Here is a 47409-nt window from a genome sequence, read left to right on the forward strand (position 1 = left end):
AAAATAAACAATTGAGTACTTAAAAAAAATCATTTATAATTGTAAAAGGAAAGTGGCCCGTTGATTCCCGAAATGACTGGCCCGCTATGCTCCGAAATCCTTGGCCCATCAATGCCGTTATACACACCTCAAGAGCGGTATTGGGGGGAGTTGTAGATACCGTACCACTGACGGACTTTCTCAGTGATAGATTTACGCAGACGTCAGAACGTAAAAAATGTTATGATATTTTGTTTTTCAGTTTACTATATATAGCAATCATTAGAGAGTTTACGTGTATTTGATAGTTGGGTTCTGTCACAGTAAAGGTTGATCGAGTCAAATTTTGTCTTAAATATTTTGCCCTTAGTGGTTACCTAGTCATTCTCATTAAAGCCTAAAACGAAATGATAATAATCCTTTTTATAGATTTTGTATCCTTACTGATGTGCGGTTGTAGTACTCAGAGGAACATCTACATAATGTATTGCTGGGGAGATCACTCCAGCATAAAAATCCCACTAGGTATATCGTATTTATTTGCTCTAGAAAGCCGAAATTTCTGATAACTGAGAGTTATGATCAGTCTGTGTTTTTACTGAACTGTTAACATTAAAAAAGGCACTGGTTATCGCACCCGATCAATGAATATGGGTGAAAACATAAGAATCTCTAACAGCTGATGCGGATGAAATTTGACCTAACTCTATCCCAACATGTAACACTAACCTGAGCATTATTCCAAATTCTAAAGCTATTTATGCCAATAGCTACTAAATTTTTGCTTCCATCGGCCATACTCAAACCCATCCTAATAAATTTTGATAAAAAGAAAATTATCCTTAGTAAAGCGTTTTGCAACTACTGCTCTGTTTTGATCGAAAATTTGGTTGGTACCAAGGGCATCTGGTAAAAGTGGGTCGTTGTTGTATCCTTGAATCAGATACCTCACCATTTTAGCCTTTCGCCTCTACGCCAATGAACTTTGAGTACTAGTTTACTACCTATTCTTGTAGCGGATCATTCCCATAATACAAATCATCTGGGTTTTCATATGGCTTTACATTATGTTGATTGCAGATTCTCTGTTAAATCTTGTAACTATTCGCGTATAGCCAAGCTAGTCTGCTATCTGAGGGCCCAATTTCTCGCCGGTAATTCCATTGTGTAAACTTGTATCTGGATAAATTAAACCCAGCCTCTCAAAATAATCCGGACAATTCTAGCCTCTCATTCCGCTCGGAAGAGGCTATCCTGAGCGGAAGAAATGGAACCATAAAGTTTCCGAAACGTAGTAAAAGCATAAATCAATAAAACCAGAAAGTAGACGGAATAAAGATTTTTCATATTATATTTTATAAAAATTAATAAGTTCAAAAATATGCAGATGCATCATGCAGAAGCCTGTTGCCATCGTAGCTCAATAAGATCTGATGCTTATCCTTTAGGTTCGTAAATGTTAAAATATTTTATTCATGCCAGAGTTGATACTCAGTTTATTTCCATACATCAAATTAACCTTATGCCATTTTATGAATTCCCTCACTTGGTTCTTCAGCACAATCTAGTTCTTTACAAATGAAAGAAAACTAGACAATTTATTAAAATTAATCTCGTTACTGAGTTCTTAATCCATTCGGCTGTGTCCTTATTTATAAACAATCTTGGTAAATACTAGCTCGTGATGTCTGAAGGTTCCATAATAGAAAATGCCGCTCTCCCGACTAGGCACATACAAACGTTTAAAAAACTGGCATGATCGGACTTGGTCCATTTTAGTAGCTTATTCAACTGCTCACCGAAAACAGCGGCGATATGGTAATTATAAACCAAATTTTCTTTTACAAATAATTCAAATCACGCTAATATGCGAAATGAGGGAATGAGCACCAATTGATTTGGAATATTAAGGCCTATACATTGCAAGATATTTTTTTAAACCTATTCTAGCCTGGTGTATATGTGTCTTAACAGTCCCAACAGGGATATCTAACTGGATGGCGATCTCTTCATATTTAAAACCCTCGAAGTATAATTGAAAGGGTATATTGTGCTCTTGTTTTATCGAAGCCATTGCTTTAGATATATCTTCCATTGCAAATGTTGTTGTTGAGTTATTTGTTGCTGCATTTTCATTAATTGAGCACTACTGATCTTATCATCCGTTGTTATGAGCTCCTTCTTTCTGGAGTTTTTCCTGAACTCATTTATAAATGTATTTTTCATTATGACATATAGCCAGCCTTTGAGGTTTGTACCCTTATCAAATTTTTCAGCAAACCTCATTCCTTTAATTAAAGTCTCTTGAACTAGATCTTTTGCATCACCTTCATCATTCGTGAATTTATATGCATGAGAGAGAAGGAACTCGGAATATTCGTTAAGTGTAGAAGTAAACTCAGTATGGTCCATAGTTAAAGATTAAAGTCTAAATTCAACGTTTAATTAGCGGAATGGTTTTATTTAGTTGGCAATAATCTATGCAGTAGATTAATAAAACTTAAGCTTGCATAATTATCATTACATGAAAAAAAATCCACTAAACGTTAGGGTATCAGCAATATAAGTGCTAATTGTTGTTTAAGAAGCAAACAGATAGCATATACTAGTATGGAATTGCAATAGTATACTAGAGATTTTTTTTCGTCAGATATTTTTTTTGAGAAGCATTCATTTAGATTCCTTTTGGATGCAAATTATGCGGCTCTTTTTCTGTTCATTATCGTTTTTTCAACCTCTAAGGGAGTCAAATAACCTAATGAGGAATGGATTCGTTTTCTGTTGTACCAAACCTCTATGTATTCAAATATTGCCAGGTATGCCTGTTGCTTAGTTTTGAAAGTTCTTTGATAAACCATCTCAGTTTTCATTGTTTTAAAGAAACTCTCTGCAACTGCATTATCCCAACAGTTTCCTTTCCTGCTCATACTCTGAATAATTGGTAATCCCATCAACTGCTGCCTAAACTCCAAGCAAGCATACTGAACTCCCTGATCAGAGTGAAATATTAGTTTATTCCCAATTCCCCGGTTTGCTTTTGCCATTCGGAATGCGCTAACAGTTGTATTTCTGGCTTCCATATTATCACTTAGTGACCAGCCAATTACCTTTCTATCCGCAAGGTCGATGACCGTTGTCAAGTAAACCCATCCAGCACCTGTGCGTATATAAGTAAGGTCCGAGACCCATTTTTCTCCTAGCCCTGTAGCCGAAAAATCTCTGTTGAGGACGTTTGCTGCCACAGGATGCACATGATTGGAATCCGTTGTTTTTACCCATTTCTTGCGTATAACACTTTGAATTCCTGCCTTCCGCATTATCTTGGCTACTCTTGGCCTGGATGCTTGGATACCTCTTTCAGCGAGCTTGGCAGAAATCCTTGGACTCCCGTAAACTTTTTTGCTCTCGCTATGTATCTAACTGATTTCTTTTAACAGAAAGACACTTTCAACTTGACGTTTGCCCTTGGGGTAATTTAACCAATAATAGAAACCACTATTGCTTACCATAAACACTCTACACATCATTTCAACTGGAAATATTCTTCGGTGCTCTCTTATAAATCCGAATATCTCCCGTCTCCCTTGGAAAAGATGCCGACCGCCTTTTTTAGAATATCGCGTTCCATTTGAGCATCTTTTAGCTCTTTTTGCAGCTTTTTAATCAGCTTCTGGTCTTCAGTCAATTCTGCTACTCCTTGACTGGACTCTGATTCCCGTTGTCTCCATTTACTCAAAAGAGTCTGGCTGATACCTAATTCATCAGCTACTTCTTTTACAGATCCTTTGGTGTAAGAAAGCTCTATAGCCATCTTTCTGAAGGATTCATCAAACACTCGTCTGCCCATATATTCAAATTTAAAAGTTTCTTTCTAAATCTGACAACTAAATCCCTCTAGTCAAATGTAGCAACTCCAAGTAGACAATCCATCAATCTAGAGTTAGGAGGGATTGTGCCTAATTACCTTCGGATTAAGGTAACAATAGTGCACGAATTAGGCTATGCTTACGCCTTTTTCTTGAGTCTAAGCATATAAATAGTCTCATACATTGGGATCTACATTATGTGTGATCGAGAGTTATTTTTTGATAGATGCTGACACCTCCCTTTGCCTAGCAAAATTTATAGTCCTGAAAAATCCTATTTTAAATAAGGTTAATTCCGTATCTACCCAAAACTAATAAATATGTTATAATTATGTTGTACAATTGATCAAAACGTAAAAGGATTGACATTGTGTTGGCGCGATGACTTTATAAGATAGATCGACTATTATGCGCGAGTACTCTCTTTTTCATGTTAATCTGATCTTAAAGGCTTGAGAGTACATATTTTGGTTTACTGCTAAAAAAGAAGACGTAAATCGAAAGCAAATTTTTGGGGATTTCTACATATCTAAAGGATTAGTGTAAAGGAATGATCACGTCGTTATAGATAATTAAATTTTAATCTAGCCCATAGGCATGAATATCGAATCAAAAAGCAAAAGCGTAGATAATTTAATGGACAGATTTTTCATAAATAATTATAACTTAAATGGCAACACCAAAAATTCATGTATTAAAGATGGCCGAAAAAGCATTAATATATTTAAAATATCATTCAGGATTATAAAGATTGGAAGTTAATTATGTAACTCAAATTATTTATGCACCACGACATAAAATTATGATATTAATACATGCAGTAATTTTAGTATGATAAACGGAATTGGAGTTAAAACAAAATTTAAAATTAAAGAGCTGTGCATTACTGCACAGCTCGAATCCTAAAAAACCGTCCCTGATTTGATGAGGAAGATCAAATATAGGGAAAACTTCATACAAAGTAATTGTATGATAATCTTTACAGAAATACTTAAATGGAACTACTAAATTTTATTACTTCTTATGCCGTAAATTAAATTTGTGTATCATACTCAAATAATAAAAGCTTGAAAATAAAGCCAATGATCTTTTGTAGTCCTTTCCGAAAATCATGAATATGTTTTATTGTAATTAGCATTTTATTGAAATGTTTTGATTACCTCCACAGGCTTTTATTTTAATGACGATTGATTCTACCCTAATTTTCGAGTTAATTAAACAGCGCAAATTTTACAATACACATCATGTTATAAATATTATTTTTCTTTAGACATATAAATTAGACAAAAAGCAAGTAATATGCTATGCATTTTGTAGTATATAATAATACATCATATCTGTTAACCATTTAAGTGTTTGATATTTAGTCCTTTAATTGTATAATATCATCTTAGTTAATATTATATTTGTGGTATCAATCACCGATAAAATGACAACAAAAATTAAATGTATAAAATTTGGATCAATTCCGAAATGCCCGAAATGCGGACATAACTATATTGATCGAATTAAGAGAAATTTTATATTTAGAACAATTCTTCCATTTATACCCGCAAAAAGATATAAATGTTACAGATGTTTTCATTCCTTTCATGCACTTAACATCAAAAATTAACGGGAATCTTCAATATATAAATGTTTAGCACTGACATACCTATAATAAATTTAATTGTGAGTAGGGAAAACCGTTTGTTAACTTGATAAAATGATATACATAAAAGTACTGATAATATAAGGCCAATGTATCTGCTTCAAAGCTTAGCCAGGTTCCAGCCTGTAATGACACTAAACTTAATTTTATTCCAGGTTATCTATTTACTTTTAAACGATTGAAAAACTATCCGGGGGTGTTTAACAATTAGCAAATGGATTAAATAGGTATATCTGCCAAATTAAAAACATCCTAAACCTTAATCGGAATTAGCACTTTAATATAAGTTTACTTTAAACTTGCGCCAAATAAACCTATACATTAAGAGTTCCTTCAATTAAAAACAAAAATATTTTACGGCTGCAATTATTTGGTTTGTTAAATAATTTGTAGTCAATAGATGTTTTAAAACTCTGGGGCTCATAATAAATCTATAATTTTAATGGAATTTTATAATAGTGGAGATCATTTAATGATTATTACTCTAATAAGATTGATTTGAGAATAAATAAATGTAAACATAAGTAGGTAAACGCAGTCAGCTCAAACAAATAGATTTTTAAAGTTATCAATTTAGACGGGGATATTTTCTTATTATTTGCAATCCTTAAACTATTGCGACAGTAATTTGTTGAATGAAGTTATATATTTACTTTTGCAAGTAAGGAAGGCCAAGATAATGAAATCATAAGATCAATTTTTTAAGTAGCATATATAAAAAATTTTAACTATTAAATATTTATTGTATTTTTGCCAAATAGTTAGGAGCACAACTATAACGGGACAAGATTATTACTTGGATAAGTAATATTCTACAATACACAAAAGCCTTTCAGAAATGAAAGGCTTTCTTATTTAAGCTTATATTTAAAATCTGTTTCTTATTTCCGCAGATATCCTTATCAATCGACACCCGATAAATCTGTTTAAGATGGTTTATTTGTCAATAACACACAGTTGTATATGTCTCGAGCCTTTCGGAGAATAAATAATTTTAACATTTGTTAATTTTGAAAAATTGTTGAAAATAAGGTTATTCTGGTTGGTTTTGTGAAAGAAATCAAATTTGGACCCTTTGTAAATAATGACCCCATTTTGAACGTTGAATTTCTGTTTTATCAATTAAATTTTGAAAACACTTATTTCTTTTAATTAATTATGATACCCCAAAAATGAAATTTTGCATAAATCTAAAACTTAGGGTGATATGAATAAATAAGAAATAAAAGCAATCCCATAAATATTATTAGCAGCATGAGTATAATATTAATTGAAGTTTAAAATACTATTGTTAGAATGAAACTATTCTTCTAAGCTTTTTACCAACAAAACTTGCAGTATTTAATACATAAATTCTTTAGTATATTCGCCCAAATTAATAAACTCAAATTATGTGTGGAATAGTAGGCTACATAGGCTATAGAGAAGCTTGGCCAATTGTATTAAAAGGTTTAAAAAGATTAGAATACCGCGGTTACGATAGTGCTGGCATCGCCCTAATGAATGAAAGCGGGCAACAAATTTATAAAAAAGCCGGGAAAGTTGCAGTTCTCGAAGATTTTGCCGAAAATCAGGATCGTACAGGATCTATCGGTATAGGCCATACCAGATGGGCAACCCATGGAGTTCCCTCAGATCGAAATTCTCATCCTCACACCTCTAATAATGGGAAGCTTTCTATCATTCATAATGGAATTATTGAAAACTATGCCACACTGAAAGAAGAACTACTTGAACGTGGGCATAAATTTAATAGTGATACTGACACAGAAGTTCTGATCCATTTTATTGAAGAAATTCAAGAAATAGAACGAATCGATTTATTGGAAGCTGTACGTTTAGCATTGCATGAAGTAAGCGGTGCCTATGCTATCGTGATTATGGACAAAGAAAATCCTGATCGACTAATTGCTGCAAGAAAGGGCAGTCCTATGGTGATTGGCGTTGGCAAGGGAGAATATTTCATTGCATCTGATGCTACTCCAATTATTGAATATACAAAAAATGTAATTTATCTAAAAGATAATGAAATTGCATTGATCACCAAAAATGATCTTTTGGTTAAGCAATTGGACAATGTTGTTCAAACCCCATTAATTCAAGAGCTGGAACTAAAACTAGAAATGCTTGGAAAAGGAGGATTTGATCATTTCATGCTTAAAGAAATATACGAGCAACCCCGATCGATAAAAGATTGTATGCGTGGCCGTATTTACCCTGAAGAAGGAAAAGTTCAACTGGGCGGAATCAAAGAATTTGCAGAGAAACTCAAAAACATAGATAGAATTATTATTGTTGCCTGCGGAACATCGTGGCATGCTGGTTTGGTTGGCGAGTATTTAATTGAAGAATATGCCAGAATTCCTGTAGAGGTAGAATATGCTTCGGAATTTAGATACCGTAATCCAATTATTACAGAAAAGGATGTGGTAATCGCCATTTCTCAATCTGGTGAAACTGCCGATACTATGGCTGCCATAGAGATGGCAAAAGAACGTGGAGCAACTATTTTTGGCATTTGTAATGTTGCCGGTGCATCCATTCCTAGATTATCACATGCAGGTGTTTACACGCATGCCGGACCAGAAATAGGAGTAGCGTCAACAAAAGCATTTACCGCACAGGTAACGGTATTAACACTGATGGCCTTCTACATGGCCCAACAAAAGGGAACCATTACCACTTCGAAAATGATTGAATTGTTGACAGAACTGGATAACATCCCAGAGAAAATTCAGCAAGCGCTTGAATCAAATGATATCATTAAAGAGGTTGCCGAAAAAATAAAGGATTCGACAAATTGTTTATTTTTAGGAAGAGGAAGTGGTTTTCCTGTTGCTTTAGAAGGCGCATTAAAACTTAAGGAAATCTCTTACATTCATGCTGAAGGTTATCCTGCCGCAGAGATGAAGCACGGACCAATCGCATTAATCGACGAGGAAATGCCTGTAGTGTTTATCGCTACACAAAATTCATCTTATGAGAAAGTAATTAGCAATATTCAAGAGGTTAAAGCAAGAAAAGGAAAAGTTATCGCTATTGTAACGCAAGGCGATACAGAAGTGAAGAAAATGGCAGATTATTGCATCGAAATTCCTGATGCCAATGAAGCGTTTTTACCACTCTTGGCAACCATTCCTTTACAATTATTATCGTATCATATTGCTGTGATGAGAGGCTGTAATGTTGATCAACCAAGAAATCTGGCTAAATCTGTAACAGTGGAATAGATTATTTAGTCCCACTTCTAAAGTGAAACTATATGAATTTTGGATTTCCATAAATATGCCGTTGCAACTATGATAAATGGTCTTTAATTTCATAAGGTTATTACTTAGTACTATCTTCTTTGTGGAACATTAAATCTAATGGCCGATGTAAATTAGATGTTTTAGTATTTGAAATCCTTAATATAAGAAATGTCTTGATCCATGGATTAATTAAAATTTCCGTTCGTCTTTTATCTGCAGGTCGAAACAATCAATATATTTAATAGGATGAATTGGATACAGCAGATTTTCAAATTATGCTAGTATAACATCGATTCATTTATTAAGTTAGCGCTGCATAAATAATTATTTAACTTATTTAAAAAGCTTGATATTTAAATAGTTATTGTCAAAATCAATGCTTCATAAGGTAAATGCGAAGGTATTAGAATTTATAAACTCGGTCGTTTACTCAACGGGATACAGGCTATTAAAAAAAATCTATGAAAAAATCCAAAGCAAATTCAGCGCTTCAATTGAACATCTGTTATTATTTTTAAAAAGTTTTTAATTTTAAATGGTTTAATCATGTAAGCATCACAGTACCGTTCAAAAAGTTCTGGCTGAATAAATGAAGTGCTGGTGACAATGATTTTTACATTTGAAATTTGCATGTCTGATTTTATATCCTTGCAAATATGATATATATCGACCTCTATAGAATCAGTTGCTATTATTACAATGTCAGGACTGAACTTTATAAAATGGCGCTTACCTTCTCGAGAGTTAGTAAATGATAGTACTTGATATGAATTTTCAAGACGCCTAGTCATCCTATTTAATACATCAAGGTCATTTTCAATTAATAATACTTTTAACATTAAATAATGTAGAATTTGCTAGTATAAAGATAATTATTTTAACAATAAAATTAGTTAATAATGTATATCGTTCTATGTATTTATGTAAGATAGGCTAGCTTCAATATTATATTTTTGATTTGAAGTTTCGTTAATTCACAAATGTATGGTTTTTAACATGAAATTTATTTTAGACGAATTATTGCTTTAAATGTTCGAATAAAAAAATAAGATCGTCCAATAATTTTTCTTAAAAATTGTCTTATAATTAATGGATGTGTTATTTTTGACAACTATGCTATATAATTTTACAATTTTAAATTTATTTGAAAATGCAGAAACTTTAATCATAGAAGTTGAGTGCATTGACTTACCTAATATCATTACGGATTCTCACATTTCTCAATGGCTTTATCTGGATAAGGTAACGTTCTCAATGATTAAATTATGGTTAAATTCAGTCAATTCGTCTTCAGATGTCGAGGAAAGATATTTCCAACAGGGCTATTTAAAATTCAATAATTTTGAAGCTACCTTTATCGAGAAATATAATTTATCACAAAATCAATTGCTAAACAATAAATATCATCAATTACCGAACCATACGCACCAATTGATTCAGGAATATTTAAGGCAGCCAATTTCCTGGAAATTTTTATAATTAAGATTGCTGTTAGTAACCACAACAAAGTTTAGATGAAGTAATATTTACAATGGTGATTCCAGAATAGGAAGGAGGCTCTTTTATTCTATTCAAATTTATTAATGAGTTTAATAGAATTAGGTTATAAAATGGAGTGAAAATTATTTGAATATTGTAGTTATCAAACTATACTTTAAAAGTCTCGTGAAAAATATTTTAGTTGTGCAACATTAAATAGTTTAAGTTACAATAAATGAAACCTACGCCCAATCTTGGTATATTAATATTCTAAACAGATTTATTTAGTATATAAATAAGATATTAGATCTAACTACTTCATTAACATATTAAGATAAGGATCTACTTAATATTAAGTTATTTGAATTGAAGATAATATATTTAAAACTAGCTAAAAATACTCATAAAGTAAGCTGGTAAATTGACTATGCATGTTAGCAATCGATAAATATAATTCAACAATAATTACAAAATATATGATAATTATTTTGAAACATTAATGAACAGTATCTATATCAGATTAGTATAATTCTAACCTATATACCAACACCATGAGTATTTTTATACTGTTTATTGGTTCATTCTTCGCATTTTCCTCCACTTATGTTTGGTTTGCTATTTCTCAGCTGAACAGGTGCCCAGTGATTGTAAGAAATTTTAAAACATTTTATCTTTTTTTTTAATAGTGAGAACACTGTTAAGTAAAATATTAATAATATACTTTCACTACTTAACGATATAAATATTCACGCGGCTTATTTGAAGAAATATATTTTAGAAAAATATTTTCATCTAAGAGTCATTATAATTTTAGGCAAAAATGTTAATTGCCGGAAATTTTCGAAGTTATTTTGCAGTTACAATTAAAAAAGCATAGTGGCTTACCACAGTTCTTTTAAATCAAGAAATATAAGCTTCATTAGGAATGAAAACTTATTAAAGGTGTAGGTTCATATTCTACAAATTATCAATTTAATAATTGGATAATTTATATAATAACAGAATATTCACGATGCTGTTCTAAATGCTGCCCTAAGCATAGCTAAATTATTCGAAAACAAATGCGCGAAAAAAATAAATAGTATTTTTAAAAGTTTGAATGCAAGATTTGTGAACATATGGTTGGCTATAACGTTCTTATTGTGAGAGATATGCAGGCTTTTTAATGGTCTTAATCAAAATACTGTCAAAAATCCTTGACATGATAATGCTAAATGTATCAAACCAATCTTGTATATATATCAAGTTATTTTAAGCTAATTAAATAATGGAGGATAAATACGAGAAATCTTCTCAACGGTAGCTTTTCTTGAACAGTATGACAAGAAAATCTTTTAAAGATTTGATTATTTAATTTTTAAAAAATTTGTAAAAACAATGTTATATTTACCGTCGTAAATTTAATTTTCTAGTCTTTAAGCTATTAATAGCTAAAGCTCTAGGTATTAGAAGGCCATTAAAAATTAACGTCCATTTAAACTATCTACTCTTGTTTAGTAAAATCAACATTGTCCCCCGCTGGCTTATTTTTGTAATAGACTTATGTATCTGTTTAATTTCCCTAGCCGTTGCTTATTTGGTCAGATACAATTTTGACCTTTCCAGCCTAAACTATACAGAATTCAGTCGAAATATTTTGGCGATATCAGTTATAAATGTTTTTGTTTTCTTCAGTTTCAGAACTTACACTGGCATTATCCGCTATACTAGTGCGCAGGATACATTTCGAATTTTGTTTGCAGTATTATCAAGCAATGGAATTTTTTTCTTTTTTAATCTCTTTATAATCGCATCTGGTAGCACAACCTATATTTCTAATACTTTATTAGTAATAAATGGACTTACTTCCTTTTTATTTTTAATTACATATCGTGTAATGACCAAATATTTTTTTATGTATATAAAGAACTTGAAATTAGATAAAAAAAAAGTAATTATATATGGAGCGGGTGAAGGCGGTTTAGCGACTAAACGTGTATTTGATCATGACGGGCGTGTAAACAAGGCAATTGTAGCATTTGTGGATGACGACGATCGCAAGGTAGGAAAGACTATAGATGGTGTCAGAATTTTGAGTACCAGTCGGCTGGAATCATTAGTAATAGATCATGAGATAGATGAAATTATTTTTGCTTCCTATAATATCCCAGTTGAGCAAAAGAACAAAGTAGTAGATTTATGCTTAGAAAATGATGTTCTAGTACTTAACATCCCGCCTGCAGATGTTTGGGAGGGTGGGAAAATCAGTCCTTCACAAATTCAAAGCATCAACATTGAAGATTTACTGAATAGAAAGCCAATTAAAATTGATATAAAAGGAATTCAAAACCAATTAAAGGATAAAAGAATCTTGATCACCGGCGCCGCAGGTTCCATCGGTAGTGAAATTGTCAGGCAATTGATGAAATTTGAAACGGGGCTCATCATTTTATGCGATCAATCTGAAACTGCACTTCATAATATTTACTTAGAGCTTGAGGAAACCCACAAAAATAATAACTTCCATGCTTTTGTTGGTGATGTAAGGGATGTTGTAAGAATGGAATATTTGTTTGACACTTATAAACCTCATTATGTTTATCATGCCGCAGCCTATAAGCACGTTCCGTTAATGGAGGATAACCCAGCGGAAGCAGTGAAAACAAATGTTTTTGGCACAAAGAATATTTCTGATCTTTCTGTAAAATACGGCGTACAAAAGTTTGTTATGGTTTCAACAGATAAAGCAGTAAATCCAACTAACGTAATGGGTGCTACTAAACGTATTGCTGAAATTTATGTGCAGTCTCTAAATAACTCTCTGCACTATAAAAATACGGTTTTTGCAAACGGACTTAGTTATATAAATGATTTAAAAATAAAACCTAATACTAGATTTATTACTACTCGTTTTGGGAATGTATTAGGTTCGAATGGTTCAGTTATACCAAGATTCAGGCAGCAAATTGAAAAAGGTGGACCAGTAACAGTTACGCATCCGGAAATTACTCGTTATTTCATGACCATTCCAGAAGCTTGTAGATTAGTTCTTGAAGCCGGCTGTATGGGATCTGGGGGCGAAATTTTCGTATTTGACATGGGAAAATCGGTGAAAATTGTAGAGCTGGCAAAAAAAATGATTCGATTGGCCGGATTGGTGCCTAATGAGGATATTGAGATCCAATACTCTGGCCTACGTCCAGGAGAAAAACTTTTTGAGGAGTTACTCAATGATAATGAGAATACAATGCCTACGCATCACGAAAAGATTATGATAGGTAAGGTGCGAGAGTATGAATTTTCCACAGTTGAAGAACAATTTCAAACCCTATTCGAATATGCTAAACATAATAACGATAGACAGGTCGTTATAGCTATGAAAGATATTGTAAAAGAATATAAAAGTATGAACTCAATTTTCGAAGAATTAGATCAAAAAGTTTAGTCAAGTGCTTTTGTAAAAACCATCACTTATTGAAGGGTGTGTCTAAAAAGCGTTCACATGAAACGAACGAATAATTTTGAGCTAGCAACAAGTTGTCAGCCTTATTGAAGGTATTCCTAAGATGTGAGAAATATTTTAAGCTCAACTCCTCAAGTTTATTGATGTTATAGTATTTATATTAAACCCTCTAACTTATCTAAAAAATGCCTCAATTTTAACATATAACGTAAAAAGTATGGCAGCTCTATTTCATAAGTTTTAGGTAAGTGATTTAAAGGAATAAGATTGGGTACTTTTATTACTATTATATAACACTGAGTTATTTAAAAACACCTTTAATTAAACTTACAATTCTTTTTAAATCATCATCCACTAAATTTGATCCTGAAGGCAGACATAAGCCATTTCTAAAAAGTAATTCTGAAACGCCATTACTATAAAACGGTGCATCACGAAATATAGGTTGCATATGCATAGGCTTCCATAAAGGTCTACTCTCAATATTATCTTGCAATAAGTCAAGATAAATATTTTTTTTGCTTATTTCTCTATTAAGTGTTGGCTCAACATATATGGTACTTAACCATCTATTCGTATAAAAACCTAAAGGCTCGTCTAAAAATTTTATAGAATCAATACCTGATAGCTCGCTTTTATAATAGTTAAAGTTAGCACGCCTTTTCTCAACATGGTTAGTTAGCACTTCCATTTGACCACGTCCAATCCCAGCACAAATATTGCTCATGCGATAATTATAACCGATCTTAGTGTGCTCATAATGATCAGCTTTATCTCTGGCTTGAGTAGCTAAGAACCTTGCTTCGCGTACATAATTTTCAGAATCTGAAATAAGTGCTCCGCCTCCTGATGTAGTAATTATTTTATTCCCATTGAAGGACAATATACCGAGATCCCCGAAAGTACCCATATTTTTACCATTTATATGAGAACCTAAAGCTTCAGCAGCGTCCTCAATAATTGGAATTTCAAATTCTTGCGATATTGCAGAAATCGCGTCCATTTTTGAGGGCATTCCATATAGGTGTACTGGGATAATAGCTTTAGGCTTCTTACCTTTAGCTAAACGGTCCATAATACACTCTCTTAACAAATCAGGGCAAATATTCCAGGTATCTTCCTCACTATCTACAAAGATAGGTACAGCACCAACATACTTTATTGGATTTGCACTAGCAGCAAAAGTCATTGATTGGCAAATAACCTCATCACCGGGCTGAACATTTAACATAATCAATGCTAAGTGAATGGCTGCTGTACCTGAACTTAATGCAGCCGCATGGCGTGCTCCGGTGAAACTAACCAAATCAGCTTCAAAGCCATCAACATTTGGACCTAATGGAGCAATCCAGTTTCCTTCGAAAGCTTCATTAACATACTTTTGCTCACTTCCTCCCATATGAGGTGAGGAAAGCCATATTTTATTGTTCATAGATGTTTGCTATTCACTATTTTTAATGAGTAAGAGCGATAGGAGAAATATTTATTTATGATAGCAAAATTCTTAATAATGATACCGTTAACTTGTGTAAAAATAATTAAAATATATTATTTAAAAGTGTTTTGATATATAAAATTTATTTTTTCTAACATTTTTTATAAAAAAAAAATTAATTTATTTTAAGGAATTATTACCTGCGTATATTTTATGTTATAAGTATTTTAATTTATCTATTCTTCACATCTTTTGATATTTTTATTACTTTCCCTGGATTACCAACTACGGTATAGCCATCTAGAACGTCCCTTAGTACGACTGCGCCAGCACCAATGGTACACCATTTTCCGATCGTAACATTTTGGATTATTGATGCACCTATACCTACGTGTGTGCCCTCCCCGATTTGCACGTTCCCTGCTAAAGCAGAGTTAGGAGAAATATGTACGAAATCTTTCAAAATACAATCATGATCTACTGAGGCATTAGTGTTGATTATGCAATGTTTACCAATAATAGCATCCGAATTTATTGTAGCACCTGCCATGATTACACTTCCTTCTCCAATAGTCGCTCTGGTAGAAACTGCAGATTTTGGATGAGATAAAACTTTATAATTAAAGTTGGTGTGACTTTCCACAATTTTTTTTCTGACTAAATTATTTCCTATTGAAATCACGATGCTAACAGCGCTAGCTGGAGACTCATGTACAACTTTGTATTCCAAAAATTTTGTTTTAGATAAATCATGGTCGATAAATGCGCTGATGATAATTTTATTCTCCTCAGCTATCTCAGCAATTACTTTCCCATGACCACTTGCTCCATATAGATACATAGTGAATTATTCTTTAATTGTTGCCATTAAATACATCCGAGGTTGCATGTCCCTTCTTTGCAATTCCCTCCCTATTAAAAACTTTTTTAAATGTTCTAAGAAAGATTTTGAGGTCTAATGAAAAAGACAAATGATCTACATACCAAACATCCATTTCAAGTTTTTTGCTCCATGAAATGGAATTTCTACCATTAACCTGTGCCCAACCTGTGATTCCAGGGCGAACATTATGTCTTCTTTTCTGAACTTCAGTATATAGAGTTAAATATTGTATCAATAAGGGACGTGGTCCAATTAGGGACATATCACCCTTTAAAACATTTATTAGCTGGGGTAACTCGTCTAAAGAAGTTTTACGAACGAACGACCCAATAAATGTTAATCTTTCAGCATCCGCCAACAGATTTCCATGTTTATCTCTCCTATCATTCATTGTTTTAAATTTTATAATTTTAAATAGCTTTTCTCCTAAGCCTGGTCGCTCTTGAAGGAAGAAAGGTTTACCACTATTGTCGAAACATAATCCAACAGTTATAATAATCAAAAATGGGCTTAAGAGTATTAATCCAATTAAGGCAACAATAAAATCAATAGATCTTTTTATAAAAATTTTGTACATCCTATATTTTTTCCATGATCAAATTGTATGATCTATCAACTAAATATTCATTGACTAAAAGGGTATGAGCATTGTGCCCTAAAATTTTTAAATCACTATGAATAAGCATATCCATTTTTTTCTGCATATCATTCTGATCTCCAGCAACGACTTTAAATCCACAATTCGCTTTCTCTATAATAGCTCCTAAATCTGTATTTGGATCAGTAGCAGCAAGAACGGGTAATTTCATCTCTAAATACGATAATAATCTAGAAGGAAAATTAGGTATTAAGAAGTTTTTGTCTAAGAAAATTAAACCTACATCACAGGAGGCTAACAACGTATCATAATCTATTTTGATTAGCCGTTGCAAAAGTTTTGCATTAGCTGGTTTGTTGTCCCTGAACCAATTTTGAATTTTAGTAAATTCGGTACCGTCCCCTATGATCAGAAAAAATATATCATGAAATGTTGTTGCCAATATAGTTTCCAACAAAAAATCTAAACCTTGTGGTTTTCCTAAATTCCCACCATAAACAAAAATTTTCTTATCTATTGGAACATCATATTTTTTACGGATGAATATTTTTTGTTCAACAGAAAAGTTAAAGATAACAGGCTCAATAGTATTTGGATTCACCTCAACTTTCTTAGTTTTAATTCCAATGTTATGGTCCAGTATAAAATTAACATTTGCAGGTGACATACATCCTATTGTATCCGAAATTTGGTATAATTTTCTTTCCTTTTTTAAAAACAGCTTATGAAGAATACTATTTTCCTTTAGCATCTTCATATCGACTGCATTTTGAGGAAAAATATCTTTTAAAAGTAGATAAGACTTCGCACCGTCTTTTTGTTTTATATATTCGATAACCTTTCCGAAGGTAATTGGAGGTGTAGAATATAAAACTAAATCAAACTTTGTATGTGAAAGATACTTTTTAATTGCTGAAAGATATTGATATTCTATGGCAAAAGTACCAATTCCTTTTTCGACAATATTGGTCTTCTGAATATTAAATGTTTTAACTCTCAAAATTGAAACGCCCTCTTTCTGGGCGAAACTGGTAGAAATAGACATTCTTCTTTCGACTGGTGTTACCACAGTAATATCATGACCCTCTTTACGAAATTTTCGTATTAAATCCTGATATATGCCCCGTTCTTCCACAGAATTGATTTCAATTAAAGTTAGAAAAAGTATGTTCATTACAAATTATATATGCTGATAATATCTAATACAGAATGGATTCTATGTTTACCTAATTTATTCTGACCAAACAATTCTTTTTATATAATCGGTATAAGATATTATTATTCTAACCATCTTATCTGAAACATTTGGTATTGAGTAGTCTAGTACTGGTCTAAAATTCCTCTCTGAACCTATTTTTTGCTCTAATACCTGTGTTAAACCTTGTAGTATACGTTGCGAAGATAAACCAACCATCATTACGCTCGCTTCTTCCATTGCTTCTGGTCTTTCATGTGCCTGACGAATATTCAGGGCTCTGAAATTTAATATAGAAGACTCTTCAGAAATTGTACCCGAATCTGATAAAACTACGTAAGCTTTTTTTTGCAATGCATTATAATCATGAAAACCTAATGGTTTCAAGAACTGAATATCTGGATGCATATCTATTTGCATCCTATCAATCATGTTTTTCGTTCGTGGATGAGTAGAAACAATAATTGGCAACCGATATTTGTCTGCTATGGCATTTAAAGAATCCATTAAATTTCTAAAATTCTTTTCTATACTTATATTTTCTTCTCGATGTGATGAAACTACAAAAAACTTCCCTTCCTCTAGATTTAACTTTTCAAGAATATTCGAGGAATCAATTTGTGGTAAATAATAATTTAATACCTCGAACATAGGAGAACCGGTTTTGATAACTCTGTCTGCTGGAATACCCTCCCTTAAAAGATACTCCCTAGCAATGTTAGAATAGGGTAAATTGATATCTGAAATATGATCGACAATTTTCCTGTTAGTTTCTTCTGGCACGCGTTGATCAAAACACCTATTTCCTGCTTCCATATGAAAAACAGGAATACGCCTTTTTTTTGCTGGTATGGCACATAAACATGAATTTGTATCTCCTAGAACCAAGAATGCGTCTGGACATAATTTTTCTAGTAATGGATCAATTTTTATTAAAATATTGCCAACTGTTTCTGTAGCCGTCTTTCCTGCAGCTTCCAAAAAGTAATCTGGTTTACGAAGACCTAAATCTTCGAAAAAAATTTGGTTTAATTCGTAATCATAGTTTTGTCCAGTATGAACAATTATGTGTTCAATTGCTTCTGATGTATCTAAGGCATCTAATACTCTAGATAATCTAATTATCTCTGGTCGTGTTCCTACAACCGTCATTACTTTAAGTTTTCTCATTATGCGGCTTTTACTATTCATGTTACTTCTCAGCATTTGCTAAATTAAGTTGTTTATGAAATTATATTTCAAGAAAATAAGTATCAGTATTTTCAGGGTTAAACGCTTCATTTATCCAGAAAATGGTAAATAATTCTTCTTCTCCGATATTTTTTATATTATGTGTATACCAAATTGGCATATCAACATAAGCTGGTTCAATTCCATCAACGTAAAAGTCCAGAATTTCATCATTATCGATTTTTCTTAATTGAATTAATGCTTTTCCCTTAATAACAGCGAATCGTTCAATTTTTCTCGTGTGATAATGATTTCCACGTGTTATGCCCGAAACTGTTGTCGAAAATGAACATTGTCCTCCAATACCGAGACGAATCACCTCCACAAAAGCTCCTCGAGGGTCTATGTGTTGTGTAAATTTTATGGGATAATGTGTTGCGTAATCAATATAAGACCTGAAAGTATTAAATAAGTTATGTTCAAACGAACTATTAATTAAAGGAATTTCCCCGCCATCAAAATATTTTATTTTGAAATCATTCAATAATGCTAAAACTTCAGACACATTTTTAGTTGAAGTTGCATTAATAAAAAATTCGGGTTCATTGCTGCACTCTTTAATTTTATCAATAATAATATCAACTAGTTCCTGAACATAAATTAATTTTACTTCTCCGTCTGTTACAATAGTCGGCACATCGCCATGAGTTAATTGGTAACAAAATGTAGAAATAAATGAATTATAGAAAGGCTTGCCGAAAGCTCCAAAAACATTTGGAATAATTAATCCTGTAATTTTGCCATCGTTTTCCGTGGCCCAGTTTGCTAGAGCTTCTCTCCCTGCCTTTTTTGATTTTGCATATAAATTATCTCTTTCCTCTTGGGTAGAGGAAGAAAAAATAACATGAGCTTTAGAACCTGTTCTTTCTAATGAATCAATTAATATTTTAGTTAAGCCTACATTTGTTTCATATATAAATTGCTCCCTTTCATGACGATTCATCGCGGCTAGGTGGATGATTACATCACATTGCAAGACAAAGTCATCCAGTTCGCCCTCATTTACAAAATATTCTTTATGAAAATCAATTCTTTCAAAATCTCCTGGAAATAATCCCAACGTATTATATAAATGTCTGCCGACAAAACCATTTTGACCTGTAATTCCTATTTTCTTCATGAGTTATGTTTAGCTTTTAATTTTGCAATTAATTTCATTAAAATAATTTAAATCATATCTATATTCATCATTTACTTCACCCAATCTATGATCTGTTAAAATCAAGAGTTTACTTCCTAAGTATTCGGACTTAATCGCAGTTATACAGCCTGCGGGAATGTGCAGATAAGTTAATACTTCATCGGTCAAACAATATTTCTGAATTGTTAAATCTCTCGATGGCTTCATAAAATCATCAACTTTAATGACTAAAATTTCAAAACTTCCATTCATACAGGCAAACCATCGTTGTTCTATTTTATGACCCTGCCAACCCCTAATAAATGTCGGTGAATGATTTTCAATGGTATAAATTCTTGTAATTCCTGATGCATCGAATTCATTATTGAATGTAAGAATTCCTCGATCATCTTTATGACTTTTTCCCTGAAGTAACACTATAGGATATTTTGATTTACGGATATTGCATTACGTCTTCTCCAAAAACTTCTTTTCGAATTAATGGCAAAGTAGAGATCAGCCTTTTAAGACCTTCAACTCCTTGTTGTTGTGTATTGTGCGAATGATAATCTTCAATTTGGGCAACTTCCTCCTCACCCTCAAAGAAATACTGTGCATAATTTAAGTCGCGGTTATCTGCAGGAACACGATAGAAATTACCCATGTCTTCGGCTTTTGACATTTCTTCCCGGGTACACAATGTCTCGTATAATTTCTCGCCATGACGAGTTCCAATCACTTTAATAGGTACTTCCTTGCCTGTTAATTCAATTAATGCTTTGGCTAAATCACCAATGCTTCCTGCTGGAGCCTTATTAACAAATAGGTCTCCAGGGTTAGCATGTTCAAAGGCAAATAGAACCAAATCGACTGCATCTTCTAAAGACATAAAAAATCTAGACATGTTAGGATCTGTGATTGTAATTGGACTGCCTTTCTGAATCTGATTTAGAAATAAAGGAATCACAGAGCCCCGCGATGCCATAACGTTTCCATAACGTGTTAGACAAACCACAGTTTCTGTTGTATTTCTTGATTCTGCAACAGCCACCTTTTCCATCATTGCCTTGGAAATTCCCATGGCATTAATTGGATATGCTGCTTTATCTGTTGAGAGGCAAATAACCTTCTGAACTTTGTTTGCCGTTGCTGCCCGAATAACATTCTGTGTTCCTTCGACATTTGTTTTCACCGCCTGCATTGGGAAAAATTCACATGAAGGGACCTGTTTAAGGGCTGCTGCATGAAATACGTAATCAACACCCCTTGTCGCAGGCTCAACACTTGAATAATCTCTAACATCGCCGATATAATATTTAATCTTATCGTTTTTGTATTGATTCCTCATGTCATCTTGTTTTTTCTCATCACGAGAGAAAATACGAATTTCTTTGAAATGGTCTGTGTGTAGAAATCGATTGAGAACAGCAGTTCCGAACGAGCCCGTACCTCCCGTAATTAGTAGTGTTTTATTTTGAATTTCCATGCTCTTTAATAAGCTTTTTAATAATATTAAGATAACTATTTGTTCTGTCCATGCTTGTTCCGAAACGTTTTAAGTTCGCAGTTCCTTTCCTTACCAGTAAATTTGTAAGACTTTCGTCAGTTATAAGTCGAAAGATAGCTTCGGCATAAGATTCAGGATTTATTGGTTCACAAAAAAGCGCAGAATCTCCACAGATATCTTGAGAAAATTCTAAATCTGATGCTATTATAGGCTTTTTCATCCACATTGCTTCCAAGTATGTAGCAGAAAATACTTCTAAGAGTGTCGGAATAAAAACAATATCGGAATGCTTATACAGTGAAGGAATTTTTTCTAAATCGACCTTTCCTAAATATTCTATATTTTCGTTGCAGAATTCAGGCAAATTTATGTCATTTTTATTCAGTGTAATTAAAAATTTGAAATCTTTCAAATCGAATTTGTCTTTGAGTATTCTAATGACATCTGGTAATATCAACATGTTTTTATGCTGATAATTTGCAGTCAAAAATAAAATATTACATGAACCTAATGGCAAATTTTCGAAATCAATCCAATGATCGGGTTTTGTGAAAATTTCATTAAGTGTATTTCCAACCGTAAAAGTATATTTTTTGAATTTTTTTTTACGAGAAAAAATCCTTCTTGCATTTTCCGTTTCAAATATCAAAGCATCAGCATACTTTTTAAAGGCATAGGTTTTAATCACAGATAATATTCTATAATAAATTCTTTCCTTCAAGGATATCTGTTTGAAGAAGGGTGACTCTGGATAAATAATAAAAGGAATGGCAAATCCAACTAATTTAGGGAATTTGCTTTTATGATATGAAGGGCCAAAAAGCGTAAAAATACAATCAGGATTTACAGTATCTTCTATTTTTTTAACGCTGGTAATTCTTTTCGCTTTAGACTTTTCTTCAGATTTATCTAAATGATAAAATTTAAAATTATCTGGAAAAATTTTATCATCAACAATTTCAGAACAATTAACTGATTGGATCACATGAAAATCATCCAAAAGATTCATGTTCTTCAAATCTCTAAGAAAAGAGGCTGCAACTTGCATACCGCCCCCGGCAAAAAGATTAGAATTATCAATTATTAATTTCATTTCTTTAAGCTTTTTATAAACGTTATAAGATTTTGTGCTGCTTTTTTTCTTGTAAAAGATGCTGAAACTATTTCAAAAGATTTTTTACCCATTTCTTCTAATTTTGAAGTTTCAGTCATTGCAATTTTATTTATGTTTGCAATCAAGTCATCTTCCACAATTTCGTTTATGATCCAGCCATTTTCACTCTCTAAAATGAGATCTTTGGCATTTCCTGCTTTTGAAGAAATTAAAAGGGATTTTTTCAGAAATGCAGCTTCTATCGCACTTAAAGGATTAGGGTCCGATTTTGTGGGAAGTGCAAATACATCAGCAGCAATTAGATATTCTTTTACTTCTTGTGCTTCTAATTGACCTGTAAGGGTATAACTATCTGAAAAATTGTCTGCAGTTATTTTTTCTTTCAGGATATCAAAAAATTCCCCACTACCTATTTGTACAGTGTAAAGATTTTTGAAATTTGATTTTTTAAACGCATTGTAAAATTCTAAAACACCTTTCCGCCGATCTAATGAGGATACTAAAACAATTATTGTTTTGTCTAAAGGTAAGTTTTTTTTATTCCGGCTATTAATTTTTGAATCATTACTGGAGAGTGAGAAAAATTCTTCGTCGACCGTGTTGGGCAGGAAGCCTATAATTGCATCATTATTATAATGGTGAATATATTCTTTTGACTTTAAATTTGGCACTACGAAGTACTTAATATTATTTAATGTTTTTCTCCTAAAAAGATCTACATATCTATTTGAACTTATTTGTGCATCAATGTGCCCCTCACTCCAAAAAAGAATGGGACAGCTAAAATTATGTCTGTTTAAGAGGACATTTATAGTCGCAGGCGCATTCCAACTCCCTGCTAGCAATATACTGTCAGGTTTCAGCTTTTTCAAACACGAAATCAAGCCAAAATTTATATGTGGATAAAATCCTTTAAATTCCGGATGGAATCCTTTCAAAAATGTATATGAATATTTATTCTGTTCTGCGTTAAATTTCCAAAATCTTCCAGGCTCAGTTTTAGCACAGTAGATCACATGCAAACTTTCATCAAATTGTACTAATTCTTCCTCAAGCACGTTGAAAAATGATGTTCTATAGGGCGTTGGTATATTTGTGACTACTACTAACATAATTGGTTTTATAAAATAGTTTCAGTGTTAAAAGCAAAAATACTAACAATGTTACATTTTGTGGTAAATAACCGCGAGTAATTTCTTGAAACATAACCATAGCAATCATTACGATCACTACACGCCCTCTTGGCTCATTTAGAACTGTTCTTTTTGAAATATAACCTATAAATACGCCTAATACTGTCATGAAAAATATGATTCCGAAAATACCAAACGCAATATAAAATTCTATAACATTTGATACAGCTGCGCCAGCATATCTCCCTTCCTTTGAATTAAATGATTTCTTAATTATATCACTTTGTGGTATACTGGGCTTTTTATTGTTCTCAAAAAAAGATGCAGGGATGATTCTGATTAGGATATGGGCAAACATAGATTCCCCATAATCAAAGTCTATATTATTATCTCTCATATATTTTACTACCAGCATTTCAGTCTTATAATTATCAGTTTGATTCATTATTAATTGGTAGGGGGAAAGACCATTTTGAACCTTTGATTCAAAAGTAACGTTATTAAATTCTAACGTTTTCAAAGCAGTTCTATTTAATGTTATAAAATTGACAGCATATGAAATAATGGAGCCAATTAAGATCCATTTAATAATAGTTTGAAGTGAGAGACGACTTGTTACAACAAAATGATAGATAATGCCAATAATTAGCAATAATATCCTATACCTAAAACCTAAAAGCATATAGCAAAAAATTGTAAGTCCCATTAATAACCATTGCCATGGCTTGTTAAAACTTTTCTCATATATTATGATAATGAAAGCTAAGATTAAGGAATCACCAAGAAACATCAAGTAGTTAAAAATTCCGCCACCATACGCGTCTTCATCAACATTCCTTTTGATCATTGCCACCAAGGAAATGAAAAATAGCCATGTGTAATACTTGTAGTTAGGATTTAGAAAGGTGTTTTTTTTTGACACCAATTGTATTTGGGTAGTTTTAAAAGAGATGTTATAGCCTACTAATAAAAAAAAGATCCCGATACAATATAATTGTAGCGTATCGTAAAATCCATCCTTAAAATTACCGCCAAGATGATAGTATCTATTCAAACTTATAGAATTCAGAGGCCCTAAAAAAAAGCAGATGAAATAAACAATAAGAATAAAAAACATCAAAAAATGTTTCCTAAAATCTTTTGTTACAATAAATAAACCTGATAAGAATAAACCTCCGAGTATATAAAATTCCATAGTTTTTTATTAAGAGATACTTTGTAGATGACTAATTAAATTCATTCTAAAAGTATCCCAGCTCAGCTTCTGGGATGTGATAAATCCTGCTTTTCCGATTTCATTAATTTTTTTTGGATTGTGTATCAAATATTGTATTTTTTCTTTAATAACTTGAGAATTTCTTATCGGAACTAAGAAACCATTTCTACCATCAACAACTATATCGGATGCAATTGTATTTTCAGAAGCAATCACAGGAATACCAGTAGACATTGCTTCAAGTATGACTTGTCCGAACCCTTCAATTAAAGACGGCAAAACAAAACAATGAGATTCATGTAATAATGAGATCATTTCTGAATGGGGGATATTTTTATATATATTTATTTTTATCCCAGAATCTCGAATCAAATTTTCATCAAATATCCCTCTTCCTATAATATTTAATTCAATATTGGGGATCGTTTTAATTGCATTTAGTAAGTAAGTGATACCTTTTCTTTGATTTAAACTGCCCACAAATACAATTTTAAAGACTGAATCCTTTATAAACAATTCTCTACATTTATACTTAAATTTTGATAACTCTACTCCATATGGAATGACCTTTATCGTCTCCTCATTTATTCCCTCTGCCTTTAGAGATTTTGCAGTGACACTACTTGCACAAATTATATGATCGGCTAGGTAAATTTCCTGCGAGAGATTGCTCAACACACCTTCTGAGACTGAAAATTCATACTCCTGCAAAATAGATATTTTAGATAATGGATTTATCTTCATTTCATCTTCCAATAAATTCTTCACAAAAGTGGTATGTGGATGAAATTGGAATAACACCTTGGGATTAATTGGATTTTGTTCAAATGCATATTTTGCATAAGTATTCATGCTTAATATAGGGACATTATATTTTATTGATAGTTTTCTTGCCTTATCGCCCAGAGCCTTATCCTTCAGTGTACTATATTTAACATTTTTGGTCAAAACCAATAAAAATTCGAAGAAGATTGATAAAAAACTAATTACAGTAAAACGACTGCTTAGTCCCTTTTTATATCTTTTACTAAGTTTTGAAAGTACAAAATCAGGCATTGATCTTAATATGACACCAAATAAGATTGAGTCAAATGGAACATAAAAATCTGTTACCAAATATTTTAATGAATCATTTTCAGCAAGCGCTAAAGCAACTTGATAATCATCTCTTCTACCTGCATGTACTACAATGTATTTCATGAATTTCTTGTCTTTAAGAATTTTGCAGGTACTCCTCCCCAAATTTCTCCATTTGGTACATCTTTGGTAACTACCGCTCCAGCAGCAATAACTGCATGGTTTCCAATTTTCACACCTTGTAATATGATAGAGTTAGCTCCTAACCAAATATGATCCCCAATAAGAACCCTACCTTTGCTTTGCACAAAGGATTTACTATCATAGTTACTAGGATGTGTTGAAAAATTTTCAGTATCATGCTCTTCCAATCCGATCTTTACACCGGGAGCAATGCTACAATATGACCCGATAGTTGCATGTTGAACGTAGGCGTCAGTCAAATAACTGTGAGCTCCTATAATAGCTTCGTCTAATATCATAGACTTACCGAAAACGGAACATTTTATAAGATTAGCTTTCATAGAAACATAAGAAGAATCTGAAACTCTCACACCCTTGAAATTCCAGTATAAATAACCCTGAATTCTTTTAATTTTATTAAATAAATCAACCACTAAAAATTTCACGAGTAGAAACTTAACACTGTAATCATTATCTTATTAAACCTTTTTTTGAGGAAAGTAAACGCTTTAGTTTGTTTACAATTGTACTAATAAGAGTAAGCTTCAATAATGGCCTTATCTTGTGGTAATACAATGTGTTTTCTGAGAGGTCTTTAGTCACTTTACTTAAAAATGAATGTTGGCTATAATATTTTTCCCAATGCTTATAGCATGCGTTTCCGATACTTTCATTTTCCTCATAAAACTGACGAAACAATAAATCAAAATCTTTAGTAAGTGTATTATCTTGATTTTTCAAAAAAATCACCTCTCCTACAAAACTCGGCGGGCAGTTATGTAGCCATTCATATTTTAAATCTTTCTTTTTTAGTTCAGAATAGGAACCATTCATCACCATACTTGGGATTCCCAACTTTGCACTTTCCAACACAGATGTTCCCATTCCAAGAATTATATCATATTTTAAGAGTTCAAAGTCCAATTGATCCTTAGATACATGGCCAACAAAGTTATAGCTAAAACCATATTTGTCAAAACTTTCTGTTAAATAGTTTTCATATTCTCCAGACCCAATTATGTGAAATTTAATTGAATCACTAAAAAGTGTAATTGTAGGTAGCAGACTGATTAAAGGTGTAATTTTAAAATCAATTACTCTTCCTAAAATGCAGATATTAATTTTTCTATGAGCTGAAATTTGATATTCTTTTCTCCTTGGTGCTACAGGATCTGAAGTAATTAGTGGCCAATATGTTGGTTCTATAGATTTTAAATTATAAAAATAGCTATTATAGTCATAGTTACATTTATCCATCCAAATTGTACCTTTGGATTGCATTCCAATCTCAAAAAACTTTTTCGTCTTAGCTTTTTGTATAGGTGTCGTAAGGGTGGCGATTATTTTTCTGTATGGCTCATTTTTTTTGTAGAAAAGATTGAATAAAGGAAGTATTTTTATCCCATCCTCGGGATGTGTTGACCAAAATGCTAATCTTACACTTTGACCCAACGTAATAATATTTCCGATTAACTTTGCATGTAATAATATTAAGACAACAATACCTTCTTCAATATGTATTTTTCCATCTTCCTTAACATAGACGATATTGCAATTCGGATTTCCTTTGTTTACATATTCTATGGTTGGCCCATTTGAAAATTCGATGTAATCTAAATCTATACCAGGCTTTCCAGATAGGAGCACAGTTAAGTTTGCGAGTAAAATATCACTGCCACCCATCTGACGGGCTGGGTTGTATATAGAAACTTTCATTGCTCTCGATTAAAGATTAGCTTTCTAAAAATCATTACCATTAGAATAAAATAGAATATATAAGTTATAGCATAAGAAACCGTGGCGCCGTAGACTCCATATCGATTTACTAATAGAAATGATATTACAACAAAGCATACACTTGATAATAATTCAGTTATCACATACATTTTACTCATTGATTTAGCCACCATCTGAAAAGATAAAATCCAACCAGCTATCTTAAAAAAATCACCAATTAATTGGAAAGGAAAAAGCTCCTTCATAGATAAAAATTCAGAATTAAATAAAATAAGAATTATCCATTTCTGAAGGAAAAAAATACTTAAAGATATAATTACCAAAATAGGAATAATAAGTCTGTATGCAGATATGACCTCCCTCCTCAACTCACTATGCTTTACTAATTCTGAAAATCTTGGCAGATAGTAAATGGCTAGAGATGTTGTAATAACCATAAGATACATTCCAGAAATTTTATTAACACCCTCCCAAATGCCCGCATCATGTAACGAAGCGTGCTGAACAATTCTGCTTCTTACAATAAGTTGACTAACCGGTACAGTCGCCGCACTCACAAGAGCCATGGCAGAATAGTGAGCTAAACGTATTCCTGCGAATTTACTGAATCTCCCAAAAAAGCTTTTAATTGTGAACCATTTACATTTAAGGCAATATAAAAAGGTGACGATAAAAACAACTGATTGATATGTTATAGATGCTAATAATGCCCCATAAATACCATAAAAGTATGCTAAAATAGCAGAGAATAGAAGGCTTAAAATGCTTCCCAGCATATTTATTCTTACATACAGTTTAAAATGTTTGTATCCATTCAGAACAGATAACAGCAAGTTATTTGCTGCGTATAGAATTAGCGTAATCCCAAATACTATAATTATAGATTGAAATTTAGTATCATTAAGAATTAGATGAGAAAAATATCCAGACCCTAAAATCAGAACTATGCTGCCAATAATTGTACAAATTATTGTAATCCAGACTGATGTTTGTAAATAAAGTTCTATCTTTTTGGGAGAATTTTGATGTTGTGCAACATATTTGGTTACTCCGCTATTAATACCGCCCGTAGATAATGATAAGAAAATAGAGGAAAAATTTGATAGCTGACCTAATAATGCTATTCCAGCTGGGCCTATAAGTACTGCTACAATTTTAATACTTACAAAGCTTGTTAGCATTTTAACTAAGGTAGCCATAGCATTCAACGAAAAAACTTTTACAACATCTTTTGAAAGAATGTGTCCGATCTTTTTTATCACTGGTATTGATTAGTTTTGTTGATAACTATATCTACATCATCCTCAGTCATTACCGGGCTTATAGGTAAACTTAGCACCTCACTATGTATTTTTTCAGTAATTGGAAAAACCAAATGATTCATTTCCCTAAATGCCCCCTGTCTATGCGGTGGGATAGGGTAGTGAATTAAGGTTTGGATGCCATTGTCTGAATAGTAGTCCTGTAATGCTTGCCTCTCTTTAGTTCTTATAACAAATAAATGCCAAACATGCTCATTTTCATTAGCAGGTAATTCCGGGAGAGTAATCTTTGAATTTCTAATTTCCGAAATATACCTCTTTGCTATAATTTTTCTTTTCTGATTATCACTGTCAATATATTTTAATTTGATGTCTAGTACAGAAGCTTGGATTTCATCTAATCGCGAATTTAATCCTTGAAATACATTGACATACTTTTCATTAGATCCGTAATTTGCAAGCGCACGAATTGTGGTTGCCAATTCATCGTCATTGGTTGTAACAGCACCACCATCGCCCAAAGCTCCTAAATTTTTACCAGGATAAAAACTAAACCCTGCAGCATCAGCTAAGCCACCTGTTTTAATGTTACTATATTCTGCACCTATTGCCTGAGCATTATCTTCAATTATTTTGAGACTGTGCTGTTCAGCAATTTCTGAGAGTTCAGACGAGAAGATAACCCGTCCATACAAATGAACAATCATAATCGCTTTAGTTTTCTGAGTTATTTTTTCTTTAATTTTTGATATATTGATATTAAAATTATTTAAATCGGGTTCTACAAGTATAGGAACTAATCCATTATCAGAAATTGCCAAAATAGATGCTATATATGTATTTGCGGGAACAATAACTTCATCACCTGCTTTCATGATACCAAGCTGAATATATGCCCGCAAAATCAACCTTAAAGCATCTAAACCATTTGCTACACCTATTGCATGAGAAACTCCTATGTATTTTGCCAGATTTTTTTCAAAATTTTTGACTTCATTACCTAAAAGATACCAACCTGTCCGATATGTATCAATCAATTTTTTTTCAATCTCCTTTTGGTGTATGAGATTTATTTTTTGCAGATCTAAAAACTTTATCATTGTTAATAATTTAATGTATGAAAATTTCGAAACTTCTGTAACATTTCATGAAAATTATTTTTAGGAAATTCGAAAAATACATCAATGTCTGTTTCTGATTTTTTTACAGCGCCATATGAAAGATGAAAATTAACAACTTTTACATTATCTTTTCTTACTTCAAACTCTGCAACTTCTAACTGAAGTTGATTGAAAGCAAAATGATAAGATAAAACAATACTTTCAATTGCGATAGCAGGTGAGGTGTGCTTTTTTATAATCCATCGGCCGCAATTGAATTTGCCATCAATAATATTATAGATGCCACCCGTTCCTACATTTTCTCCACTCCTGTTCTCTAAAATAAAATAATAGTCTCCACTTCTTATTAGTTGATCAGCAATCCAATTTCTCTGACTATCTACCGATTGTGGAGTTGCATTTATGAATTGATTTCGTTCCGGATCTAAACGAAGATCTAATATAAATTCTGCATCATCAATAGCAGCAGAACGCAGTGAAACATGTTTTCCGATGAGAGGTTCTTTTAAAATCATATTGTAAAGTTAAGAGTTATAATAAGTCTTCATATTTAATATTTCCTTCCTTATCGATAGTCCCTCTAAAGATCGCAGGTGTGCCAAACCAAACCGTATTGGCGGGAATATCCTTTGTTACCGTACTCCCTGCACCAATCAAAGCATTTTCACCTATGGTGTTTCCAGCAATAATTGTAGAATTTGCTCCTATTGATGCACCTTTTCGCACCAAAGTTTTAGCAAAATACGGTTTATGTATCTTAGAACGGGGAACCAAATCATTTGTAAAGGTTACATTAGGACCAATGAAAACATCATCCTCCAACGTTACCCCGTCCCATAATTGTACGCCTGATTTTACTGTAACGTTATTCCCAACTTTTACATCGTTCTCAACAAATACATGGGAATTAATATTGCAATTCTGGCCAATAACAGCGTGCTCTAAAATTATACAGTATTGCCAGACTACAGTTTTATCACCTATATTTTTAGTGTGTACCTCGGATGATGGATGAATATCAAACATTTCTTCTATATTTTAAAAAGTCGTTATAATCTCTTATGTAATCTGCTTCTGTATATTTCATTGAAGCTAGTACCAAGCATATACTACCGCTTGAAAAACCTTTCATTTCCCTCCAAATCCCTGGTTTTATATGTAACGCCTTATTTGGATGATTTAAAAAAACCTCAGATCGGTTTTTGCCATCATCTAATATAAACGTAAATGACCCACTGGCAGCCACAACATATTGCTGAAGCTCATAATGTGCATGACCACCTCTTGATACATCCATTGGGACATCGTATAAATAATAAATCCTTTTGATATCAAATGGGATTCCATTATTATTTTCTAAAACTGTTATCTTACCACTTTTATTGTGAACAATGGACAATTCTACTGTAAGGCAATCTTCAACATTATTGAACATTTTTTATTTTTTTAAAATCATCAAAATTTCTAATGTAGTCTGCCTCATCATAAACTTTATTTGAAACAATTAAAGCTAAAGAATTCGTCGAAAAATTTTCCAAGCTTCTCCAATACATGCTTGGCACATATAAACCGAAGTAGGAACGATTTAAAGAGAACTTTTCTATCTTGCTTCCATCATTTAATACCACATCAAAGCTCCCAGATAATGCGACAATGAATTCTTTCTGCGCTCTGAAAGCATGACTACCTCTCATTTCCCCACCAGGCACATCATATATCCAATAGGTTCTTGCAATTTCAAAAGGGAGCTGTCCCGAAAATTCAAAAAACGACAGATTTCCTCTCTTATCTACGATTTTTGGAAGGTTAATTAGTTTTGGATTCATTTAAAAAAAATTTTTAAAGATTATTCTACGATGCAACTTCAACTCGATCTTAATAAATTTTAGAATTAGTTTATAACTTGTATCTCATTTAAACATAATATCAAACATCCAATATTATTGATAATAATGGCAACTTTGTACTATATCGTTTCATTTAAGTTTTTTTTTTTTTAAAAATCAAGTAGAATAAAGTAAGCGGTTAAAAATAATCAAATATCAATAAGTTTGTAACTCTGCATCTATTGAAACGATTTATACTCATCCAATAATGGGTGAATGTAAATAATACACAAAATATATGTTTAAACTACATCCTATTTTTTAATCTTTTGAATAGTCCCATTAAATTTCGGTGAGGTTTTTCGCTTTCATTATCATAATACCCATACCCATACCCATATCCATAACCATATCCAAGGCTACCTCCAGATTTTATACCGTTAAAAATAACATTTAACTTTGGAAATTTTTGCTCATGATATAGTGCATCAAGTTGTAGTATTTGATGCTTAAATGTAACTCCTTGTCTAACTAAATAGATAGTGATGTCCGCTAGGCGCGCGAGTAATTGAGCATCAGTTACTAAGCCAATAGGAGGGGTGTCAATTATGATTTCATCATAGTTATTTTTTAAATAATTAATAAGCTCGTCAACTTCTTTCAATAGTAATAGTTCACTTGGATTCGGTGGAATGTTTCCCGAGCCGATCACAAAAAGATTGGGATGGACTCCAGAGGGTTGGATAATATCTGCTATAGAAGCTTTACCAATGATATAATTAGTAAGGCCCACTTTGCCTTCAAGCTGCAGATATTTGCTAATTTTGGGTTTTCTCAAATCAAACTCCAGTAGAATTACTTTACGACCACTAACGGCAAATGCTGTGGCCAAGTTACTGGCAACAAAACTTTTCCCTTCACCAGACATACTGGAAGTAAACAGCGTTGTATTTCCAGTATGTCGACTATCTGATCCTAATAGGTATTGCATATTAGTTCTAATAGACCGAAACTGTTCCGCAATAGCTTTTCTGCTATTTTGTTGAACGACAATAGCTTCAATTCCCTCATCATATATTATTTCTCCCAGTAACGGAATTTGTGAGACATCTGTGATATCTGAATTAACAGTTACCTTATCATTTAATAAATCCCTCGCATAAATATAACCTGATGGCAAAATAAGACCAACAAGAACTGCCATAAAATAAATCATTCCATTCTTGGGACTAATAGGACTTCTAGCTACATTAGCCACATCAACTATCCTAGTATCTGTTACAGACGAAGCATATGACAATGCGGTTTCCTCCTTTTTTTGCAAAAGATATAAATAAAGGGTTTCTTTTACAGTTTGTTGGCGTTTGATACTAATATATGCCCTTTCTTGTCCTGGAATCTTCTTTATTGAACTTTGAAATTGTGCATTATTCCCTTCCAATTGTTTTTTAGTATTTAGCAATAGGTTTTCAATATTCTGAATGTTGGTACGAATTCCCGCCCTCGTCGTCTCTATTTGTTTATTAATAGGATCTACCAATGGATTGTTGGCTTGCGTAGTAGCCAAAAGCTGATCTCTCTTTAATTGTAATTCACTTAACTGCCTAATCTGTGTCAACAGAATTGGATCGTCAATTCCAAACGTACTCGGTAATTTTTCTCCTGGAGAAGTTGAATTAACATAGCGTAAGACATCCTTTATTGTTCCTATCTGTAAATTTACCTGACTTAGTCCAACATCGTTTGCTTTTACGTTTTCAAGAAATAAATCGGCATCGTCTGTGAGATTTGTAAGGCCCCTGCTACTTTTGAATAGTTCAACCTCCTTTTCTACATCAGTTAATTCTCCAGTTAGAAGTTTTAGACGTCCATCAATAAACCTAAGCGTACTTTCTGTAGTTTTATTTTTGTCAGATAATCCAGCATCGTTATATACTTGTATAAGCGTATTTAATATGTCCTTCCCGTTTTGCGGCATTGTTGCTTTGTAATTGAGAGCAATTAAAGAAGCTTCTTGATTTGGCAGGCTAACATTCAAATTATCTAAGCATGCCTCAGTTACAGAAGTAGGATCATGAATGACAATAGTTAATGGTTTTGAATAAGTTCTTCTGAAGTTAGGTAAACGCTGAATTTTATAGCTTCCTATGCTATTATTTTGGACTTTATCTAATTCACCACTAATTTGCTTACCATTATTATCAATTAAAATATAATGCAATTGGTCGGGAAATTTTAACTCAAAGGCTTGTTCATACAATGTACTATCTATCTGAATAGGCAGAAAGTTTATTGGACGTGAGCCATATACATCTCCATCCACTACACGTCCTTTGGCGTAATATCCAATCATTAAATTTAGCCTATCAACGACTACACGCATTAGTGTTTTAGATTTTAAGATTTCAATTTCATTTTCTACAACCTTATTGCCTCCAAAAAGCCCCATTTCGTCCAAAATATCTTCTTTAGGCATTCTCCCTTTCTTGTCATCCTTGATTAGTAACGTACTGTTAATATTATAAACTGGTTTGGCATATCGAAGATAAATAAAGGCAATGGACAGCGTAATAATAACTGCTACAAGAAATAATGGCCAATGATAAATATATTTTCCTATTAGTTTTTGTAAATCAAAATTGTTACCATTATCTTTACCAATGGATTGAGAGATAGCTCTTTCGTTATTCAGCATTGCTTTAATCTATTATAATTGAGTAATTAGAAGAACTACGATTGAAGCTACGGATAGCAGAATGCCTACATTTCTGTAGCTAGAATCTACACTCGCGTATTTGGCATTGCTGGGTTGAATATACAAAATATCGTTATTCTGTAAATAATAGTAGGGAGAATTAAATAAATCTTTTTTTTGAAGGTTTAAACGAATGTATTGTCTCTCGCCCTGTACTTCCCTTACTAACAACACATTATTTCTTAATGCTGTAATGGATAAATCTCCTGCCATGCTTAATGCTTCCGCGACTGAAACGCGTTCGTTTTGAATTGGATAAACACCAGGGTTAGCCACATCTCCCAAAATCGACACCTTGAAATTAACTAGTCGTAAACTTAATACCGGTTCTTTCAGGTAATTATTCAATTTCGATTTTATTAAGTCTCTTGCTTCTATAAGTGTAAATCCTTCAATATTTATCGATCCCAATAAAGGCATTTGAATTGCACCTTGTTGATCGACAGTAAATCCATTAGCTGCATTTTGAGGGCTTTGACTGCTCCCAGGAGCAGTTTGTACAGAACTTGTGTTTCCCATGTTGAAGATAGCTGATGCTTCAGGATTCAAACTAGTTATTGTGAGAGCTAAAATATCACCTTTTTGTATTTTCAACGTAGAATAATTCTTTATCTGCTCACGTACCATACCACTATCCCGTAAATCTTGAAAATACGGAACTGATTTATAACGAACACCACAAGAACTGAATACTGCTGCCAAAATCATTACATAATATATTTGTTTCATAAGTTACAAACAGAATTTTTTAAATTTAGATTACAAAGGTAGAATTAAAAATGTATTAATAACATAGCATATTTTTTTTTAGCATGTGCTATATATAATTACCAAACATCTTGTTTAGCTTCTGATATAATTAAGCGTCTATATATTCTAGCAAACAACGATTAATCTGCAATATTTATCTAAAGATCTTCGGTTGATTAAAATCCACATTTAATGGTTCGACGCTAGTTATCACAAAGACGGTTTTAAATCGGCATATAAAATTTTCTATTATAATCAGACGTTTTGAACCACAGATCTCTGATTGTACAGATTGCAGTAACGTAGGTATTACATTACATTCTCATTTAGTAATAGTGAGGAGATGGAGTTAAAAATGAATCGGATAGCTTGAGACTTATTTTAAGATTAAAAGAATTAGAATTTGCCAAATTTTACTGCACTTAAGATTCAGTAAAACACATTCATTCACACTGATCCATTACTTCAATCGAGGGACTTTTTTTGACTGATAAAAGCTACCTTTCCGGATTACAACCCAGCTAACCTATAAATTTTATCTCGACATGCCTATCGTGTAGCAACTATATGATAGCTTATTAATAATCGTCTGGAAATTGTCGTTAATCGAATTCAGTAAAATTTCGCCTAATAAATCTTGAATAATTGACCATTAATGTATGCATTAGTACGCAGAGCTACACATCAATGCACTTTCGTAAGTAATCTGCATAGCAAACAGATAAGTTATTATCAAGAATATACTCGAAACAAACCAATTGTAAGCAACGGTATTCATAGTGTAAGTCATAAATACCTTTGAAAAGTACCAACTTTTGGATTCTAAACGTTAAAATTTGTTAGCACCTAAATAAAAATTTAATTTAATCGTTCATGATATCTCAGGAAATTGTCTATTTTTTATAAAAATTCATATTTATTGATATTTAACACTAATATTTCTTATTCGAATCAACTTTTTTTTTGCAAACAATGGCAGCAAAGGAGGTTACAAAAGCTATCAATTTATGAAGCTTGACGATTTTAAAAGATTTATGTGTGTAAGATATATTCTAAAATAAATATTATTATCTTTCTTACATATTCTTCCAGAAAATATTGCTTTTAAATTCAGTTCAAGTAATAAGCCTTATCTGGATTGTATCGAATTTAATTTGACACATAGTGGCGATTTTGTTATTATTGTAGTTTCAAAACATCCAATAGGTATTGATGTGGAACTTATAAATGAAAATTTTAACTTCACTTCAATCTTACCCCTAAGCTTTGCAAATACAGAAATTTAATAGAGAATTGCCCAAATCCGTGTAAAGCATTTTATTGGCTATGGACAAGGAAATAAGAATTATTAAAGCAACAGATTAAAGTCTTATCGATCAAATGAATGAGGTATCAATTTTAGAAGATACAGTATTTCGATTTAATCAATCATGTAATTTACACAGGTCAAGATAGATGATGATTTTGTGCCTGTTTTGTCTCTTAGCATAAGGTGCAAAATTTACTAGTGACAGCTTTGAAAGAATATCCTCTATATGAAATCATCAATAAATCACCAAAATTCTAGCGAATAGTAACTAGAATATTATCAGTTTGAATTAAAAGTTAAGGACATATTTTATATTAAAAATAAGCTATTCAATGTTTATTCAATGAGAATAAACTTGTTATGTTTTCTTAGTAAATGAAGACGTAGGGAAAATATTTCTACCCCACCATGCTATCCGTTAATCTTTTAAAACCAACTTTCCTTACAGCAGAAACAATAGAGTCCTTATCGTATCCACATTCTGACCAAAGTTCGGATTGTTCACCATGCTCAATAAATTGATCAGGAATACCTAGTCGAACAACGTTCGAATTGTAGCTATTGTCGGCCATAAATTCAAGTACTGCCGAACCGATGCCGCCTGGTAGAGATCCGTCTTCAATAGTGATGACGTGTTTATATTTGGAGAAAACCTCATGCAACATTTCTTCATCTAAAGGTTTTACAAACCTTAAATCATAATGCCCAGGATATATACCTTCGCTATTTAATTCCGAACGTGCTTCAACGGCAAAATTGCCAACATGGCCAATGGTTAATAAAGCCACATCTTCTCCGTCGCAAATTTTTCGCCCTTTTCCAATTTCCAAAGCTTTAAAAGGTCGTTTCCAATCTGGCATCACACCGTTTCCTCTAGGATATCGGATTACAAATGGCCCCATGCGCTCCTGTTGTGCTGTAAACATCAGGTTTCTTAATTCTTCTTCATTCATTGGAGAAGCAATGGTAAGATTAGGGATGCAACGCATATAGGCAATATCGTAGGCGCCATGATGTGTTGCACCATCAGCCCCTGCTAAACCAGCCCGATCTAAACAAAACACAACATTCAGTTTTTGTATAGCTACATCATGGATTACCTGATCGTACGCACGTTGCATAAAGCTTGAGTAGATATTGCAAAAAGGGACTAGGCCTTGAGCAGCTAAACCCGCCGAAAACGTAACTGCATGTTGCTCTGCAATACCAACATCGAAAGCACGTTTTGGCATGGCTTTCATCATAATATTTAATGATGAACCAGATGGCATTGCCGGCGTAATGCCTACGATTTTTTCATTGGCCTCGGCCAATTCTACCATGGTATGGCCAAAAACGTCTTGATACTTCGGAGGTTGAGGCTTATCAGGTACGCTTTTTCTAATTTCACCGGTAATTTTATCAAAAAGACCTGGGGCATGCCAGATCGTTTGATCTTTTTCTGCTAAAGCAAAACCTTTACCTTTAACGGTAATGCAGTGTAATAACTTCGGACCAGGAATAGCAGATAAATCTTTTATCGTTTGCGCTAAACGTTTAACATCATGGCCATCAACCGGACCGAAATACCTAAAGTTCAAGGCTTCAAATAAATTACTTTGCTTTAAAAGTGTTCCTTTGATGCTTTTTTCAATCTTTTTAACATACTTATGCGCATTAGGACCAAGTTTAGATAGACCAGCCAATACATTCGAAATATCATCGCGGAAGCGATTGTAAGATTTTGATATGGTAATGCTTGTTAAATATTCTTTAAGTGCGCCAACGTTCGGATCAATAGACATGCAATTATCATTTAAGATAACCAACACATTACTATTTTCAATTCCAGCGTGGTTTAAACCTTCGAAAGCCAAACCAGCTGTCATAGCGCCATCACCAATTACGGCAACATGCTGCCTATTGCTTTCACCCTTCAATTGGGAAGCTACAGCCATGCCTAAAGCAGCAGAAATAGAGGTAGAGGAGTGGCCTACGCCAAAAGTATCATATTCACTTTCAGAAATTTTCGGGAACCCACTTATTCCTTTATATATTCTATTGGTATGGAATAATTCTCTGCGTCCTGTTAAAATTTTATGCCCATAAGCCTGGTGTCCGACATCCCAAACCAGTTTATCATAGGGGGTATTTAAAGCATAGTGCAAAGCTACAGTTAGCTCTACTACGCCTAAACTGGAGCCGAAATGGCCGCCATTTACACTTACTATATCAATAATATATTGACGTAATTCTTGGCTTATTTGTTCTAAGTCAGATTCACTATACTGCTTTAAATCAGCAGGATAGTTAATTTTAGATAATAGGGGGCCAGCTTTAACTTGCATTCAGATTTGAGTAAAAAACAAGATACAAAGTAAGGTATTTTTGTTCTAATACAAAAGGAAAATCTTAGCGATGGTTTTTTGATCGAATTTTTACTTAAATTAGCACTAAAAATTCGGGCGTATTATAGCAATAACTCTTAAAATTTGTAGTATTAATTAGTCTTAAATTCTGATTTAAGTAATAGTTTATTTATCTTTGTACCCGTTATCTTAAATCATTTTGTTGATCGACTTGGTTTTTGATTCATATTATAAACATCCACCTTAGTAAAAAAACATATTATGATAACTTTAACGCACTCAACATCAGTCAATAAACTTAACAAAGTGAAAATTGGCGACGAAATCATTGATGAATATAATTCTCAAGGTAAAGTAGTTAAAATTAAAAAATCTGTGGTAGATAATTAAAAAAATATCTTTTCCATTTGGATTCTAGACAAACTATCTACATTCTAACAAATGGTATTTAATTAAGTCCATTTATCACGATTAGTTACAAGGATTTAAGATTCACATCTCGCTGCTATTTGTTATTTTTGTATAAATGCAGTCAGAGAATTTTGAAATCAAACTTCCAGTTTTCGAAGGGCCCTTCGATTTACTCTTATTCTTTATAGAGCGTGATGAATTAAATATCCAGGACATCGAGATTGCAAAAATTACGAATGATTTTCTGGCGTATATTCATCAGCTTTTAGCTTTAAATGTTGAAGTAGCCAGTGAATTTATTTTGGTAGCGGCAACATTGATGCGAATTAAGTCGAAAATGCTTTTGCCGCGTATAGAGGTTGATGAAGCCGGTAATGAAATTAATTCGGAAGAAGATTTAATTGCCCGATTGGTTGCATACAAGCAATTTAAGTCTGCTGCTGAAGATATGAAGGTTTTTGAGGAGCGTAGGATGAAGCAGGAGCGAAGGGGTAACATACAATTTGATTTAACTTTAGCTGCCGAAACTTCTTCTCATCAGGATGAACTGCTATCGCTCGATTTATATAAACTGCTTACGGTTTATCATAGAATGATGCAAAGGTACGATTTGCGAAGTGAGGAAGTTAAACACACGGTAATTCAATATCCTTATACCATTGAACAACAGAAACATTTCATAGCCAATTTACTTGATATTAATAAGCAAATAGATTTTGCTATGGTGCTCAAAAATTCCGAAAATAAGGTGCATTTCGTTTATAACTTTCTTGCGATTTTGGAAATGCTGCAACAACAAATTGTAGAAATAACCATTGGCAGCGGTTTCAATAACTTTAAAGTAAAATCACTTACTTAATCTTTTTTATTGATGTGATCACGCCCCTTTTCTTAAAGCCTAAACTTTAATCGTTTTATAACTCAATTAGAAAATTTATTGTTGTTTACTTTCGGGAACCACATGACTTTCATTTCACATCGCCATCACCTTAAATATTAATTTCTTACTTTTGCAGAAAAAATACAAACCTATATAAGGATGAAACGCGACACCCAAATTTTTGAACTTATTGATAAGGAACTAAATCGCCAAGAGCACGGATTAGAGCTTATCGCATCAGAAAACTTTGTAAGCAAGCAAGTAATGGAAGCTGCTGGTTCTGTGCTGACTAATAAATATGCAGAAGGATTGCCAGGAAAACGTTACTATGGTGGTTGCCAGGTAGTGGATGTTGTAGAACAAAAAGCAATTGATAGAGCAAAGGAATTGTTTGGAGCTGCTTGGGTAAACGTTCAGCCACATTCAGGCGCACAGGCAAATGCTGCGGTAATGTTGGCTGTTCTTCAGCCTGGAGATAAAATTTTAGGATTTGATCTTTCTCATGGCGGTCACTTAACACATGGTTCTCCTGTAAATTTCTCTGGTAAATTATATCAGCCATTATTTTATGGTGTAGAAAGAGAAACTGGACTAATCGATTATAAAAAACTGGAAGAAGTAGCTTTAGCAGAAAAACCGAAATTGATTATCTGTGGCGCATCAGCTTATTCACGTGAGTGGGATTATGCTTTTATTCGTGCTGTAGCTGACAAAATTGGGGCTTTGGTTTTGGCAGATATCTCGCATCCTGCAGGTTTAATCGCAAAAGGTTTATTGGCCAATCCACTTCCACATTGCCATATCGTAACCACAACAACACACAAAACTTTGCGTGGCCCTCGCGGTGGTATGATTATGATGGGTAAGGATTTTGAAAATCCATGGGGTTTAAAAACGCCAAAAGGCGAAACCCGTATGATGAGTAATTTATTGGATATGGCTGTTTTCCCAGGAACTCAAGGCGGTCCGTTAGAGCATATTATTGCAGCAAAAGCCATTGCATTTGGCGAAGCTTTAACTGAGGAATACGGAACTTACATTAAACAAGTTGCAGCAAATGCACAGGCAATGGCGAAAGCTTTTGTAGCTAAGGGTTATGGAATTATTTCTGGTGGTACCGATAATCATTTAATGTTAATCGATCTTCGAAATAAAAACATCACGGGTAAGGTAGCCGAAAATGCTTTGGAGAGAGCAGAAATCACAGTAAATAAAAATATGGTTCCTTTTGATGATAAATCGCCATTTGTAACTTCTGGTATTCGTGTAGGTACTGCAGCAATTACTACCCGTGGACTAAAAGAAACCGAGATGGAAAAAATTGTTGATCTGATTGATCAGGTTTTAACTAACCCAGAAGATGAAGCCAATATCAATGCGGTAAAAGCAGAAGTAATTAATCTGGTTAGCGCATTTCCGCTATATAAATAATATTGTTATCGTTAGCTTATGAAAACATGAGCTTGCAAAGCAGTTACATTAATTTGTAGCTGCTTTTTTTGGTCAACATTTTCTAACTGAATTTTAGGATGATACGCTTTAATTTGTAGACCAACAGTCTTATAAATCCTATAATCTTTAAATGCTGTTCAAAAAGTAAAGGGCCGATATCCTTTTGAAGAAATATCGACCCTTACCATCTAAATTAACGCTCTCAATTATATAAACGAACTGCTGCAAAAATTGTTTTACAACATGAAAGAAAATTTATTTTTTTTCTAAACAGCCTAATGATGAAGGAAAAACCCTCATCGTGTTCTTTAAATCTCGATTAAGATAGTCGCTAAAATAAACATCAGTACTAAGGTCAATGCCCTTTCTTAATGCAGGACTGGTATTGCTCAATTCAAAATTCTCCAAGCTTGGTGCAATAAAGTCAGGATTCAAATTCAGGATATTGCCATTGTTTGAGTATGAATTATTAGCGGTTTTAATTAAATTATTCAAGATATTAACTTGATTAATTGCATTAGTTTTCTTCTCTATTTCTAATTCGTTATTTAATATTCCCCAAATAATATTATTGGTGAGATTCAAATTAAGGGAATTGGCCATCTTGGCCGATTGATAGTCCGAGAATGTTAAAGCGGCCGTTTTCCGAGGGAAATTTATATTGAATCCTGCAAACGTATTTTGTTTTAAATTATATATGCCTCCACCAACACCGTACAACAAATAATTGCCGCAGTTATAAAATAAATTATTTAAAGCAATAAGTTCGGAATGATAACCGATATATCCTGCAATCTGCATATTTTTAACAATACTGTTGATTATAATCAATTTTGGATTAGCATTACCCGAAAGAGAATCAGATATAATACCCACAGAGGCGTTTTTGATGGTTGCATAATTAAATAAACCTGTTCCTGTTCTTTTAAAATTTATTCCTTTCCATTGCCCTGGTACATCTGCAAAAATGGTTTCCAATCGGTCACTACAAAAAAGTATAGGCTTATCAGATTGACCATTGGCAATCAATCTGCCATCAATATTTAGACTGGCATCAGTATGAAAGTAAATTTTCGCTCCTGGTGAAATCGTTAATGATGAATTATTTCTAACCGTTATAGTGCCATTGATAATATATGGAAGATCATTTGTCCACAATGTATGGGTAGTGATGGATGAAGCATTAATAAATACAGCATTTTGCCCATATGCCTGTAATTGTATACTTTGTTTATTTCCGTTCGTAGTAAGCAATATCGAATCCTGAACAATAAAAGGCAAAGGTTTGTTATTTGGATTTATGGTGGCTTTAACAAACAGATATATAGAGTCACCCGCACTGATCATTATATTTCGCTTACTAATGCGGTAATCTCCGTTTATATTTATACTAAAAGAAGAGGCATTCCCATTTGCTAAGACAATATCCGAAATATTAACTGCTGAACTATTTTTATTTATAATTTTTACTCGTTTAACTACCGATCCAACTGAAGTAAATACAGTATCAAATAGAATGCTATCTTTTGAGAAGGTAAGTTTGATATTTGGGTCATCTGTAATACGCTCGTCCTTCCTGCAGCCTGAAAGGATAAATAAAATAAAGCTAGAATAAGAATACTGCGCATCATCAAAATTAATATTTTTCCCTTCAGCCTTAAAAGTTAATAAAACATTCGCTATTCGGCAAAAGCTAATGCAGCAATATTTACTTTAGCAATACCCTTTTTTAAAAGTTCGTTGGCACAGGCCTCCAAGCGGCCAAATTGTAATTACGTCATCAATTTGCAGTATATGTTTTCCATTTAGCATTTCAGGATTTACAACCTTAAAAACATCTTGCATATTTTCATGTCTATTGTATCTGCTTTTTTTAGTTTGACTTTCCGTCGCGGACTTCTAATAAGCTCCGATTCGCTAAATTCTATGTCAATAACCTTCAAAATATCTTTTGCACTATATAAGCTCTGGTTTTAGCCACGTATTCTATATTTTTTTAAATGAAATCGGTAATAATTAAATCGATGTCAAGATACAGGGGGCATAATTTCAATTTTTCGCCAAGCTTGCTGCCAAATAATATTCCAACATCCGTCTTTTCCAATTTATTTTAAAATATGAATAAGATTCTAAACTTTAATTCCCATCCTAAAATACAACATCGCCATAGCAACATTTAATAGTAATCTTTCCCCCAATTGTTTAGCAACCCATTGTCTGAAGGGATATTTATAATCAGTAAAAGGTAAATCATATAAATATTTTGTGGAAGTAAGATGCTAACTACAATTTATAGATATATCCAAGCATTACAAGGCTTTGGGGAAAGTAATCCTATTAAATCATAAACCAACGTTTTGCTGTTAATATCGATCCAATCTATTAAATGTTGTCTTAAATTGAGAATCAAAAATTATTTTGAAAGCATTTCCACTGCTACTATACTTATATTAATGAGTATAGCATAGTTCATTCTTCACTTACCACCGCAAGTAGCCTGATCTAATCCATTACCCCGCTGTAGGTTTTTCTCATTTGGATTACTTTAGCAATCACTATTATAAAGCAATCAAATGTCCCGGCATATAATTATAGCTAGGTGTTTCCACCAGCCTATATGTTCTAAATGTATATGGTTAAATAACAAAACCAACTGCAGTATATTTCCTGTTTCTTATACAGAAATTTAGCAATATATTTTTGTGCCGTACTTCTATCCGCTAAAATTGTGAGGATCATTATTACCACTAAAATATTAAAACCACACGATCGAATCATCATATTAAGCTAGGAAATCCTGGCATAAAAAAATAAAACCTTTGTTTTTGAAAGAATGTTATTCAATTAACCGCATTATACGATCGTGTAATAAATTACCGAAAAACTCAACATTCAACAGATGAAAAATATATTCTTTCCCATCATAATTATAGTAGCATTGTTCTCTGCTTGCTCTGGTAAAAACGCAGATGGCACTCCAAATGTAAGCAATGGCGATTCAACACAAATTGATAAGCCGGCTACAGCAGATTCCACAGATTCAACCACCAATGCACCAGCAGATGTTAAACATAAATAATTCGAAGTAATGCTAACATACACCACTTTGCTATAAACGCGTTGATGTTCACAGCAAAAAATACCTCATTCCTTTTTTGTTAATAATAAATTAACATTGCCCTTGTCTTTTCTTTATACCTTCGCGTTTCATTTTAAAATGATCTGATTAACGCATCCCATTAGACATTTAAAAAGCAATGAAATTTAAAAACATCCTTATCTATTCCGGATTTATTGGAATCCTGACTCTATCCGCCTGTTCGAAAAAAACATCCATTGAAGATGAGACGCCGGTAACACCTCCAAAGGCACCAACTGCTTATGCCATTACCGAAACTTTCGAATCCGGAACCAAAGGTGCCTATGCATTAGATAGTGTGCAGCTGTTAACCGGAAAATGGACAATGAGCGATGCCCTCATCGGCAATCTTGCAGCTGATGCTAGAAACGGTGCAAAATCTGTAAGGCTAAGAACAGGTTATCTGTCTATGAATTTTGATATTGCAGGTGCTAAAATGATCTATGTATCCCATGCCAAATATGGTACAGATGCCAATTCCACCTGGCAGTTATTAGCCTCAACGGACGGTGGCAAAACCTATGCCCAATTGGGAACAGATATCGCCGAAACCAGTACTATTTTGGTTACCGATTCTTTCAAAGTGAGCAGCACAGGTAAAATCCGTTTTCAGATTAAAAAAGCGGGCACCACCAGGATCAATATTGATGACATCATCTTTAAAGGAACAGGCGATCCGGGTATTGCCGTAGGCGCACCAGATACTGATCCAACTGACAACGGAAACTCCACTACTCCTACTCCGGGAAGGGGAACACCAGAGGCAGGTGCCGATGCCCCGCCATCAGGTGGAGATAACTCAAACTTATTATTTGGCAATCCTTCAGGCGCTATGGCTACAGTGGTTTCAGCAGAAAACTACCTGATCGATCAAAAATATTATGTAGAAAGTTATAGTATGACCCGCGGCATCCCAAACTGGGTAAGCTGGCACTTAGATCCAAATAACTTCAATGGTACGGCAAGCAGAAAAGATGATTTTGCGTCATTTACTGGTCTGCCAGGCAATTGGTACCAGGTACAAAGCAATAGCTATTCTGGTTCTGGTTTTGATAGAGGACACAATTGCCCAAGTGGCGACCGCACCAGTTCGAGCACAGCCAATTCAGCCACATTCCTAATGACCAATATGATACCACAGGCACCTAACAATAATCAGAAAACCTGGGAATCTTTTGAAAGTTATCTTCGTGGACAGGCATTGAATGGCTATGAGGTTTATGTGATCATGGGCAGTTATGGCACAGGTGGCATTGGTTCGGCAAGCGCATCTGTTGTAACCACCATCAACAATGGAAAAGTAACCGTTCCGGCAAACGTATGGAAAGTTGCCGTCCTTTTAAAAACCGGAGATAACGATTTAAGCCGCGTTACTTCTTCTACAAGAGTAATTGCAATCAATACACCAAACATTAATAGTACCACTGCAAGCTGGAAAGATTACATTGTTTCAGTTCGCGATATCGAGACTGCAACAGGATACAACCTACTTTCTAACCTGCCACAAAACATTCAGGATGTGGTGGAAAAAGTGAAAGACCAAGGTAATTAAATTCAAATACAAAGTAGTATTTCAAATAGTTTATATCAAAAAAGCTGTATCAAAAACTGATGCGGCTTTTTTGATAATGAATCTGCCAAATAACCTGCTAGAATACTTTGCTTAGATAAATTGGATGCCATGCTATAAGTCCTATATCTATATGGTTCAAAAAAAATCATAATAACCTTACAGGTGCAGCCTTTGGCTCAATTTCCTGTTGAATGGCCATTCCTCTGCCTATACAACCTATAGAATATTTAGCCCAATACAAACCACGGCCACACTTTTCCGTTGTCCCGTAAACCCGGGCGAACCCCTTATAACACTACACCGGCCCAAAATGTTCTAAAGGCCAACGATTTTTTTCCTTTGATAAACAGCGCCTTAGGAAAAACACGGGGAGAAAAGCGGTAAACTGTTTGGATGCTGCCCTTTTTTTTCTACTTTTGCATCCCGCTTCGGAGGAAACGGTTGTGAATGAAAAGATGGATCTGGGGGATGTGGGAAGGATAAAAGG

At 33.2% G+C, this 47409-nt stretch carries 37 protein-coding genes; 8 read left to right on the forward strand and 29 right to left on the reverse strand.

The features are described from left to right. Positions 1 to 1885 precede the first annotated feature (1885 nt). From LUA91_RS20810 to LUA91_RS19430, 4 genes are all read right to left on the reverse strand, one after another. Complete coding sequence (locus tag LUA91_RS20810; RefSeq protein ID WP_370633680.1) at positions 1886 to 2074, reverse strand: RNA polymerase sigma factor; 189 nt, start codon at positions 2072 to 2074, stop codon at positions 1886 to 1888. After that, positions 2041 to 2391, reverse strand: a complete 351-nt coding sequence (locus LUA91_RS19420) for a sigma-70 family RNA polymerase sigma factor (protein ID WP_370633681.1) — start codon at positions 2389 to 2391, stop codon at positions 2041 to 2043. Before LUA91_RS19420 ends, LUA91_RS20810 begins: the two co-directional genes overlap by 34 nt. 284 nt (positions 2392 to 2675) lie before the next feature. Next, complete coding sequence (locus LUA91_RS19425) at positions 2676 to 3395, reverse strand: IS3 family transposase (RefSeq protein WP_255717838.1); 720 nt, start codon at positions 3393 to 3395, stop codon at positions 2676 to 2678. A gap of 140 nt (positions 3396 to 3535) precedes the next feature. Further along, entirely contained in the window at positions 3536 to 3826 is a 291-nt protein-coding gene (locus LUA91_RS19430) for a transposase (RefSeq protein WP_231427772.1), read from the reverse strand. A gap of 3061 nt (positions 3827 to 6887) precedes the next feature. Between LUA91_RS19430 and glmS the strand changes: the two genes are divergently transcribed. Next, entirely contained in the window at positions 6888 to 8726 is a 1839-nt protein-coding gene (gene glmS, locus LUA91_RS19435) for a glutamine--fructose-6-phosphate transaminase (isomerizing) (RefSeq protein ID WP_231427773.1), read from the forward strand. 503 nt (positions 8727 to 9229) lie between these two features. On the opposite strand, the gene LUA91_RS19440 is transcribed toward glmS, so the two are convergent. After that, positions 9230 to 9586, reverse strand: a complete 357-nt coding sequence (locus LUA91_RS19440; protein ID WP_231427774.1) for a hypothetical protein — start codon at positions 9584 to 9586, stop codon at positions 9230 to 9232. Between the two features lie 250 nt (positions 9587 to 9836). On the opposite strand from LUA91_RS19440, the gene LUA91_RS19445 reads away from it, so the two are divergent. Together LUA91_RS19445 and LUA91_RS19450 are read left to right on the forward strand one after the other, a co-directional pair. Next, on the forward strand, positions 9837 to 10226 hold the full coding sequence (locus LUA91_RS19445; protein ID WP_231427775.1) for a hypothetical protein: 390 nt from the start codon (positions 9837 to 9839) through the stop codon (positions 10224 to 10226). Between the two features lie 1489 nt (positions 10227 to 11715). Next, positions 11716 to 13650, forward strand: a complete 1935-nt coding sequence (locus tag LUA91_RS19450; protein WP_231427776.1) for a nucleoside-diphosphate sugar epimerase/dehydratase — start codon at positions 11716 to 11718, stop codon at positions 13648 to 13650. A 319-nt stretch (positions 13651 to 13969) separates the two neighbouring features. Here LUA91_RS19450 and LUA91_RS19455 read toward each other — a convergent pair whose 3' ends face one another. From LUA91_RS19455 to dxs, 23 genes are all read right to left on the reverse strand, one after another. Then, positions 13970 to 15100 (reverse strand): aminotransferase class I/II-fold pyridoxal phosphate-dependent enzyme, encoded by a 1131-nt coding sequence (locus tag LUA91_RS19455; RefSeq protein WP_231427777.1) that lies wholly within the window; start codon positions 15098 to 15100, stop codon positions 13970 to 13972. 235 nt (positions 15101 to 15335) lie between these two features. Continuing rightward, positions 15336 to 15944: an acetyltransferase gene (locus tag LUA91_RS19460; protein ID WP_231427778.1), complete on the reverse strand. Its 609-nt coding sequence runs from the start codon at positions 15942 to 15944 to the stop codon at positions 15336 to 15338. Between the two features lie 13 nt (positions 15945 to 15957). Continuing rightward, on the reverse strand, positions 15958 to 16563 hold the full coding sequence (locus LUA91_RS19465) for a sugar transferase (RefSeq protein WP_231427779.1): 606 nt from the start codon (positions 16561 to 16563) through the stop codon (positions 15958 to 15960). A gap of 1 nt (position 16564) precedes the next feature. Then, complete coding sequence (locus tag LUA91_RS19470; protein ID WP_231427780.1) at positions 16565 to 17758, reverse strand: glycosyltransferase family 4 protein; 1194 nt, start codon at positions 17756 to 17758, stop codon at positions 16565 to 16567. A gap of 57 nt (positions 17759 to 17815) precedes the next feature. Further along, complete coding sequence (gene wecB / locus LUA91_RS19475) at positions 17816 to 18949, reverse strand: non-hydrolyzing UDP-N-acetylglucosamine 2-epimerase (protein ID WP_231427781.1); 1134 nt, start codon at positions 18947 to 18949, stop codon at positions 17816 to 17818. A 61-nt stretch (positions 18950 to 19010) separates the two neighbouring features. Then, positions 19011 to 20129 carry an NAD-dependent epimerase/dehydratase family protein gene (locus LUA91_RS19480; protein ID WP_231427782.1) on the reverse strand — a complete coding sequence of 373 codons (1119 nt, stop codon included), beginning with the start codon at positions 20127 to 20129 and terminating at the stop codon, positions 19011 to 19013. Between the two features lie 9 nt (positions 20130 to 20138). Next, entirely contained in the window at positions 20139 to 20567 is a 429-nt protein-coding gene (locus LUA91_RS19485) for a WxcM-like domain-containing protein (protein WP_231427783.1), read from the reverse strand. A 16-nt stretch (positions 20568 to 20583) separates the two neighbouring features. Beyond that, positions 20584 to 21615: a polysaccharide biosynthesis protein gene (locus LUA91_RS19490; protein ID WP_231427784.1), complete on the reverse strand. Its 1032-nt coding sequence runs from the start codon at positions 21613 to 21615 to the stop codon at positions 20584 to 20586. After that, positions 21599 to 22729, reverse strand: a complete 1131-nt coding sequence (locus LUA91_RS19495; RefSeq protein ID WP_231427785.1) for a glycosyltransferase family 4 protein — start codon at positions 22727 to 22729, stop codon at positions 21599 to 21601. The genes LUA91_RS19490 and LUA91_RS19495 overlap by 17 nt, the downstream gene beginning before the upstream one ends. After that, positions 22726 to 23862 carry a glycosyltransferase family 4 protein gene (locus LUA91_RS19500; RefSeq protein WP_231427786.1) on the reverse strand — a complete coding sequence of 379 codons (1137 nt, stop codon included), beginning with the start codon at positions 23860 to 23862 and terminating at the stop codon, positions 22726 to 22728. Before LUA91_RS19500 ends, LUA91_RS19495 begins: the two co-directional genes overlap by 4 nt. Continuing rightward, positions 23825 to 25078: an O-antigen polysaccharide polymerase Wzy gene (gene wzy, locus LUA91_RS19505; RefSeq protein ID WP_231427787.1), complete on the reverse strand. Its 1254-nt coding sequence runs from the start codon at positions 25076 to 25078 to the stop codon at positions 23825 to 23827. The genes LUA91_RS19500 and wzy overlap by 38 nt, the downstream gene beginning before the upstream one ends. Before the next feature lie 9 nt (positions 25079 to 25087). Beyond that, positions 25088 to 26299: a glycosyltransferase family 4 protein gene (locus tag LUA91_RS19510; protein ID WP_231427788.1), complete on the reverse strand. Its 1212-nt coding sequence runs from the start codon at positions 26297 to 26299 to the stop codon at positions 25088 to 25090. Beyond that, positions 26296 to 26805 carry a CatB-related O-acetyltransferase gene (locus LUA91_RS19515; RefSeq protein WP_231427789.1) on the reverse strand — a complete coding sequence of 170 codons (510 nt, stop codon included), beginning with the start codon at positions 26803 to 26805 and terminating at the stop codon, positions 26296 to 26298. The genes LUA91_RS19510 and LUA91_RS19515 overlap by 4 nt, the downstream gene beginning before the upstream one ends. Positions 26806 to 26830: 25 nt before the next feature. After that, on the reverse strand, positions 26831 to 28075 hold the full coding sequence (locus LUA91_RS19520) for a glycosyltransferase (protein WP_231427790.1): 1245 nt from the start codon (positions 28073 to 28075) through the stop codon (positions 26831 to 26833). Beyond that, complete coding sequence (locus LUA91_RS19525; protein ID WP_231427791.1) at positions 28072 to 29358, reverse strand: O-antigen translocase; 1287 nt, start codon at positions 29356 to 29358, stop codon at positions 28072 to 28074. Before LUA91_RS19525 ends, LUA91_RS19520 begins: the two co-directional genes overlap by 4 nt. Continuing rightward, positions 29355 to 30458, reverse strand: a complete 1104-nt coding sequence (locus LUA91_RS19530; protein WP_231427792.1) for a DegT/DnrJ/EryC1/StrS aminotransferase family protein — start codon at positions 30456 to 30458, stop codon at positions 29355 to 29357. Before LUA91_RS19530 ends, LUA91_RS19525 begins: the two co-directional genes overlap by 4 nt. Positions 30459 to 30460: 2 nt before the next feature. Then, complete coding sequence (locus LUA91_RS19535; RefSeq protein WP_231427793.1) at positions 30461 to 30994, reverse strand: GNAT family N-acetyltransferase; 534 nt, start codon at positions 30992 to 30994, stop codon at positions 30461 to 30463. A gap of 16 nt (positions 30995 to 31010) precedes the next feature. After that, positions 31011 to 31505, reverse strand: a complete 495-nt coding sequence (locus LUA91_RS19540; RefSeq protein ID WP_231427794.1) for an acyltransferase — start codon at positions 31503 to 31505, stop codon at positions 31011 to 31013. Continuing rightward, positions 31498 to 31914: an FdtA/QdtA family cupin domain-containing protein gene (locus tag LUA91_RS19545; protein WP_231427795.1), complete on the reverse strand. Its 417-nt coding sequence runs from the start codon at positions 31912 to 31914 to the stop codon at positions 31498 to 31500. Before LUA91_RS19545 ends, LUA91_RS19540 begins: the two co-directional genes overlap by 8 nt. Next, positions 31904 to 32305, reverse strand: coding sequence for an FdtA/QdtA family cupin domain-containing protein (locus LUA91_RS19550; protein WP_231427796.1), 402 nt, complete (start codon positions 32303 to 32305; stop codon positions 31904 to 31906). The genes LUA91_RS19545 and LUA91_RS19550 overlap by 11 nt, the downstream gene beginning before the upstream one ends. A gap of 307 nt (positions 32306 to 32612) precedes the next feature. Next, positions 32613 to 35000, reverse strand: coding sequence for a polysaccharide biosynthesis tyrosine autokinase (locus tag LUA91_RS19555; protein WP_231427797.1), 2388 nt, complete (start codon positions 34998 to 35000; stop codon positions 32613 to 32615). 12 nt (positions 35001 to 35012) lie between these two features. Next, entirely contained in the window at positions 35013 to 35789 is a 777-nt protein-coding gene (locus tag LUA91_RS19560; protein ID WP_231427798.1) for a polysaccharide biosynthesis/export family protein, read from the reverse strand. A 1728-nt stretch (positions 35790 to 37517) separates the two neighbouring features. After that, positions 37518 to 39446 carry a 1-deoxy-D-xylulose-5-phosphate synthase gene (gene dxs / locus LUA91_RS19565; protein WP_231427799.1) on the reverse strand — a complete coding sequence of 643 codons (1929 nt, stop codon included), beginning with the start codon at positions 39444 to 39446 and terminating at the stop codon, positions 37518 to 37520. Positions 39447 to 39728: 282 nt separating this feature from the next. Here dxs and LUA91_RS20685 point away from each other — a divergent pair, with 282 nt between their 5' ends. The 3 genes from LUA91_RS20685 (at position 39729) to glyA (ending at position 42189) form a co-directional block, all read left to right on the forward strand. Further along, positions 39729 to 39857: a hypothetical protein gene (locus LUA91_RS20685; protein ID WP_255717837.1), complete on the forward strand. Its 129-nt coding sequence runs from the start codon at positions 39729 to 39731 to the stop codon at positions 39855 to 39857. 136 nt (positions 39858 to 39993) lie between these two features. Continuing rightward, positions 39994 to 40737: a ScpA family protein gene (locus LUA91_RS19570; RefSeq protein ID WP_231427800.1), complete on the forward strand. Its 744-nt coding sequence runs from the start codon at positions 39994 to 39996 to the stop codon at positions 40735 to 40737. Positions 40738 to 40917: 180 nt separating this feature from the next. After that, positions 40918 to 42189, forward strand: coding sequence for a serine hydroxymethyltransferase (gene glyA / locus LUA91_RS19575; protein WP_231427801.1), 1272 nt, complete (start codon positions 40918 to 40920; stop codon positions 42187 to 42189). Between the two features lie 276 nt (positions 42190 to 42465). Here the strand turns inward: glyA and LUA91_RS19580 are convergent, their stop codons facing one another. Continuing rightward, a complete protein-coding gene (locus tag LUA91_RS19580) occupies positions 42466 to 43557 on the reverse strand; it encodes a hypothetical protein (RefSeq protein ID WP_231427802.1) in 1092 nt (363 codons plus the stop codon). 1552 nt (positions 43558 to 45109) lie between these two features. On the opposite strand from LUA91_RS19580, the gene LUA91_RS19585 reads away from it, so the two are divergent. Together LUA91_RS19585 and LUA91_RS19590 are read left to right on the forward strand one after the other, a co-directional pair. After that, entirely contained in the window at positions 45110 to 45289 is a 180-nt protein-coding gene (locus LUA91_RS19585; protein WP_231427803.1) for a hypothetical protein, read from the forward strand. Positions 45290 to 45467: 178 nt separating this feature from the next. Further along, positions 45468 to 46901 carry a DNA/RNA non-specific endonuclease gene (locus LUA91_RS19590; RefSeq protein WP_231427804.1) on the forward strand — a complete coding sequence of 478 codons (1434 nt, stop codon included), beginning with the start codon at positions 45468 to 45470 and terminating at the stop codon, positions 46899 to 46901. Positions 46902 to 47409: the final 508 nt, after the last annotated feature.

The sequence above is a fragment of the Pedobacter sp. Leaf250 genome (genome assembly GCF_920984735.1).
GTDB lineage: Bacteria > Bacteroidota > Bacteroidia > Sphingobacteriales > Sphingobacteriaceae > Pedobacter.

Bases quoted from the DNA above. Each gene is read 5' to 3' on its own strand.
- LUA91_RS19470 (WP_231427780.1), bottom strand. From the start codon at position 17,758: ATGAACATACTTTTTCTAACTTTAATTGAAATCAATTCTGTGGAAGAA.
- LUA91_RS19455 (WP_231427777.1), bottom strand. From the start codon at position 15,100: ATGAACAATAAAATATGGCTTTCCTCACCTCATATGGGAGGAAGTGAG.
- LUA91_RS19585 (WP_231427803.1), top strand. From the start codon at position 45,110: ATGAAAAATATATTCTTTCCCATCATAATTATAGTAGCATTGTTCTCT.
- LUA91_RS19490 (WP_231427784.1), bottom strand. From the start codon at position 21,615: ATGGAAATTCAAAATAAAACACTACTAATTACGGGAGGTACGGGCTCG.
- LUA91_RS19465 (WP_231427779.1), bottom strand. From the start codon at position 16,563: ATGTACAAAATTTTTATAAAAAGATCTATTGATTTTATTGTTGCCTTA.
- LUA91_RS19500 (WP_231427786.1), bottom strand. From the start codon at position 23,862: ATGTTAGTAGTAGTCACAAATATACCAACGCCCTATAGAACATCATTT.
- wecB (WP_231427781.1), bottom strand. From the start codon at position 18,949: ATGAGAAAACTTAAAGTAATGACGGTTGTAGGAACACGACCAGAGATA.
- LUA91_RS20685 (WP_255717837.1), top strand. From the start codon at position 39,729: ATGATAACTTTAACGCACTCAACATCAGTCAATAAACTTAACAAAGTG.
- LUA91_RS19480 (WP_231427782.1), bottom strand. From the start codon at position 20,129: ATGAAGAAAATAGGAATTACAGGTCAAAATGGTTTTGTCGGCAGACAT.
- LUA91_RS19520 (WP_231427790.1), bottom strand. From the start codon at position 28,075: ATGAAAGTTTCTATATACAACCCAGCCCGTCAGATGGGTGGCAGTGAT.
- LUA91_RS19510 (WP_231427788.1), bottom strand. From the start codon at position 26,299: ATGAAATACATTGTAGTACATGCAGGTAGAAGAGATGATTATCAAGTT.
- LUA91_RS19440 (WP_231427774.1), bottom strand. From the start codon at position 9,586: ATGTTAAAAGTATTATTAATTGAAAATGACCTTGATGTATTAAATAGG.
- LUA91_RS19420 (WP_370633681.1), bottom strand. From the start codon at position 2,391: ATGGACCATACTGAGTTTACTTCTACACTTAACGAATATTCCGAGTTC.
- LUA91_RS19555 (WP_231427797.1), bottom strand. From the start codon at position 35,000: ATGCTGAATAACGAAAGAGCTATCTCTCAATCCATTGGTAAAGATAAT.
- LUA91_RS19560 (WP_231427798.1), bottom strand. From the start codon at position 35,789: ATGAAACAAATATATTATGTAATGATTTTGGCAGCAGTATTCAGTTCT.
- LUA91_RS19570 (WP_231427800.1), top strand. From the start codon at position 39,994: ATGCAGTCAGAGAATTTTGAAATCAAACTTCCAGTTTTCGAAGGGCCC.
- LUA91_RS20810 (WP_370633680.1), bottom strand. From the start codon at position 2,074: ATGGAAGATATATCTAAAGCAATGGCTTCGATAAAACAAGAGCACAAT.
- LUA91_RS19535 (WP_231427793.1), bottom strand. From the start codon at position 30,994: ATGATTTTAAAAGAACCTCTCATCGGAAAACATGTTTCACTGCGTTCT.
- LUA91_RS19460 (WP_231427778.1), bottom strand. From the start codon at position 15,944: ATGTATCTATATGGAGCAAGTGGTCATGGGAAAGTAATTGCTGAGATA.
- LUA91_RS19545 (WP_231427795.1), bottom strand. From the start codon at position 31,914: ATGTTCAATAATGTTGAAGATTGCCTTACAGTAGAATTGTCCATTGTT.
- LUA91_RS19540 (WP_231427794.1), bottom strand. From the start codon at position 31,505: ATGTTTGATATTCATCCATCATCCGAGGTACACACTAAAAATATAGGT.
- LUA91_RS19445 (WP_231427775.1), top strand. From the start codon at position 9,837: ATGGATGTGTTATTTTTGACAACTATGCTATATAATTTTACAATTTTA.
- LUA91_RS19495 (WP_231427785.1), bottom strand. From the start codon at position 22,729: ATGAAATTAATAATTGATAATTCTAATCTTTTTGCCGGGGGCGGTATG.
- LUA91_RS19550 (WP_231427796.1), bottom strand. From the start codon at position 32,305: ATGAATCCAAAACTAATTAACCTTCCAAAAATCGTAGATAAGAGAGGA.
- LUA91_RS19430 (WP_231427772.1), bottom strand. From the start codon at position 3,826: ATGGGCAGACGAGTGTTTGATGAATCCTTCAGAAAGATGGCTATAGAG.
- LUA91_RS19530 (WP_231427792.1), bottom strand. From the start codon at position 30,458: ATGATAAAGTTTTTAGATCTGCAAAAAATAAATCTCATACACCAAAAG.
- LUA91_RS19580 (WP_231427802.1), bottom strand. From the start codon at position 43,557: ATGATCAGTGCGGGTGACTCTATATATCTGTTTGTTAAAGCCACCATA.
- dxs (WP_231427799.1), bottom strand. From the start codon at position 39,446: ATGCAAGTTAAAGCTGGCCCCCTATTATCTAAAATTAACTATCCTGCT.
- glmS (WP_231427773.1), top strand. From the start codon at position 6,888: ATGTGTGGAATAGTAGGCTACATAGGCTATAGAGAAGCTTGGCCAATT.
- glyA (WP_231427801.1), top strand. From the start codon at position 40,918: ATGAAACGCGACACCCAAATTTTTGAACTTATTGATAAGGAACTAAAT.
- LUA91_RS19590 (WP_231427804.1), top strand. From the start codon at position 45,468: ATGAAATTTAAAAACATCCTTATCTATTCCGGATTTATTGGAATCCTG.
- wzy (WP_231427787.1), bottom strand. From the start codon at position 25,078: ATGGAATTTTATATACTCGGAGGTTTATTCTTATCAGGTTTATTTATT.